The sequence below is a fragment of the Enterobacter sp. PL1 genome (genome assembly GCF_945957325.1).
In the GTDB taxonomy this organism is placed as follows: Bacteria; Pseudomonadota; Gammaproteobacteria; order Enterobacterales; family Enterobacteriaceae; genus Enterobacter; species Enterobacter roggenkampii.
The window spans coordinates 56,997-114,667 of record NZ_CAMFKT010000011.1 but is presented as its reverse complement, the minus strand read 5'-3'; the positions used below and the strand labels follow the sequence as shown (position 1 = coordinate 114,667).

At 56.0% G+C, this 57,671-nt stretch carries 52 protein-coding genes and 7 tRNA genes (2 of these 59 cut by a window edge); 44 read left to right on the top strand and 15 right to left on the bottom strand.

Annotation, left to right across the window (positions count from 1 at the left end):
- Positions 1-205 carry the end of a citrate synthase gene (locus N6P30_RS12295; RefSeq protein ID WP_008501086.1) on the top strand. 1,079 nt of this gene lie to the left of the window's left edge, so 205 of the gene's 1,284 nt are visible here — the last part of the coding sequence; the start codon falls outside the window, past its left edge; it ends in the stop codon at positions 203-205.
- 85 nt (positions 206-290) lie between these two features.
- On the opposite strand, the gene nei is transcribed toward N6P30_RS12295, so the two are convergent.
- From nei to N6P30_RS12260, 7 genes are all read right to left on the bottom strand, one after another.
- Complete coding sequence (gene nei, locus N6P30_RS12290) at positions 291-1,082, bottom strand: endonuclease VIII (protein WP_023293011.1); 792 nt, start codon at positions 1,080-1,082, stop codon at positions 291-293.
- Between the two features lie 18 nt (positions 1,083-1,100).
- Positions 1,101-1,841: a 5-oxoprolinase subunit PxpA gene (gene pxpA, locus N6P30_RS12285; RefSeq protein ID WP_023293012.1), complete on the bottom strand. Its 741-nt coding sequence runs from the start codon at positions 1,839-1,841 to the stop codon at positions 1,101-1,103.
- The gene (gene pxpC / locus N6P30_RS12280; protein ID WP_023293013.1) at positions 1,828-2,760 is read right to left on the bottom strand and encodes a 5-oxoprolinase subunit PxpC; all 933 of its coding nucleotides are present in this window, start codon (positions 2,758-2,760) and stop codon (positions 1,828-1,830) included. The genes pxpA and pxpC overlap by 14 nt, the downstream gene beginning before the upstream one ends.
- Positions 2,754-3,410: a 5-oxoprolinase subunit PxpB gene (gene pxpB, locus N6P30_RS12275; RefSeq protein ID WP_032663946.1), complete on the bottom strand. Its 657-nt coding sequence runs from the start codon at positions 3,408-3,410 to the stop codon at positions 2,754-2,756. Before pxpB ends, pxpC begins: the two co-directional genes overlap by 7 nt.
- Before the next feature lie 14 nt (positions 3,411-3,424).
- Positions 3,425-4,168, bottom strand: coding sequence for a type 2 GTP cyclohydrolase I (locus N6P30_RS12270; protein WP_021241021.1), 744 nt, complete (start codon positions 4,166-4,168; stop codon positions 3,425-3,427).
- Between the two features lie 10 nt (positions 4,169-4,178).
- Positions 4,179-5,591 (bottom strand): deoxyribodipyrimidine photo-lyase, encoded by a 1,413-nt coding sequence (gene phrB, locus N6P30_RS12265; RefSeq protein WP_023293015.1) that lies wholly within the window; start codon positions 5,589-5,591, stop codon positions 4,179-4,181.
- Positions 5,592-5,931: 340 nt separating this feature from the next.
- On the bottom strand, positions 5,932-6,138 hold the full coding sequence (locus N6P30_RS12260) for a YbfA family protein (RefSeq protein ID WP_008501079.1): 207 nt from the start codon (positions 6,136-6,138) through the stop codon (positions 5,932-5,934).
- 309 nt (positions 6,139-6,447) lie between these two features.
- On the opposite strand from N6P30_RS12260, the gene kdpF reads away from it, so the two are divergent.
- The 9 genes from kdpF (at position 6,448) to potE (ending at position 18,379) form a co-directional block, all read left to right on the top strand.
- Positions 6,448-6,537, top strand: coding sequence for a K(+)-transporting ATPase subunit F (gene kdpF / locus N6P30_RS12255; protein WP_014069365.1), 90 nt, complete (start codon positions 6,448-6,450; stop codon positions 6,535-6,537).
- Positions 6,537-8,216 carry a potassium-transporting ATPase subunit KdpA gene (gene kdpA / locus N6P30_RS12250; protein WP_023293016.1) on the top strand — a complete coding sequence of 560 codons (1,680 nt, stop codon included), beginning with the start codon at positions 6,537-6,539 and terminating at the stop codon, positions 8,214-8,216. Before kdpF ends, kdpA begins: the two co-directional genes overlap by 1 nt.
- Positions 8,217-8,234: 18 nt before the next feature.
- Positions 8,235-10,283 carry a potassium-transporting ATPase subunit KdpB gene (kdpB, locus tag N6P30_RS12245; protein WP_008501077.1) on the top strand — a complete coding sequence of 683 codons (2,049 nt, stop codon included), beginning with the start codon at positions 8,235-8,237 and terminating at the stop codon, positions 10,281-10,283.
- Positions 10,284-10,295: 12 nt separating this feature from the next.
- Complete coding sequence (gene kdpC, locus N6P30_RS12240) at positions 10,296-10,871, top strand: potassium-transporting ATPase subunit KdpC (RefSeq protein WP_023293017.1); 576 nt, start codon at positions 10,296-10,298, stop codon at positions 10,869-10,871.
- Complete coding sequence (gene kdpD, locus N6P30_RS12235; RefSeq protein ID WP_032663954.1) at positions 10,872-13,559, top strand: two-component system sensor histidine kinase KdpD; 2,688 nt, start codon at positions 10,872-10,874, stop codon at positions 13,557-13,559. It abuts the gene before it with no gap.
- Positions 13,556-14,233, top strand: a complete 678-nt coding sequence (kdpE, locus tag N6P30_RS12230) for a two-component system response regulator KdpE (RefSeq protein ID WP_008501074.1) — start codon at positions 13,556-13,558, stop codon at positions 14,231-14,233. Before kdpD ends, kdpE begins: the two co-directional genes overlap by 4 nt.
- A 278-nt stretch (positions 14,234-14,511) precedes the next feature.
- Positions 14,512-14,616 (top strand): leader peptide SpeFL, encoded by a 105-nt coding sequence (gene speFL / locus N6P30_RS12225; protein ID WP_003858645.1) that lies wholly within the window; start codon positions 14,512-14,514, stop codon positions 14,614-14,616.
- 254 nt (positions 14,617-14,870) lie between these two features.
- Positions 14,871-17,069, top strand: coding sequence for an ornithine decarboxylase SpeF (speF, locus tag N6P30_RS12220; protein ID WP_023293019.1), 2,199 nt, complete (start codon positions 14,871-14,873; stop codon positions 17,067-17,069).
- Positions 17,066-18,379 carry a putrescine-ornithine antiporter gene (gene potE, locus N6P30_RS12215; RefSeq protein WP_008501072.1) on the top strand — a complete coding sequence of 438 codons (1,314 nt, stop codon included), beginning with the start codon at positions 17,066-17,068 and terminating at the stop codon, positions 18,377-18,379. The genes speF and potE overlap by 4 nt, the downstream gene beginning before the upstream one ends.
- 90 nt (positions 18,380-18,469) lie before the next feature.
- On the opposite strand, the gene pgm is transcribed toward potE, so the two are convergent.
- Both pgm and seqA read right to left on the bottom strand, forming a co-directional pair.
- On the bottom strand, positions 18,470-20,110 hold the full coding sequence (gene pgm / locus N6P30_RS12210) for a phosphoglucomutase (alpha-D-glucose-1,6-bisphosphate-dependent) (RefSeq protein WP_023293020.1): 1,641 nt from the start codon (positions 20,108-20,110) through the stop codon (positions 18,470-18,472).
- A gap of 24 nt (positions 20,111-20,134) precedes the next feature.
- On the bottom strand, positions 20,135-20,683 hold the full coding sequence (gene seqA, locus N6P30_RS12205; protein ID WP_008501070.1) for a replication initiation negative regulator SeqA: 549 nt from the start codon (positions 20,681-20,683) through the stop codon (positions 20,135-20,137).
- Positions 20,684-20,866: 183 nt separating this feature from the next.
- Here seqA and ybfF point away from each other — a divergent pair, with 183 nt between their 5' ends.
- From ybfF to fur, 4 genes are all read left to right on the top strand, one after another.
- Positions 20,867-21,640, top strand: a complete 774-nt coding sequence (gene ybfF / locus N6P30_RS12200; protein ID WP_032663956.1) for an esterase — start codon at positions 20,867-20,869, stop codon at positions 21,638-21,640.
- A 128-nt stretch (positions 21,641-21,768) separates the two neighbouring features.
- Positions 21,769-22,056, top strand: coding sequence for a LexA regulated protein (gene ybfE, locus N6P30_RS12195; RefSeq protein ID WP_008501068.1), 288 nt, complete (start codon positions 21,769-21,771; stop codon positions 22,054-22,056).
- A gap of 155 nt (positions 22,057-22,211) precedes the next feature.
- On the top strand, positions 22,212-22,742 hold the full coding sequence (gene fldA / locus N6P30_RS12190; protein ID WP_008501067.1) for a flavodoxin FldA: 531 nt from the start codon (positions 22,212-22,214) through the stop codon (positions 22,740-22,742).
- A 291-nt stretch (positions 22,743-23,033) separates the two neighbouring features.
- A complete protein-coding gene (fur, locus tag N6P30_RS12185) occupies positions 23,034-23,480 on the top strand; it encodes a ferric iron uptake transcriptional regulator (RefSeq protein ID WP_008501066.1) in 447 nt (148 codons plus the stop codon).
- Between the two features lie 91 nt (positions 23,481-23,571).
- Here fur and chiQ read toward each other — a convergent pair whose 3' ends face one another.
- From chiQ to nagE, 4 genes are all read right to left on the bottom strand, one after another.
- Positions 23,572-23,898 carry a ChiQ/YbfN family lipoprotein gene (chiQ, locus tag N6P30_RS12180; protein WP_025912725.1) on the bottom strand — a complete coding sequence of 109 codons (327 nt, stop codon included), beginning with the start codon at positions 23,896-23,898 and terminating at the stop codon, positions 23,572-23,574.
- Positions 23,899-23,945: 47 nt separating this feature from the next.
- Positions 23,946-25,343, bottom strand: a complete 1,398-nt coding sequence (chiP, locus tag N6P30_RS12175; RefSeq protein ID WP_023293022.1) for a chitoporin ChiP — start codon at positions 25,341-25,343, stop codon at positions 23,946-23,948.
- A 446-nt stretch (positions 25,344-25,789) separates the two neighbouring features.
- Positions 25,790-27,457 carry a glutamine--tRNA ligase gene (gene glnS / locus N6P30_RS12170; protein ID WP_008501063.1) on the bottom strand — a complete coding sequence of 556 codons (1,668 nt, stop codon included), beginning with the start codon at positions 27,455-27,457 and terminating at the stop codon, positions 25,790-25,792.
- 179 nt (positions 27,458-27,636) lie between these two features.
- Positions 27,637-29,589 carry a PTS N-acetyl glucosamine transporter subunit IIABC gene (gene nagE, locus N6P30_RS12165; RefSeq protein ID WP_021242996.1) on the bottom strand — a complete coding sequence of 651 codons (1,953 nt, stop codon included), beginning with the start codon at positions 29,587-29,589 and terminating at the stop codon, positions 27,637-27,639.
- A gap of 326 nt (positions 29,590-29,915) precedes the next feature.
- Here nagE and nagB point away from each other — a divergent pair, with 326 nt between their 5' ends.
- The 12 genes from nagB (at position 29,916) to N6P30_RS12105 (ending at position 36,785) form a co-directional block, all read left to right on the top strand.
- Positions 29,916-30,716 carry a glucosamine-6-phosphate deaminase gene (nagB, locus tag N6P30_RS12160; RefSeq protein WP_008501061.1) on the top strand — a complete coding sequence of 267 codons (801 nt, stop codon included), beginning with the start codon at positions 29,916-29,918 and terminating at the stop codon, positions 30,714-30,716.
- Between the two features lie 55 nt (positions 30,717-30,771).
- The gene (nagA, locus tag N6P30_RS12155) at positions 30,772-31,920 is read left to right on the top strand and encodes an N-acetylglucosamine-6-phosphate deacetylase (RefSeq protein WP_008501059.1); all 1,149 of its coding nucleotides are present in this window, start codon (positions 30,772-30,774) and stop codon (positions 31,918-31,920) included.
- A gap of 8 nt (positions 31,921-31,928) precedes the next feature.
- Positions 31,929-33,149 (top strand): N-acetylglucosamine repressor, encoded by a 1,221-nt coding sequence (locus N6P30_RS12150; RefSeq protein ID WP_021242995.1) that lies wholly within the window; start codon positions 31,929-31,931, stop codon positions 33,147-33,149.
- A gap of 45 nt (positions 33,150-33,194) precedes the next feature.
- On the top strand, positions 33,195-33,947 hold the full coding sequence (gene nagD, locus N6P30_RS12145; RefSeq protein ID WP_008501057.1) for a ribonucleotide monophosphatase NagD: 753 nt from the start codon (positions 33,195-33,197) through the stop codon (positions 33,945-33,947).
- A 249-nt stretch (positions 33,948-34,196) separates the two neighbouring features.
- Entirely contained in the window at positions 34,197-35,861 is a 1,665-nt protein-coding gene (gene asnB / locus N6P30_RS12140) for an asparagine synthase B (RefSeq protein ID WP_021242994.1), read from the top strand.
- 226 nt (positions 35,862-36,087) lie between these two features.
- Positions 36,088-36,164, top strand: a tRNA-Met gene (locus tag N6P30_RS12135).
- A gap of 9 nt (positions 36,165-36,173) precedes the next feature.
- Positions 36,174-36,258: transfer RNA gene (locus tag N6P30_RS12130), tRNA-Leu, on the top strand.
- 23 nt (positions 36,259-36,281) lie between these two features.
- Positions 36,282-36,356 (top strand) — tRNA-Gln (locus N6P30_RS12125).
- 32 nt (positions 36,357-36,388) lie between these two features.
- Positions 36,389-36,463: transfer RNA gene (locus N6P30_RS12120), tRNA-Gln, on the top strand.
- Between the two features lie 17 nt (positions 36,464-36,480).
- Positions 36,481-36,557: transfer RNA gene (locus tag N6P30_RS12115), tRNA-Met, on the top strand.
- Between the two features lie 42 nt (positions 36,558-36,599).
- Positions 36,600-36,674: transfer RNA gene (locus N6P30_RS12110), tRNA-Gln, on the top strand.
- A 36-nt stretch (positions 36,675-36,710) separates the two neighbouring features.
- A tRNA-Gln gene (locus N6P30_RS12105) sits at positions 36,711-36,785 on the top strand.
- Between the two features lie 104 nt (positions 36,786-36,889).
- Here the strand turns inward: N6P30_RS12105 and ubiF are convergent.
- On the bottom strand, positions 36,890-38,065 hold the full coding sequence (gene ubiF, locus N6P30_RS12100; protein ID WP_023293024.1) for a 3-demethoxyubiquinol 3-hydroxylase: 1,176 nt from the start codon (positions 38,063-38,065) through the stop codon (positions 36,890-36,892).
- A gap of 135 nt (positions 38,066-38,200) precedes the next feature.
- On the opposite strand from ubiF, the gene miaB reads away from it, so the two are divergent.
- From miaB to rihA, 10 genes are all read left to right on the top strand, one after another.
- Positions 38,201-39,625 (top strand): tRNA (N6-isopentenyl adenosine(37)-C2)-methylthiotransferase MiaB, encoded by a 1,425-nt coding sequence (gene miaB, locus N6P30_RS12095; protein WP_023293025.1) that lies wholly within the window; start codon positions 38,201-38,203, stop codon positions 39,623-39,625.
- 163 nt (positions 39,626-39,788) lie between these two features.
- Positions 39,789-40,835 (top strand): PhoH family protein, encoded by a 1,047-nt coding sequence (locus tag N6P30_RS12090; RefSeq protein ID WP_023293026.1) that lies wholly within the window; start codon positions 39,789-39,791, stop codon positions 40,833-40,835.
- Positions 40,832-41,299 carry an rRNA maturation RNase YbeY gene (gene ybeY, locus N6P30_RS12085; RefSeq protein ID WP_023293027.1) on the top strand — a complete coding sequence of 156 codons (468 nt, stop codon included), beginning with the start codon at positions 40,832-40,834 and terminating at the stop codon, positions 41,297-41,299. Before N6P30_RS12090 ends, ybeY begins: the two co-directional genes overlap by 4 nt.
- A gap of 89 nt (positions 41,300-41,388) precedes the next feature.
- Positions 41,389-42,267, top strand: coding sequence for a CNNM family magnesium/cobalt transport protein CorC (gene corC / locus N6P30_RS12080; RefSeq protein ID WP_021242574.1), 879 nt, complete (start codon positions 41,389-41,391; stop codon positions 42,265-42,267).
- Positions 42,268-42,272: 5 nt separating this feature from the next.
- A complete protein-coding gene (gene lnt, locus N6P30_RS12075; protein WP_023293029.1) occupies positions 42,273-43,811 on the top strand; it encodes an apolipoprotein N-acyltransferase in 1,539 nt (512 codons plus the stop codon).
- A 400-nt stretch (positions 43,812-44,211) separates the two neighbouring features.
- Positions 44,212-45,117, top strand: coding sequence for an amino acid ABC transporter substrate-binding protein (locus N6P30_RS12070; protein WP_008501049.1), 906 nt, complete (start codon positions 44,212-44,214; stop codon positions 45,115-45,117).
- Between the two features lie 155 nt (positions 45,118-45,272).
- Positions 45,273-46,013 carry a glutamate/aspartate ABC transporter permease GltJ gene (gene gltJ / locus N6P30_RS12065; RefSeq protein ID WP_008501048.1) on the top strand — a complete coding sequence of 247 codons (741 nt, stop codon included), beginning with the start codon at positions 45,273-45,275 and terminating at the stop codon, positions 46,011-46,013.
- Positions 46,013-46,690: a glutamate/aspartate ABC transporter permease GltK gene (gene gltK, locus N6P30_RS12060; RefSeq protein WP_008501047.1), complete on the top strand. Its 678-nt coding sequence runs from the start codon at positions 46,013-46,015 to the stop codon at positions 46,688-46,690. The genes gltJ and gltK overlap by 1 nt, the downstream gene beginning before the upstream one ends.
- Positions 46,687-47,412: an amino acid ABC transporter ATP-binding protein gene (locus tag N6P30_RS12055; protein WP_014883001.1), complete on the top strand. Its 726-nt coding sequence runs from the start codon at positions 46,687-46,689 to the stop codon at positions 47,410-47,412. Before gltK ends, N6P30_RS12055 begins: the two co-directional genes overlap by 4 nt.
- 120 nt (positions 47,413-47,532) lie before the next feature.
- The gene (gene rihA, locus N6P30_RS12050) at positions 47,533-48,471 is read left to right on the top strand and encodes a pyrimidine-specific ribonucleoside hydrolase RihA (RefSeq protein ID WP_008501045.1); all 939 of its coding nucleotides are present in this window, start codon (positions 47,533-47,535) and stop codon (positions 48,469-48,471) included.
- Positions 48,472-48,535: 64 nt separating this feature from the next.
- On the opposite strand, the gene N6P30_RS12045 is transcribed toward rihA, so the two are convergent.
- Positions 48,536-49,018, bottom strand: a complete 483-nt coding sequence (locus N6P30_RS12045; protein ID WP_023617134.1) for a zinc ribbon-containing protein — start codon at positions 49,016-49,018, stop codon at positions 48,536-48,538.
- 214 nt (positions 49,019-49,232) lie between these two features.
- On the opposite strand from N6P30_RS12045, the gene leuS reads away from it, so the two are divergent.
- From leuS to mrdB, 8 genes are all read left to right on the top strand, one after another.
- A complete protein-coding gene (gene leuS / locus N6P30_RS12040; RefSeq protein WP_023293030.1) occupies positions 49,233-51,815 on the top strand; it encodes a leucine--tRNA ligase in 2,583 nt (860 codons plus the stop codon).
- Positions 51,816-51,829: 14 nt separating this feature from the next.
- Entirely contained in the window at positions 51,830-52,399 is a 570-nt protein-coding gene (gene lptE, locus N6P30_RS12035) for an LPS assembly lipoprotein LptE (protein WP_008501042.1), read from the top strand.
- Positions 52,399-53,430 carry a DNA polymerase III subunit delta gene (holA, locus tag N6P30_RS12030; protein WP_032676821.1) on the top strand — a complete coding sequence of 344 codons (1,032 nt, stop codon included), beginning with the start codon at positions 52,399-52,401 and terminating at the stop codon, positions 53,428-53,430. The genes lptE and holA overlap by 1 nt, the downstream gene beginning before the upstream one ends.
- On the top strand, positions 53,423-54,088 hold the full coding sequence (nadD, locus tag N6P30_RS12025; RefSeq protein ID WP_032637604.1) for a nicotinate-nucleotide adenylyltransferase: 666 nt from the start codon (positions 53,423-53,425) through the stop codon (positions 54,086-54,088). Before holA ends, nadD begins: the two co-directional genes overlap by 8 nt.
- Positions 54,089-54,357: 269 nt before the next feature.
- The gene (gene rsfS / locus N6P30_RS12020; RefSeq protein ID WP_032676822.1) at positions 54,358-54,675 is read left to right on the top strand and encodes a ribosome silencing factor; all 318 of its coding nucleotides are present in this window, start codon (positions 54,358-54,360) and stop codon (positions 54,673-54,675) included.
- 3 nt (positions 54,676-54,678) lie between these two features.
- Positions 54,679-55,146, top strand: a complete 468-nt coding sequence (gene rlmH, locus N6P30_RS12015; protein ID WP_003858701.1) for a 23S rRNA (pseudouridine(1915)-N(3))-methyltransferase RlmH — start codon at positions 54,679-54,681, stop codon at positions 55,144-55,146.
- Between the two features lie 28 nt (positions 55,147-55,174).
- Positions 55,175-57,076: a peptidoglycan DD-transpeptidase MrdA gene (gene mrdA / locus N6P30_RS12010; RefSeq protein ID WP_023293034.1), complete on the top strand. Its 1,902-nt coding sequence runs from the start codon at positions 55,175-55,177 to the stop codon at positions 57,074-57,076.
- Positions 57,077-57,078: 2 nt separating this feature from the next.
- On the top strand, positions 57,079-57,671 hold the 5' portion of the coding sequence (gene mrdB / locus N6P30_RS12005; RefSeq protein WP_008501037.1) for a peptidoglycan glycosyltransferase MrdB. 520 nt of this gene lie beyond the right edge of the window; 593 of the gene's 1,113 nt are visible here — the first part of the coding sequence; its start codon is at positions 57,079-57,081; its stop codon lies off the right edge, out of view.

Below are 57,671 nucleotides of genomic sequence, written 5' to 3'. Positions count from 1 at the left end.
GAACGTCGATTTCTACTCTGGCATTATTCTGAAAGCGATGGGCATTCCGTCTTCCATGTTCACCGTGATCTTCGCCATGGCGCGTACCGTAGGCTGGATTGCGCACTGGAACGAAATGCACAGCGAAGGCATGAAGATCGCCCGTCCTCGTCAGCTGTATACCGGCTACGAGCAGCGTGATTTTAAGTCTGACCTGAAGCGCTAAAAGTTAAGCCCGGTGGCGCTACCGCTTACCGGGCCTACAAATGCGAAACGTAGGCCGGGTAAGGCGTAGCCGCCACCCGGCTTTTTTATTTTTGACAATGTGGACACCAGTAAAAGGGTCTCGAAGAGAGCATAATCCTGTCGATAATCCCGCCGCACCGCTCGCACTTCTTCCCCGCCCGATGAAACACCTTGAACCGGAACAGCGCCCCGTGGTGCTTGTTTTCATCTACGATGCCACGCGTGTTGTACGACAGCCGCGGGATGTCCAGCAGCGCGTGGGACAGCGCCTCCAGCTGTTCATCGCTCAGCTGAGAAGCTTTGTGCTGCGGTGCCAGCCCGACTTCCCAGAGGATCTCCACCCGCAGGTAGTTGCCAAGCCCGGCGAGAAAGGCCTGGTCAAGGAACAGGCCGGAAAACTGCCGGTTGCGGAATGTGGGCGATAGCAGCCGGGCCTTCACATCGCTCGCCGTCAGGCGCATATCCAGCACGTCCGGCCCAACCCGCTGTAAGAACGGGTGCGTGAGCAACTGCTCAGGCGTTAACATTTCGATATCAGAAGCGCTATAGAGCAGGATCGCCTTATCCGCCGTTTGCAGCCTGACGCGCAGCACGCGGGTCGTTTGCGGCTCTTCACCCGCCTCCACCACGCGCCACACGCCGTAAAGCTGGTTATGGCTATATAACGTCAGGTTATGGGAAAAGTGCGTGAGCAGCGCTTTGCCGCGCGTTTCAATATGCGTTACCGACTGCCCTACCAGCTGTGATTCAAACGGTTTCAGTTGAGGAAAAGCAAACCAGACCTCCGTCAGCGGTTTGCCCTTTATCGCCGCCTCGAGGCTATCCGCCGCGCGGCGGATCTCCGGGCCTTCTGGCATTTTTCTGTCCTTTCATGATTAGTCTGCGCTGACAAGAATGCCCTCTTCAGCGAACGCGGCCCGCAAGCGGCGCGCGAACTGGAGCGCATGCTCGCCATCGCCGTGTAAACATACCGTATCAGCCTGAACGTGCGCCGTTGTGCCATCCACGGCGGTCACTCGCCCGTAGCGCACCATCTCCAGCGTCTGCGCCAGCGCTTTCGCTTCATCGGTAATCAGCGCACCGGCTTGCGTGCGCGGAACCAGACTGCCGTCCGGCATGTATCCCCGATCGGCAAACACCTCCTGCCGCGTGGTCAGCCCCAGCCGTTCTCCGGCACGAATAAGCTCACTGCCCGCCAGGCCGACCAGAATCAGCTGCGGATTACAGTCCCGCACCGCACGGGCAATCGCCGCCGCCAGCACCGGGTCTTTTGCCGCCTGGTTATAGAGCATACCGTGCGGCTTCACGTGACGCAGTACGCCCTTCCCGGCGCGAACCATCGCCTCCAGCGCGCCAATCTGGTAGAGCACCTGCGCGTAGACCGTCTCAGGCGGCAGGTCCATCGCGGTGCGACCAAAGTTCTCCCGGTCAGGGAAGCTCGGGTGAGCGCCAATCGCCACGCCATTTTTGATGGCATGACGCACGCTCTCCAGCATGGTTTGCGCATCGCCAGCGTGGAAGCCGCAGGCAATATTGACCGAAGAGACCAGCGTCATTAGCGCCGCGTCGGCGCTGCCGCCCTCGCCCAGATCGGCATTCAAATCAATCTTTACCATCGAGCCTCCACGCCAGCTGTTCGAGATAGCGCTGCTGATCCTGCCGCGCCTTTAGCGCTTCCTCCAGCGAACACTGCACGAAGTGAATCGGCTGTCCGAGGGGAATTTGCGCCAGATGGTAGCGATCGGCTTCAATAATGCAGGCAATTCGCGGATAGCCCCCCGTCGTCTGCGCGTCGTTCATTAAGACGATCGGTTGCCCGTTGCCTGGAACCTGAATCACGCCGGGCAACAAACCGTGGGAGAGCAGTTCCCGGTCGGTGGTCCGGATCAGCGACTGCCCCTGCAGACGATAGCCCATTCGGTTACTCTGCGGACTAAGCTTCCACGGCGCGCGCCAGAAAGACTCTTTTGAGGCCTCGTCGAACTCATGATATTCCGGCCCCGGTAAGGCGCGGATCTGGTTTCCCCAGAGAAGTTGTTTCACCCCCTGAGCCGTCGAGAAGTGACGCGAAGAGGGCTTAATCGCCAGTCGATCGCCATCGCGCAACAGACGTCCTTCGTGACCGCCTATCCCGGCTTTCTGATCGGTACTGGATGAGCCCAGCACCTCAGGCACATCAATGCCGCCAGCCACCGCGAGATAGCTACGCACGCCGTGCAGAGGACGCTTTAAGGTCAGGCGCTGCCCGGCTTTCGCCCGCAGACGCCAGCCGGTCCACACCGCTTTGCCGTCCAGCGTGGCATCACAGCCTGCGCCGGTGAGCGCGAACCAGGTCTCCTGACCAAACTCAATGACACACTGGCCGAGCGTAATTTCGAGCGCCGCCGTGCTGCCGGGGTTGCCCACCAGCACGTTAGCGATTTCCAGCGCAGGACGGTCCAGCGCGCCACAATAGCTCACGCCGGACTGGCGCATGCCAAAGCGCCCGGCATCCTGTACGGAGGTGTAAAGCCCGGCGCGAATAAGCGTTAACATACCCCCTCCTTCTGCGGGATAAAGCGAAGGGTGTCGCCCGGGCGCAGGAGTATTGGCGACGCCAGCGCGGGGTCAAATAACGGGGTGGCGGTATGCCCAATAAGCTGCCAACCACCGGGCGAAGCCAGCGGATATACGCCGGTCTGCTCGCCACCAATGGCGACCGTCCCCGCCGGTACGCTCAGGCGAGGTTCAGCGCGGCGCGGCGTATGCAGCCGGGGAGATAATCCCCCCAGATACGGGAATCCGGGCTGGAATCCCAGGAACCAGACGACGTAATCCACCGAACTGTGCAGCTCAACCACCTGCTTTTCGGTGAGCCCGCAATGGTCTGCGACCACACCAAGATCCGGTCCCCCCGTACCGCCATAAACAACCGGGATCTCAATGGCACGCGATTCCGGCTCCAGCGCCTCGCTCTCTTCCCACCAGCGCTGTAAACGCTCGATGGCATCCAGCGCCAGCGTATGCGGACTACGCAGCACCACCGTGATGTTATTCATCCCCGGAATGGCTTCAACCACGTCCGGCAGTTCGACCAGACGCTGGGTTAGCCGCCAGATACGCTTTTGCGTGGCAAGGGTCACCGGCGGCTCGAGCTCCAGAACCACTGCCGTTTCTCCCAGAAGATAACAACGCGCTCGCTGCACTCAGGCACCTCTCATCAGGCCGGGTTAGGGATATCAATAAAGGTTACATCCAGATCGGTATTTTCCGTCAGCCACTCGCTGAGGGCCCGAATGCCGCCGCGCTCGGTGGCATGATGGCCGGCCGCGTAGAAATGCAGCCCCTGTTCACGCGCCGAGTGAATGGTCTGCTCGGAAACCTCGCCGGTGATAAAGGCATCAACACCGAAGCGCGCGGCGCTGTCGATAAAGCCCTGCCCGCCCCCGGTGCACCAGGCAACGCGTTTTACCAGGTCCGCGCCCGTATCGCCGCACCACAGCGGGCGACGCCCCAGGCGCGCTTCAATCCACGAGGCCAGCTCCAGTCCGGGAACCGGCATCGCCAGCTCGCCCCACGGCACCAGCGGCTCGATTTCGCCCATTACGGTTATCCCCAACAGCTGCGCAAGCTGAACGTTGTTGCCCAGTTCCGGGTGTGCGTCCAGCGGCAGGTGGTAACCGTACAGGTTGATGTCATTTGCCAGCAACGTTTTCAGGCGGTTGCGCTTCATGCCGCGAATAATCGGTGATTCGTTTTTCCAGAAGTAGCCGTGATGGACAATCACCGCATCGGCTTCCTGACGGACAGCCTCGTCCAGCAGCGCCTGGCTTGCCGTGACGCCGGTGATAATTTTCTGCACCGTTTCGCGCCCTTCTACCTGCAGGCCATTTGGGCCGTAGTCGCTAAAGGAGGCGGTATTGAGTTTTTCGTTAATCAGGCGTTCCAGTTCACTGTTTTTCATCTTTATGCTCTCAAACTTTTCGGGCGGCTTCGTACGCCGCCAGTGTGGCGGTGCGCGCCTGTTTATGGTCAACAATCGGGCGGGGATAATCGAGCTTTACGCCCTGTTTATCCGCCCATGCCCACGGGTCGTGGATCGCTTTCGCAGGAACGTTCCTGAGCGCGGGCAACCAGCGGCGGATAAAGTCGCCGTTGGCATCAAATTTTTGCCCCTGAGTGGTCGGATTAAAAATCCTGAAATAGGGAGCCGCATCGGTGCCGGTAGAGGCCGCCCACTGCCAGCCGCCGTTATTCGCAGCGAGATCGCCGTCGATCAGCTGAGAGATAAAATAGCGCTCTCCGATACGCCAGTCGATAAGCAGATCCTTCACCAGAAAGCTGGCGGTAATCATTCGCAGGCGGTTGTGCATCCACCCGGTTTCATTCAGCTGGCGCATGGCGGCATCAACAATCGGATAGCCCGTTTCCCCTTTTTGCCAGGCCTGTAAACGTGCCGCATCGTGCTGCCATTTGACGTTGTCGGTCCAGGGGATGAACGGACGATGCTTACAAAGATCGGGATGATACGTCATCAGATGGCGATAGAATTCACGCCAGATGAGTTCGTTCAGCCACACCGAACCCGCCCCACCGTCCATCGCCTGCGGCTGCTCGGCCAGAAGACGATGTAAACACTGGCGAGGAGAGAGTACGCCCAGCGCCAGGCTTGCCGATAAGCGGCTTGTCCCTTCAATCGCCGGGAAATCCCTGCGCGCGTCGTACTCTCCCGCGCCCTGTTTGCAAAACTGGCGCAGCTTCGCCATTGCTGCCTTCTCGTTTGCGGGGAACAGAAGCGCATCAAATGCCTGTTGGGGATAGTTAAACGTTAATTCAGGCAGCGTGGTTATAGCTTCCCCTCTGGCTGCGGGTGCGGGTACGCACTCCGGCAGCGCCTCTTTCAGACGTTTAACAAAAGCATTTTTAAACGGCGTGAACACTTTATACATTTCATGGCCGCCGGTCATGACGCTGCCCGGTGCCAGCATTACGCTGTCATCAAATCCTTCACAAACCACCTCGCCCAGAATGTTCTCCAGTTGGCGATCCCGCAGCCGTTCGTTCAGCTCGTACTGGTAGTTATAAAAAAGATGCGTGACGCCGTTCTGCTGACATACCTCCCGCAACATCTTAAGCTGCGCGGCAAAGTCACTGACCTCTCTGTAGATCAGCGGGATACCTTTTTCAGCAAGTGAGTGTTGCAGATCGTTCAGATGCGATTTGAGGTAAGCCGCCTGCCGCGGGGCCATATCATGCTGCTGCCACTGTTCAGGCGTAGCGATAAACAGCGCCAGCACGCTGGCGTCATCGGAACGGCAGGCTGCCGCGAGTGCGAAGTTGTCATGTACGCGCAGGTCCGCGCGAAACCAAACCAGATGGGTGGGCATAAAACTCCAGGCAAATATCCATTATGTCCGTAAGGGCATGCCGTAAAAGGAAAAAGCATGCTTTGAACTACTTTGCCATGAAGTGTAGACGGGATGAAATAAAAAAGGCCGCCCAAGGCGGCCTTACAGACTGATGACAAGGTGCATGCTGTGCATTTCGCCCGGCGGCGCTACGCTTGCAAGGGCCTACAATGAAACATGCAATGCATTGATCTCTTTGCCCTGTGTAGGCCGGGTAAGCGCAGCGTCACCCGGCAAGAAAGACGGCTATTATGTGCCTGTAAACCCTGACGAGGGGCTATCGCTCCCCCGGCGTTTTTTTCTGGGTGTCGTCTTAGTATCAGTAAAAATCGCAGGTCGCTTTCTCGGCCTGATCCATCCACACCGGCTTCTCGCTGGTTTTCGCCCAGACGCGGTGCAGATAGCTATAAAAACGTGCACGATCTTTCCAGAACAGCATCACCGGCAGAGCCAGCACGCCAGCCACTACGGCGAAAGCGCGGCGCATGAACACGATATGAGCCGGAAACTCTTTATAAAGATCCATATTTTTCTCCCCTATAGTTGGCCGGAAACGTCATCCGGAAAATTCAAAATCTGTGACCTGGCTAAAATAATATCGCTTTGTTTGTAATTTTACTACTCATCCGACCACTTATTTTCGTCCGTTTAGCCAAAATTTACATTCACGCCGTAATTAAGTTACAAAAAAGTTAACGATTTACTTATCAATAGTTAAATTGTGGGCTTTGCCATTTTTATACTTTTTTTACACCCGCCCTTCTCATTTTTGCGAAATCTTTGCGCCATAAATCCTACCGTTAGCACAACAACAAAAGTCACCCGGAGGTGGATTGTGAGTGCAGGTCTTATTGCCGGCATCGTGCTGGTGTTCCTGTTATTGGGTTATCTGGTTTATGCCCTGATTAATGCGGAGGCATTCTGATGGCTGCTCAGGCGTTTTTGCTTATTGCCAGTTTCTTAGTGGTGTTGTTCGTCCTGGCAAGGCCACTGGGCTCGGGGCTGGCACGGCTCATCAATAACGTTCCCCTGCCCGGCACGGGAGGTGTTGAAAAAGGGATCTGGCGCGTACTGGGTGTGGACGATCGGGAGATGAACTGGCGTGACTATCTGATCGCCATTCTGCTGCTGAACATTGTCGGACTCATCGCGCTTTTTGCCATGCTGATGTTGCAGGGTGTCCTGCCTTTGAATCCGCAGCAGTTACCGGGCCTGTCCTGGCATCTGGCGCTAAACACGGCGGTCAGTTTTGTCACCAACACCAACTGGCAGTCCTATGCCGGTGAAACCACGCTCAGCTACTTCAGCCAGATGGTCGGGTTAACCGTGCAGAACTTCCTCTCTGCCGCCAGCGGTATTGCGGTGATCTTCGCGCTGACGCGTGCGTTTGCACGTCAGAAAGTGAGTACGTTAGGTAACGCATGGGTAGACCTGACGCGCATTACGCTGTGGATCCTGCTGCCGATTGCGCTGCTGATCGCGCTGTTCTTCATTCAGCAGGGCAGCCTGCAAAACCTGCTGCCTTACGCACCTTATACCTCGCTGGAAGGCGCAAAGCAGCTCCTGCCGATGGGGCCAGTGGCGTCGCAGGAAGCCATCAAAATGCTCGGGACGAACGGTGGCGGCTTCTTCAACGCCAACTCCTCGCATCCGTTTGAAAACCCGACCGCCCTGACCAATTTTGTGCAGATGCTGGCGATCTTCCTGATCCCCGCCGCGCTCTGCTTTGCCTTTGGCGACGTGGTCAACGATCGCCGTCAGGGGCGTACCCTGCTCTGGACCATGTCGCTTATTTTCGTGGTCTGTGTTGCGCTGGTGATGTGGGCCGAATGGCAGGGTAATCCGCACTTCCTCTCACTGGGTGCAGATAGCGCAATCAACATGGAAGGTAAAGAGAGCCGCTTTGGCATTCTCGCCAGTAGCCTGTATGCGGTGGTCACCACGGCAGCGTCGTGCGGGGCCGTCAATGCCATGCATGATTCCTTTACGGCGCTGGGCGGCATGATCCCAATGTGGCTGATGCAGATTGGTGAGGTGGTGTTTGGCGGCGTGGGCTCCGGTCTTTACGGCATGCTGCTGTTCGTGCTGCTGGCGGTGTTTATTGCCGGTCTGATGATTGGCCGCACCCCGGAGTATCTGGGTAAAAAGATCGACGTTCGCGAGATGAAGTTAACCGCGCTGGCAATTCTGGTCACCCCGGCCCTCGTGCTGCTCGGCACCGCGCTGGCGCTGATGACCGAGGCTGGACGCAGCGGCATCTTTAACCCTGGCATTCACGGTTTTAGCGAAGTGCTGTATGCCGTCTCCTCTGCCGCCAACAACAACGGCAGCGCCTTTGCAGGCCTAAGCGCCAACTCTCCATTCTGGAACTGTCTGCTGGCGTTCTGCATGTTCGTGGGCCGCTTCGGGATCATTGTGCCGGTTATGGCGATAGCCGGATCGCTGGTGAACAAAAAAATCCAACCGACCACTACCGGAACGTTACCGACCCACGGCGCGCTGTTTATCGGCCTGCTGACGGGCACCGTGTTGCTGGTCGGCGCCCTGACCTTTATCCCCGCCCTCGCGTTAGGCCCGGTCGCGGAATACCTCTCTTTACGCTGATTTTGCGGAGAAATTGTCATGAGTCGTAAACAACTGGCCCTGTTCGAACCGTCATTAGTTCGCCAGGCGCTCATGGATGCGGTGAAAAAGCTGAGCCCGCGCGTGCAGTGGCACAACCCGGTGATGTTTATCGTCTGGGCGGGAAGCGTCCTGACCACCGCCCTGGCGATTGCCATGGGAACGGGCCATATGCCGGGAAATGCGATGTTTACCGGCGCCATCAGCCTGTGGCTGTGGTTTACCGTGCTGTTCGCCAACTTTGCGGAAGCGCTGGCGGAAGGCCGGAGCAAAGCCCAGGCCAACAGCCTGAAAGGGGTGAAAAAGACCGCCTTCGCACGCAAGCTACGTGAGCCGAAGTACGGCGCGCAGATGGACCACGTTCCGGCAGATGAACTGCGTAAAGGCGATGTGGTGCTGGTGGAAGCCGGTGACATCATCCCTTGCGACGGCGAAGTTATTGAAGGGGGCGCATCGGTCGATGAGAGCGCTATTACCGGCGAATCCGCGCCGGTGATCCGTGAGTCCGGCGGCGATTTCGCCTCCGTGACGGGCGGGACGCGCATTCTCTCCGACTGGCTGGTGATCCAGTGCAGCGTTAACCCGGGTGAAACCTTCCTCGACCGGATGATCGCCATGGTGGAAGGCGCACAGCGCCGTAAAACGCCAAACGAGATTGCCCTGACCATCCTGCTGGTGGCCCTGACCATTGTCTTCCTGCTGGCAACCGCGACGCTCTGGCCGTTCTCTGCCTATGGCGGCACCGCGGTCACCGTCACGGTGCTGGTGGCGCTGCTGGTTTGTCTGATCCCCACCACCATCGGCGGCCTGCTGTCGGCCATCGGCGTGGCCGGCATGAGCCGTATGCTCGGTGCCAACGTCATCGCCACCAGCGGGCGTGCGGTAGAAGCCGCCGGTGACGTGGATGTGTTGCTGCTGGATAAAACCGGCACCATCACCCTCGGTAACCGCCAGGCGTCGGATTTCTTACCCGCCCCGGGCGTGGATGAAAAAACGCTGGCGGATGCCGCCCAGCTCTCATCCCTTGCCGATGAAACCCCGGAAGGCCGCAGTATTGTGATCCTCGCCAAGCAGCGCTTTAACCTGCGCCAGCGCGACGTTCAGAGCCTGCACGCCACGTTCGTGCCCTTCACGGCGCAAACCCGCATGAGCGGCATTAACATTCAGGATCGCATGATCCGTAAAGGCTCGGTTGACGCCATCCGCCGCCACATCGAGGCTAACAACGGTCACTTCCCGCCGGAAGTGGACAGCCTGGTCGAAAGCGTGGCCCGTCAGGGGGCGACGCCGCTGGTGGTGGCCGAAGGCGCGCGCGTGCTCGGGGTCATTGCCCTGAAGGACATCGTCAAAGGCGGCATCAAGGAGCGCTTTGCCCAGCTGCGTAAAATGGGGATCAAAACGGTGATGATCACCGGGGATAACCGTCTTACCGCCGCGGCGATTGCTGCCGAAGCGGGCGTGGATGATTTCCTTTCCGAAGCCACACCGGAAGCCAAGCTGGCACTGATTCGTCAGTATCAGGCGGAAGGCCGTCTGGTGGCGATGACCGGTGACGGGACCAACGATGCTCCTGCCCTCGCGCAGGCCGACGTGGCGGTGGCGATGAACTCCGGTACCCAGGCCGCAAAAGAGGCGGGCAACATGGTCGACCTCGACTCTAACCCGACCAAGCTGATTGAAGTGGTGCACATCGGCAAGCAGATGCTGATGACGCGCGGTTCGCTGACCACGTTCAGTATCGCCAACGACGTGGCGAAGTATTTCGCCATCATTCCGGCCGCGTTTGCTGCGACCTATCCGCAATTAAACGCCCTGAACGTGATGCACCTGCACTCTCCGGCCTCGGCCATTCTGAGCGCAGTGATTTTTAACGCCCTGATTATTGTCTTCCTGATCCCGCTGGCGCTGAAGGGCGTGAGCTATAAGCCGCTCACGGCGGCCGCCATGCTGCGCCGCAACCTGTGGATTTACGGCCTGGGCGGGCTGGTGGTGCCCTTCGTCGGTATCAAGGTTATCGACCTGCTGTTGACGCTGTTCGGCCTGGTTTAAAAGGTGAATCAAATGACCATGTTACGCCCCGCTATACTTCTGTTCATACTGCTGTCTCTCATTACCGGCGGGCTGTACCCGCTGGTGACCACCGCGCTGGGCCAATGGTGGTTTAAGGATCAGGCTAACGGCTCGCTGTTACTGCAAAACGGTGAAAACCGCGGCTCTCGCCTGATTGGTCAGAACTTTACGGATGCCCGCTACTTCCAGGGACGCCCTTCCGCCACTGCCGAAAGCCCGTATAATCCGATGGCATCCGGCGGCAGCAACCTGGCGGGCAGCAACCCGGAGCTGGACAAAGCCGTCGCTGAGCGCGTGGCAGCCCTGCGCGCCGCGAATCCGCAGGCCAGCCGCGAGGTGCCCGTAGAGCTGGTGACCGCCTCGGCCAGCGGGCTGGACTACAGCCTGACGCCGGCAGCGGTGGCCTGGCAGATCCCGCGCGTCGCCGCCGTCCGTCAGTTGACCGTGGAACAGGTGAGCAAGCTGGTGGCAGAGCACACGCAAAAGCCGCTGGTCAGCTTCATCGGCATGCCCGTGGTAAATATTGTTGAGCTGAATCTGGCGCTGGACGCGCTAAGGAAAAACTAAATGACCGACGAGCCCATGCGCCCGGATCCGGACAGGCTGCTCGAACAAACAGCTGAAGCCCATCGCGGCAAACTGAAAATTTTCTTTGGCGCCTGCGCGGGCGTCGGGAAAACCTTCGCCATGCTGACGGAAGCCCAGCGGCTTCGGGCGCAGGGGCTCGATATTCTGATCGGCGTGGTTGAAACCCACGGACGTAAAGAGACGGCATCACTGCTGAAGGGGCTGGCTACCCAGCCGCCCCGCCGCATCAGCCACCGCGGTCGGTTAGTCACCGAATTCGATCTCGATGCCGCCCTCGCCCGCCGCCCCGCGCTAATCCTGATGGACGAGCTGGCGCACAGCAATGCGCCAGGCTCGCGCCACCCCAAACGCTGGCAGGACGTTGAAGAATTACTTGAAGCCGGTATCGATGTGTTCACCACGGTTAACGTTCAGCATCTCGAAAGCCTGAACGACGTGGTCAGCGGCGTGACCGGCATTCAGGTACGCGAGACGGTGCCCGATCCCTTCTTCGATTCCGCGGATGAAGTGGTGCTGGTCGACCTGCCGCCCGATGATTTGCGCCAGCGCCTGCACGAAGGCAAAGTCTATATCGCCGGCCAGGCCGAGCGCGCCATCGAACATTTCTTCCGTAAAGGCAACCTGATTGCCCTGCGCGAGCTGGCCCTGCGCCGAACCGCCGACCGGGTGGACGATCAGATGCGCGCCTGGCGCGACCTGCAGGGCCAGGAACGCGTCTGGCACACGCGGGATGCCATCCTGCTGTGCGTGGGCCACGGCAGCGGCAATGAAAAGCTTGTCCGCACCGCCGCGCGCCTGGCGGCCAAATTTGGCAGCGTCTGGCATGCGGTGTATGTTGAAACGCCGCAGCTGCACGCGCTGCCCGAAAACCAGCGTCGTGCGATCCTGAGTTCGCTGCGCCTGGCGCAGGAGCTGGGCGCGGAAACCGCCACCCTTTCCGATCCGCAGGAAGATAAAGCGATTCTGCGCTACGCGCGCGAGCATAACCTGGGGAAAATCGTCATCGGCCGTCGCCAGCATCGCCGCTGGTTTAGCCGCGAATCCTTTGCCGACAAGCTGGCCCGTCGCGCGCCGGATCTGGATCTGGTGATCGTGGCGCTGGATGACAAACCTACTCCCTTACCCAATCGCGCGCCGGACAGCCGTACCTTCAGCGATAAATGGCGCATTCAGCTTCGCGGCTGTCTCGTCGCCGTCGTGCTCTGCGCCCTGATTACCGTGATTGCCAGCCAGTGGCTGATTGCGTTTGATGCCGCCAACCTGGTGATGATCTACCTTTTGGGCGTGGTGGTGGTGGCGCTCTTCTACGGGCGCTGGCCGTCGGTCCTGGCGACGGTGATCAACGTCATCAGCTTCGATCTGTTCTTTATTGCCCCCCGCGGTACGCTGGCCGTCTCGGACGTGCAGTACATCCTCACCTTTGCCGTCATGCTCACCGTCGGGCTGGTGATCGGCAATCTGACGGCGGGCGTGCGCTATCAGGCGCGCATCGCCCGCTATCGCGAACAGCGCACGCGCCATCTCTATGAGATGTCGAAATCGCTGGCGGTGGGCCGCACGCCGCTGGATATCGTGCAGACCAGCGAGCAGTTTATCCGCTCGACGTTTCATGCCAGCAACCTGATTTTACTCCCGGACGAACACGGCAAGCTGCGCCCGCTGACCTCCGCCACAGGCATGACGCCCTGGGACGAAGCCATCGCGCGCTGGAGCTTTGACAAAGGCTTACCGGCGGGCGCAGGGACCGACACCCTCCCCGGCGTGCCCTACCAAATTCTGCCTCTGCGCAGCGCCGATAAAAATCAGGGGCTGGTCATCGTGGAGCCTTCCAACCTGCGCCAGCTGATGATCCCCGAACAGCAGCGTTTACTGGAGACGTTTACGCTGCTGGTTGCCAGCGCGCTGGAACGACTGGCCCTCACCGCCAGCGAGGAACAGGCCCGGCTGGCAAGCGAGCGTGAAAGCATTCGTAACTCGCTGCTGGCGGCGCTGTCTCACGATCTGCGTACCCCGCTCACCGTCCTGTTTGGTCAGTCAGAAATTCTGACGCTGGACCTGGCGGCGGAAGGCTCGAAGCATGCCCTTCAGGCCAGCGAGATCCGCCAGCACGTGCTGAATACCACGCGCCTGGTGAATAACCTGCTCGACATGGCGCGTATCCAGTCGGGCGGATTTAACCTCAAAAAAGAGTGGCTCACGCTGGAAGAGGTGGTGGGCAGCGCGCTGAAAATGCTCGAGCCCGGCCTGGGCGGGCGACATATTGCGCTGAACATGCCCGAGCCCCTGACCTTAATTCATGTTGATGGTCCGCTGTTTGAACGGGTGCTGATCAACCTGTTGGAAAATGCCGCCAAATATGCGGGCGCCAGCGCGCAGATTGGGGTGGATGCGACGGTGGACGACGGCGCGCTTCGCCTTAACGTCTGGGATACCGGCCCGGGCATTCCTGCCGGGCAGGAGTTGGCTATTTTCGAGAAATTCGCGCGCGGCAATAAGGAGTCGGCCATTCCGGGCGTGGGGCTGGGGCTGGCCATTTGCCAGGCGATCATTGACGTGCATGGCGGCTCCATTTCCGCGGAGAATCGTGCGGAAGGTGGTGCGCGTTTTTGTGTTACACTTCCTCTGGAAACCCCGCCAGAACTTAATGAATTACCAGAGGATTTGTGATCAACGTTCTGATTGTTGAAGATGAGATCGCTATTAGCCGTTTTCTGCGCGCTGCGCTGGAAGGAGACGGTCTGCGCGTCCATGATGCAGGTACGCTTCAGCGGGGGTTAATTGAAGCCGCCACCCGCAAGCCGGACCTGGTGATCCTCGATCTGGGTCTCCCGGACGGTGACGGCATCGATTTTATTCGTGAAGTCCGTCAGTGGAGCCAGATGCCGATTCTGGTGCTCTCCGCCCGTACTGAAGAGACGGATAAAATCGCCGCGCTGGATGCCGGGGCGGATGACTACCTGATTAAACCGTTTGGCATCGGCGAGCTACAGGCTCGCCTGCGCGTGGCGCTGCGTCGCCACAGCGCCACCACGCCTGCCGATCCAACCTACACGTTTGGGGATATCCGGGTTGACCTGGCCGCGCGGCGCATTGTGCGCGGCGAAGAGGAAATTCACCTCACGCCCATCGAATTTCGCCTGCTCGCCGTGCTGCTCAACAATCACGGCAAGGTTCTCACCCAGCGCCAGCTGTTAAGTCAGGTGTGGGGACCCAACGCCGTGGAACATAGTCACTATTTACGCATATATATGGGGCACCTTCGTCAGAAACTCGAAGTCGACCCCGCTCGCCCTCGCCATTTATTAACTGAAACCGGTATCGGTTATCGGTTTATGCTCTGAATAACTATTCATTTTATTTTTAAATAAAATCAAAACCTCTCAGAAAATATTTCATAAATAATCCAATCGATATTTTTTGGGTTATTTATGTCCATTTAAAACATTTGCAATACATCCTGTTAACCCGATATCAACAAATCAGAATTTTGATCTGCGATATTCATCAAAAACGACTATTTATTTCTAAAATGATCGGTTAACGGTGATCTCCTTCACAGTTAATCGCGTTTTCCTGGATAAAATGACCGTGCTTTCAATTACTGAAAGGAAAATAAATCATGGAAAACAACAATCGTTTAATGCCCCATATAAGGCGGACAACACATATCATGATGTTTGCCCACCGAAACTGCTTTGACTTTCATCTCTTTAATGCCCGGTAGTCCTTCGACTTCTGGCGCATTCGCTTACAGGTTACCCTGAAACCTCTTATTTTACAGGCCATTGCCTGTGAACGCGTGCGCTCATTCATTTTGATTCAGACCCTTCCGCACCGGGCGGACTGAATTTCAATCATCAAAAAAGCAATGTACTGATTTTAATCAGCAGCCACCCTTTGCTTTTTTTCCGGAAAATTATCGATTTCTTTTTTACAAGAAATCGAGGGACGCTTATTACCTAAAATAAAGAGAGAAAGATGAAAAGTTTAAAAATCGCAGCCAGCCGCGCATGTCCGGATTGCTTTACCACCCAGCGTGAACTGGTGGATGTCCGGGCCTCGGATTATATCGACGTTGCCGCTATTGTGCTGGCGGTCAGTGATATTACCGATGGCATACTGGAAGAAATAGAAGCCACCGGATTTGACATTCCTGTTTTTGTCGCGACGCATAAAGAAGAATTCATTCCGGCAGATTATTTATCGCGCATTCATGGCGTATTTGAGTATTCAGACACCAGTAACGACTTTTATGGACGACAGCTGGAGGCGGCTGCCCTGAAGTATGAAACCCAGCTGCGCCCGCCGTTTTTCCGCGCTCTGGTCGACTATGTAAAACAGGGCAACAGCGCGTTTGACTGTCCGGGGCATCAGGGCGGCCAGTTCTTCCGCCGCCATCCTGCCGGCAATCAGTTCGTTGATTTCTTTGGCGAGACGCTTTTCCGCGCCGATCTGTGCAACGCCGACGTGGCAATGGGCGATCTGCTGATCCACGAAGGCGCGCCGTGCATCGCACAGCAGCATGCGGCGAAGGTCTTTAATGCCGATAAGACCTATTTCGTGCTCAACGGCACCTCGTCATCCAACAAAGTGGTGCTGAACGCCCTGCTCACCCCGGGCGACCTGGTGCTGTTCGACCGTAATAACCACAAATCCAACCATCACGGTGCCCTCCTTCAGGCAGGCGCAACGCCGGTCTATCTGGAAACCGCGCGCAACCCGTACGGCTTTATCGGCGGCATTGACGCCCACTGTTTTGAAGAAAGCTATCTTCGCGAGCTGGTGGCAGAAGTCGCACCCGGTCGTGCACGCGATGCGCGTCCGTTCCGTCTGGCGGTGATCCAGCTGGGCACCTACGATGGAACCATCTACAACGCCCGCCAGGTGGTGGATAAGATTGGGCACCTGTGTGATTACATCCTGTTTGACTCGGCCTGGGTGGGTTACGAGCAGTTTATTCCAATGATGGCCGACTGCTCGCCGCTGCTGCTGGAGCTGAACGAAAACGACCCGGGGATTTTGGTTACCCAGTCGGTGCATAAACAGCAGGCCGGCTTCTCCCAGACCTCGCAAATTCACAAGAAAGACAGCCACATCAAAGGCCAGCAGCGCTATGTCCCGCATAAGCGGCTGAATAATGCCTTTATGATGCACGCCTCCACCAGCCCGTTCTATCCGCTGTTTGCCGCGCTGGACATCAACGCCCGTATGCATGAAGGCCAGAGCGGCCGCAACATGTGGATGGACTGCGTGGTGAACGGGATTGAGGCGCGAAAACTAATCCTGGAGAACTGCCAGTATCTGCGCCCCTTCGTGCCGGAGACAGTGGATAGCCGTCCGTGGGAAAGCTGGGACACGGCGGAGATTGCGACCGATCTGCGCTTCTTCCACTTCGTACCGGGTGAAAACTGGCACGCTTTTGAAGGCTACGCCGAGCATCAGTATTTTATCGACCCGTGCAAGCTCCTGCTGACCACGCCGGGCATTAACGCCCGCACCGGGGAGTATGACGGCTTCGGCGTGCCTGCCACCATCCTCGCCAACTTCCTGCGTGAAAACGGCATCGTGCCGGAGAAATGCGATCTCAACTCGATCCTGTTCCTGCTCACGCCTGCGGAAGATATGGGCAAGCTGCAGCAGCTGGTGGCGCAGCTGGTGCGTTTCGAAAAACTGCTCGAGAGCGATGCTCCATTAAAAGAGGTGCTGCCTTCCATCTGCAGACAACATCCGGAACGTTACGCGGATTACACCCTGCGCCAGATCTGCCAGGAGATGCATGACCTGTACGCCCGTCACAATGTCAAACAGCTGCAGAAAGAGATGTTCCGCAAGTCTCACTTCCCGCGCGTGATGATGAACCCGCAGGACGCGAACTACGCCTATCTGCGCGGAGAAGTGGAACTGGTCTCCCTGCGCGACGCGGAAGGCCGCATCGCCGCGGAAGGCGCCCTCCCTTATCCACCGGGGGTATTGTGCGTGGTTCCAGGGGAGGTCTGGGGCGGCTCCGTGCTGCGCTACTTCGCCGCGCTGGAAGAAGGCATCAACCTGCTGCCGGGCTTCGCGCCGGAGCTGCAGGGTGTGTACGTCGAAGAGTGCGAGGGCCGCAAACAGGTTCGCTGTAACGTCATCAAACAACCCGCCGCTCAGCCCGCGCTGCTGAAAGGAGAGAAATTATGAGTAAGTCCAATAAGATGGGCGTGGTGCAGCTGACCATCCTCACCATGGTGAACATGATGGGTTCAGGGATCATTATGCTGCCCACCAAGCTTGCCGAAGTAGGAACCATTTCAATTATCTCCTGGCTGGTGACCGCCGTCGGCTCGATGGCGCTGGCGTGGGCGTTTGCCAAGTGCGGGATGTTCAGCCGCAAGTCAGGCGGCATGGGGGGCTACGCCGAGTATGCCTTTGGCAAGTCGGGCAACTTTATGGCCAACTATACCTACGGGGTGTCACTGCTGATCGCCAACGTGGCGATTGCCATCTCCGCCGTGGGCTACGGTACGGAGCTGTTTGGCGCGACGCTTAGCCCGGTACAGATTGGCCTGGCCACCATCGGCGTGCTGTGGATCTGCACCGTGGCTAACTTTGGCGGGGCGCGTATCACCGGACAGCTCTCCAGCATCACCGTCTGGGGCGTGATTATTCCAGTCGTCGGCTTGTGCATCATCGGCTGGTTCTGGTTCAGCCCGACCCTGTACGCCAACTCCTGGAACCCGCACCATGTGCCGTTCTTCAGCGCAGTCGGCTCTTCTATCGCCATGACGCTCTGGGCCTTCCTGGGCCTGGAATCCGCCTGCGCGAACGCAGAAGTGGTTGATAACCCTGAAAAGAACGTGCCGATTGCGGTCCTCGGCGGTACGCTGGGCGCGGCGGTGATCTATATCGTCTCGACGAACGTCATTGCGGGCATCGTTCCGAACATGGATCTGGCCAACTCCACGGCGCCGTTCGGACTGGCCTTCGCGCAGATGTTCACGCCGGAAGTCGGGAAAGTGATTATGGGTCTGATGGTCATGTCATGCTGCGGTTCACTGCTTGGCTGGCAGTTCACCATCGCACAGGTATTTAAATCTTCGGCTGATGAAGGTTACTTCCCAAAAATCTTCTCCCGCGTCACCAAAGCCGATGCACCGGTGCAGGGCATGCTGGCGATTGTTATCTTCCAGAGCGGATTGTCGCTGATGACCATTAGCCCGTCGCTGAACAGTCAGTTCAACGTGCTGGTCAACCTGGCGGTGGTGACGAACATCATTCCGTATATTCTGTCGATGGCGGCGCTGGTGATTATTCAGAAGGTTGCGAAGGTGGATCCGCGCAAGGCGCGTGCGGCCAATATCGTGGCGCTGATTGGCGCAATCTACAGCTTCTATGCGCTCTATTCCTCCGGCCAGGAAGCGATGCTGTATGGTGCGATGGTGACCTTTATGGGCTGGACGCTGTACGGTCTGGTGTCACCACGGTTTGAATTGAAGAATAAGCACAGTTGAAAAAAAGCCCGGTGGCGCTAGCGCTTACCGGGCCTACGATCGTTGTTGTAGGCCGGGCAAACGCAGTGCCGCCCGGCACACAAACCGCACTTACGCGTTTTTCAGCACTTCGCTGACAATCTCTACCGCTTCTTTCTCAATCTGCTGACGATGCTCAGCGCCGAGGAAACTTTCGCAATAGATTTTATAGGCATCTTCCGTGCCGGATGGACGCGCAGCGAACCAGCCGTTTTCGGTCATCACTTTCAGCCCACCAATGGAGGCGCCGTTACCCGGTGCCGCCGTCAGACGCGCGGTGATCGGATCGCCCGCCAGGGTGCTTGCACTGACCATCTCCGGAGAGAGTTTGGACAGGGCCGCTTTCTGGGCAGACGTTGCGCTGGCCTGAATACGGTTATAGCTTGGCGCACCAAAGCGTGCTGCCAGGTCGTTGTAATGTTCCTGCGGGTTTTTACCGGTGACCGCGGTGATTTCCGCCGCCAGCAGGCACATGATGATGCCGTCTTTATCGGTTGACCACGGCGTGCCGTCGAAGCGCAGGAAAGAGGCCCCCGCGCTCTCTTCACCACCGAAGCCAAAGCTGCCGTCGTGCAGACCGCCAACAAACCATTTGAAGCCCACAGGTACTTCCACCAGCTTGCGGCCCAGCGCCTCGACCACGCGGTCGATCATCGCGGAGGACACCAGCGTTTTACCGACAGCCACCTCTTTGCCCCACTGCGGACGGTGCTGGAACAGGTAGTTGATCGCAACGGCCAGATAGTGGTTCGGGTTCATCAGCCCGGCAGGAGTGACGATACCGTGACGGTCGTAATCCGGGTCGTTCGCAAACGCCAGATCGAATTTATCACGCAGCGCCAGCAGGCCCGCCATCGCGCACTCGGAGGAGCAGTCCATGCGGATCGCGCCGTCTTTGTCCAGGTGCATAAAGCGGAAGGTCTGATCGACGTGATCGTTTACGATGGTCAGATCCAGCTTGTAGTACTCGGCGATACGTTTCCAGTATTCAATACCGGAGCCGCCCAGCGGATCCACGCCCAGCTTCAGGCCGGCTTTCTGGATAGCCGCCATATCGACGATCTCCGCCAGCCCTTCCACGAACGGCTGAACCAGATCCTGCTCCGTCACGTGGCCGGACGCCATGGCCGCATCCAGAGAGATGCGCTTCACGCCTTTCAGACCGTCAGCCAGCAGGGCGTTCGCACGATCTTCCACCACTTTGGTGACGTTGGTGTCTGCCGGGCCACCGTTAGGCGGGTTGTATTTGATGCCGCCGTCTTCCGGCGGGTTGTGGGATGGCGTGATCACGATACCGTCAGCCAGCGCGCCACCTTTTTTGTTGTGCACCAGGATGGCGTTAGAGACCGCAGGCGTTGGGGTGAAGCCGTTGTTCTCCTGAACAATCACATCGACGCCGTTCGCAGTCAGAACTTCCAGCACGGAGATAAAGGCCGGTTCAGACAGCGCATGGGTATCTTTCCCCACGTAGCAAGGACCGGTAACGCCATTTTTAGCGCGCTCTTCCGCAATGGCCTGAGCAATGGCCAGAATGTGCGGTTCGTTAAAGCTGTGGCGAGCCGCGCTGCCGCGGTGACCAGATGTACCAAACTTCACTGCGTGTTCTGCGTTGCCCACGACCGGCTTCAGCACGTAATACTGCGCGGTCAGCTGAGCGACGTTAATCAAATCGCTTTGTTGTGCAGGTTGGCCTGCACGGCTGTGATTTGCCATTACCGGGTCCTTCTGATGCAAGGGTTAAATTGTACCGCAAACCTTCTCAATCAATTCCGCCGGGAACTGCATGGACTGCATGATGTGTTCAATCATGCTGCACTTGCGGCCCGTATTGGTATTGGTGATCACCCAGTACGGGGTGCCAGGAACATGTTTGGGTTTGGTTTGATTGCCATTTTGCAGCAGCGTCTGCTCGTCGCCCGCGAAGTAGACGCGAGTACGACCGTGCAGCGACTCGGTCGCTTCAGCAAACGCTTTGTTATCCAGTGAATAAAGTGTAGACAGCACCAGCATAAAGCGGTTAACCGCCTTTTTTTGCTCCGCATATTCATCGGAAAGCAGCAGCTCGCGCATCGCGCGCACTTTATCTTTTGCCGGTGTCACGGCAGGTTTTGCTTGTGCAACAACGCTTGGCTGAGACACGACATCTTTGGTGACTGGGGTAGCAGGCTGTGAAGCGGCGGAAATTTTAAGCATGCGCCGTAAAATGTCGGACGCGCTCTCCCCGATATGCCGCGTCTGGCTGGCAATATACTGATAGAGTTCGTCATCAACTTCGATTGTTTTCATCTTAATCCAGTGCGATATCTTATCTGAATACAAGTCATTGGGATTATAAGGTCAAATCCCAACAGCGGATAGCGTCAAACCAGGTTGGCGGCAAAAGTCAGATTAAACTGGAACCTTGCAGCCGGGCGGCAGAATGGTCAACATGATACCCTAACCTGACATACGTAAAAAAAGAACTTTGCCATGAAATTGAATACCCGAGCGCAAACTGCACAATCGCCGAACAATAATTCTCCCATCGTGCTGGTTCACGGGCTTTTTGGCAGCCTGGATAACCTGGGCGTGCTGGCGCGCGATCTGGTTACCGACCACGATATTCTTCAGGTTGATATGCGCAATCACGGTCTTTCCGGCCGTTCCGACGAGATGACCTACGCGGCGATGGCGCAGGATCTGCTGGATACACTGGACGCACATAGCCTTCAGAAGGTAACGCTGATCGGGCATTCAATGGGCGGTAAAGCGGTGATGGCCCTGACGGCGCTGGCCCCGGAGCGTATTAACGGCCTGGTGGTGATTGATGTTGCGCCCGTGGATTACGACGTCCGCCGTCACGACGAAATTTTTGCCGCCATCAATGCGGTCACCGAAGCGGGTGTCGCGACGCGTCAGCAGGCAGCTGCCGTCATGCGTGAGCATCTTGATGAAGAAGGCGTCGTCCAGTTCCTGCTGAAGTCGTTTGTTGACGGGCAATGGCGTTTTAACGTGCCGGTGCTCTGGAACCAGTACAACAATATTGTGGGCTGGCAAACCGTACCCGCCTGGCCACACCCTACCCTCTTTATTCGCGGTGGCAATTCCCCTTACGTTACCGACGCGTACCGCGACGCCATACTGGCGCAATTCCCGCAGGCTCGCGCCCACGTCATTGCCGGAGCCGGACACTGGGTGCATGCGGAAAAACCTGACGCCGTGCAGCGCGCCATTCGCCGCTATCTTGCTGATACTGCAAATTGATTAAAAAGAGAGCGACTGGAAGGCTGCGGGCTTCCAGTCGTTGGCGCGCCGTTTTTGGTGATGTATGATGGCGCGCTTATCGCCCGGGCATTAGCAGGGCGGCGTGTTTCCCCCGAAGTCTCAGAATCATGGCCAAAGAACAAACGGACCGTACGACACTAGATCTGTTCGCGAATGAGCGTCGCCCGGGACGACCGAAGACGAATCCGCTTTCGCGCGATGAACAGCTGCGTATCAATAAACGCAATCAGCTTAAACGCGATAAAAATCGTGGGCTTAAGCGTGTCGAACTTAAGCTCAACGCCGACGCTGTCGATGCGCTTAACGAGCTGGCCGACGCGCGAAATATTAGCCGCAGCGAGCTCATTGAAGAGATGTTGATCGCCCAGCTTGAGATGCTGCGCAGCCAGGCATAAGTCTGAAAATTCCCTTAATTACCCTTTTCATGTAGCACAGAGTGCAGTCCTGCGCGATAGCTGTTTCCGCAGGGTTGCCAGTTCTGCTATTATTGCCCTTATCCGTGGCCGAATTGCGCCACCATACTATTAAGTTTCAAGAGGTTATTTTACTCATGGCAATCATCGGCATTTTCTTTGGCAGTGATACCGGCAATACCGAAAATATCGCGAAAAACATTCAAAAACAGCTCGGTAAAGACGTTGCTGATGTGCATGACATCGCCAAGAGCAGCAAAGAAGATCTCGAAGGCTATGACATTCTGCTGCTGGGTATTCCGACCTGGTACTACGGCGAAGCCCAGTGCGACTGGGATGATTTCTTCCCGACGCTGGAAGAAGTGGACTTCAACGGTAAGCTGGTTGCCCTGTTTGGCTGTGGCGACCAGGAAGACTACGCCGAGTACTTCTGTGACGCGCTGGGTACCATCCGCGACATCATTGAGCCGAATGGCGCTGTGATCGTCGGCCATTGGCCAACCGCCGGTTACCACTTCGAAGCGTCCAAAGGCCTGGCCGATGACGATCATTTCGTGGGTCTGGCCATCGACGAAGACCGTCAGCCAGAACTGACTGCAGAGCGCGTCGAGAAATGGGTTAAGCAGATCCGTGAAGAACTGCACCTGGACGATATTCTCAACGCCTGATTTTTATCGCGGCGCAACGGCGGTTGCGCCCGCGCACCAGGTCAAACCGATTAAATTAATTGCTACAATCTTTTAACTTTTTCGCCCAGACCTGTACAATGTCTCCCTGATAAAATGTGGTTTTCCACCGAGCAAGTTTGTTGGTGATACCCCATTTTTATAAGCATATTTTGCCTGAGACTTGCAGTTTTCATTTAGCCATGGCAGTTCTATAATGAGACGCATTATCCCGGGTGCATTTTCTGTCACTTCCTACAGAAGTGAATCGTTTAGCAACAGGACAGATTCCGCATGACTGACAACAATACCGCATTAAAGAAGGCTGGCCTGAAAGTTACGCTTCCTCGGTTAAAAATCCTCGAAGTGCTTCAGGGTCCAGACAATCACCATGTCAGTGCGGAAGACCTTTATAAACGTCTTATCGACATGGGTGAAGAGATTGGGCTGGCTACCGTCTATCGCGTGCTGAACCAGTTTGATGACGCGGGCATTGTCACCCGTCATAATTTCGAAGGTGGTAAATCTGTCTTCGAACTGACCCAGCAGCAGCACCACGATCACCTGATCTGCCTCGACTGTGGCAAGGTCATTGAATTTAGCGATGACTCTATCGAAGCGCGCCAGCGTGAAATCGCCGCGCGTCACGGCATCCGTCTGACCAACCACAGCCTGTACCTTTATGGTCACTGCGCTGAAGGCGATTGCCGCGAAAATGAACATGCGCATGACGCAAAATAAGTGAGTGTTCATACTCTGAGCCAGCCGTAAGGTTGGCTTTTTTTTGCCAGAAAAAAGCCCGGTGGCACTGTGCCACCGGGCGTAAAGCAACTTATTTATTGTTATTGCGTATCTCGTTCCAGATCTTATCGCAACGCTTCGCCACTTCCTGATCGTTACCGGTTTTACGTGCCTGGATACAGGCCTGGTAATCCATCACGCGGACATTCTCCTGCGTCGCGAACTGCTCGTGCGCTTTCTCTTTCTTCAGCACGTTCAGCACGCTCTGGCAGGCTTCAATTTTCTCCGGCGAACCTTCCGCTGTATTAATACAGGCGCTGTAGGCCTCCTTGAGGCGGGAGTCCTCTTTCGGTGCCTGAGTCTGGGCACACGCCACCAGCCCCGATGCCAACAGCGCGACGATTACGATTTTTTTCATCATTTGCAGTCTCCGGTCCGGCGGGATCTAACCCGCCGGACGATTCATCAGAAGATGGTGAACGGTGCGATAACCATGAATTTCACGTCACGTTCATCCTGGAAGATGTTGCCGTAACCGCCCGCGTAGCTCGGGATATCGGAGTGGTTGTCGTACTGGGTGAAGTGCAGTTTGAACATCGTGCCTTTCGCGCGGCCATCCTGCAGGGTATAGATAGCATCCAGGCTGTAGGAAGACTCTTTCAGGCGATAGTTTGGATCGTAGTAAGCATCCGGTGTTGCCATGTCGGCTGGTTTTGCATCCCAGGCGTAAGCGTAAGAAGCGCCCACCGCCCAGCCCGGCAGGTTCCAGTTTTTCAGGTCATACATCGCGCCGAAGAAGACTGCTTTCTCACCGTCGGCGTTGAAGTCGGAGCGGTTATCCCACCAGATATCAAGACGACCGTTGGAGGAAGCATAGGTCGGGGTCATACGCTGCAGGAAGTAGCCCTGCTGCCCTTCCGCTTTCACCCATGTGCCTTCCAGACGCAAATCAACCTGACCGACCTTGTAGCCGAAGGTTAACGCCTGCAGCCACGCGGTGCCGTCGTAGATATCATTGACGCCACCGTTACTGACTTTGTCGCGCGTACCGTAGAACTGGTAGCTGGTACTCAGCGGGCTACCCGCAATATCAAACTTATAGCTGGCCTTGGCAAAGTATTGATCGATATAGCCTTGCGCCTGGCCGAATGCCGCTTCGAGAACCAGATCGTTTTTGAAGTCGTATTTCGCACCCAGCGAGTGGAGGTAATCGACTTTGGTTTTCTTATCGTTCTGGTAGAACTTGTCCATTTCAATGTGCCACGGTGCTTTGTACTCGTTGGTCCACATATAGGAGAAGCTCAGCGCACCTGCGTCACCGTAGTCAAAGTTAGCCCCGGCTTCTGCACCCTGATAGGTACCCGGCATAAAGCTCCAGTGTGGGGCTAACAGCGTCTGGCCGGTTGGCTGAATATAGCCCCCACGCGCCCAGACCGGGCCGTATTTAAATTTCGCTGCGGCTTTGTAGAGGCTGATACCGCTCTTATCCCCGGACCAGTCTTCATCATAGGCTTTGTTGCTGGAGGAGAAGGCGATTTCGTTCGGGTGGCCGCTGTCGCCGTTTTCCGCCATTTCGATCGCGGTGAACGCGGCGATATCCAGACCGAACATATCCGCGGCGTAGCCTGACTGGAAGTCCAGGTTGGCGTTCCAGGTGGAGTGCGAGAGGTTGGTTTTGTATTTATCTTCAGTGACGTCTTTACGGTCACGCTCACGCTGCCAGTAATAAATACCGCCCGTGAGGGTGGAATCTTCGATGAAACCCGCTGCTTTTGCCTCTGGCGCAATCACCAGGCCCGACATTGCTGTCACACCGGCAATAGCCAGCGCCAGCGCACTACGTTTGCCACTGAACGTACGCATAGATTATTCCTCTTTGACGAATTAAAACGCCTGAAACGGCGTAAATAAAAAAGACCAAATGGTCAGGGGTAGTGTTAAATACCCTCGAATTAACTACCGTCTTTAGGTTATTTTTCGCGACGCGAATTATCAATGCTTTTCAGCGGGCAAAAGTCAGGATTATGACGAAGTGCACATAATTGGTAGTGCTTTGTAACATTTACAGGAAGGCGAGGAATGACGGGAAATTCTCAGCTATTTCAGTGTCCAGGCGTGGGATCGGTTTCCTTTTTTATAACCCTTTTGAATTTCGTAATGGCACAAACTTTTTTTTAAAAAATAAGTAGCACCTCATTGACCTGTTATTTTCATGACACCCCTTTAACCCCTGGCTTAATACTCTGATCGTTAAATAAAAAAACGCCGCATAATGCGGCGTTTGTTTCTCATTGACCAGAGCAGCAATATTATTCGCCGATCTTCGTCCAGGTATCACGCAGGCCCACGGTACGGTTAAATACCGGTTTTTCCGCCGTGCTGTGACGGCTGTCCAGGCAGAAGTAACCTTCACGTTCGAACTGGAACGCTTTGCCTGCTTCAGCCGCTTTCAGAGAAGGCTCCGCATAACCCTGCTTGATCACCAAAGATTCCGGGTTAATGGTCGCCAGGAAGTCTTCCGCCGCACCTGGGTTAGGCACGCTGAACAGGCGATCGTACAGACGAATCTCTACCGGCAGCGCGTGGGATGCGCTCACCCAGTGGATAACGCCTTTCACCTTGCGGCCATCCGCCGGATCTTTACTCAGCGTCTCAGCGTCATAAGTACAGAAGATGGTGGTGATATTTCCTTCCGCATCTTTTTCTACGCGCTCGGCTTTGATGACGTAAGCATTACGCAGACGCACTTCTTTACCCAGCACCAGACGCTTGTACTGCTTGTTAGCTTCTTCGCGGAAGTCAGCGCGGTCAATCCAGATCTCGCCGCTGAACGGCACGTCGCGGCTTCCCATTTCCGGTTTGTTCGGATGGTTAGGCATGGAGACCAGCTCGCTCTCGCCCTGCGGATAGTTTTCGATAACCAGCTTCACCGGGTCGATAACGGCCATCGCGCGCGGGGCATTTTCATTGAGGTCTTCACGAATGCAGGATTCCAGAGACGCCATCTCAATGGTGTTGTCCTGCTTGGTCACGCCGATACGCTTGCAGAACTCACGGATTGACGCAGCGGTGTAGCCACGGCGGCGCAGACCCGAGATGGTTGGCATACGCGGGTCGTCCCAGCCCTCAACGTGCTTGTCGGTGACCAGCAGGTTCAGCTTACGCTTGGACATCACGGTGTATTCCAGATTCAGACGAGAGAACTCGTACTGACGCGGATGCACAGGAATGGTGATGTTATCCAGCACCCAGTCGTACAGACGACGGTTGTCCTGGAACTCCAGCGTACACAGCGAGTGGGTGATGCCTTCCAGCGCATCGCTGATGCAGTGGGTGAAGTCGTACATCGGATAGATGCACCACTTGTTGCCGGTCTGGTGGTGTTCTGCGAACTTGATGCGGTACAGCACCGGATCGCGCATCACGATGAACGGAGACGCCATATCGATTTTGGCACGCAGGCACGCTTTGCCCTCTTCGAAGCCGCCGGCACGCATTTTTTCAAACAGCGCCAGGTTCTCTTCCACGCTGCGATCGCGGAACGGGCTGTTTTTACCCGGTGCGGTCAGCGTACCGCGGTATTCACGGATCTCATCTGCAGACAGTTCGTCTACATACGCCAGACCTTTGTTGATGAGCTCTACCGCGTAGGCATACAGCTGATCAAAATAGTCAGAGGAATAGCAGATATCGCCAGACCAGTTGAAGCCCAGCCATTGCACGTCATTTTTGATGGACTCAACGTATTCGATGTCTTCTTTTACTGGGTTGGTGTCATCGAAACGCAGGTTGCACTGTCCCTGGTAGTCTTGCGCAATGCCAAAGTTCAGGCAGATGGACTTCGCATGCCCGATATGCAGGTAGCCATTCGGCTCCGGCGGGAAACGGGTATGAATTGTGGTGTGCTTACCACTGGCCAGATCTTCATCGATGATCTGACGAATAAAGTTACTCGGGCGGGCTTCTGCCTCACTCATCGTGGATTCCTCAAAGCGTAAACAACGTATAACGGCATATGATCTTATAAGCCGGACGTAGTGACAACCCTTAGTTACGGAAAATACGTATCTGATGAAAATAATGGGGGCATTTGCTGCAAAAAAAAGCGGCGGAGGATATCCCCCGCCGCTTAAGGCATGACTCTACTCAGGATCGATTACTTGCCTTTAATCTCATACAGCGGGGTTTGACCCGCAACAACCTGACCTTTCGCCTGGATGACCAGACCGCTGAAGTCGTCAATGTTGCTGCAAACCACCGGGCTAATCATGGAACGCGCGTTGGCATTCAGGAAGTCCAGATCCATTTCCAGAATCGGCTGCCCGGCCACCACTTCAGCGCCCTCTTCCACCAGGCGAGTAAAGCCCTGACCATTCAGCGCAACGGTATCGATACCCATGTGGACAACGATCTCCGCGCCCTTTTCGGTTTCGAGGCAGAACGCGTGATTGGTGTTGAAGATTTTCACGATGGTACCGGCAGCAGGAGACACCACGGTTTTATCCGTTGGTTTCACCGCCACACCGTCACCGACCGCTTTGCTGGCGAACGCTTCATCAGGTACCTGCTCAAGGTCAACGACATCACCCGTTACCGGAGAGACCAGCGCGGCCACCGTCACGGCGTTAGGCACGGCCTGCGGCTTCGCTACCGGGGCAGCCGTCGACGCAGGTGCGCTGTCGGCTGATGCTGCCGCAACCGGACCGCGGGCAACCACTTTCTTCATTTCGTCACCGATGGATTCCGCTTTGGCACCCACGATAACCTGGATAGTTTGTTTGTTCAGTTTAACCACGCCCGATGCACCAAGGCGTTTACACATTGCGTCGCTGACGCGCGCAGAGTCACCTACCGTCAGACGCAGACGAGTGATACAGGCATCAATGGCTTTCAGGTTGTCAGTCCCCCCGACGGCAGCGATATAGCTGGTCGCCAGCTGGGTCAGACCCTCTTCGGTGTTGCTGTTGGCTTCGCTGGTGACCACTTCGTCTTTGGTGTCTTCGCGGCCCGGCGTTTTGAGGTTAAACATACGAATAACCGCAGTGAACAGCACGAAGTAGATGACGAAGAAGACCAGACCCATTACCACCAGCATCCAGACGTTCTTGCTTGCCGCCGGCAGGTTGTACATCAACACGTAGTCGATCGCGCCTGCAGAGAAGGAGAAGCCAGCATGGATACCCAGCAGGGTCGCCACAAACAGGCTGATACCGGTCAGGACCGCATGCATGAGGTACAGCACCGGCGCCAGGAACATGAACAGGAATTCCAGCGGCTCGGTTACACCGGTCAGGAACGCGGTAATCGCAACGGACAGCAGCATGCCGCCAACCATTGGGCGACGCGCTTTTGGCGCAGCCAGGTACATTGCCAGCGCAGCGCCCGGCAGACCAAACATCATGATTGGGAAGAAGCCAGACATGAACATGCCTGCGGTGCCGTCACCCGCGTAGAAGCGGTTGATGTCGCCGTGGAATACGGTGCCCGCAGCATTGGTGAACTCACCAATCTGGAACCATGCGATAGTGTTCAGCACCTGATGCAGACCGGTTGGGATCAGCAGACGGTTGATAAAACCAAAGATACCTGAGCCAAGTGCACCCGCTGAAACAATCCACTCACCACCCGCATGGATCGCATGCTGTACCGGTGGCCAGACGTAGCCAAAGATAGCGGCCAGAACCAGACAGAAGAAACCTGTCGCGATCGGCACGAAACGTTTGCCGCCAAAGAAACTCAGGAAGTCTGGCAGCTTAATGTTTGCCCAGCGGTTGTACACAGCACCACCGACCAGACCGGTAATGATACCTGCCAGCACGCCCATGTTGATTTCTGGGTTAATGGTTACCATCGCTTTCGTCAGGATGAAATAACCGACTGCCCCTGCCAGCGCTGCGGCACCCGCGCTGTCTTTTGACCAGCTAGAGGCAACACCGATGGCGAAAATCAGCGCCAGGTTGTCAAAAATGGCACCGCCAGCCTGAGCAATAAACGGTACGTTGAGAAGATCGGGTTGCCCGAATCGCAGCAGCAGCGCTGCAACCGGTAGCACGGCGATAGGGAGCTGCAAAGCCCTACCGAGGCGCTGGAAAAAACCTAAAATATTCATCCTATTCCCCCTACGAGACCCTTTTTCAGGCTCGCGCATAAACTATGTTTTTATTGTGTCACGAACGATAGATACCGTTGATAATTCACTGGCAGTCTGAGTGTGTGAAAAATTAATTCGTATCGCAAATTAAACACCTATTTTTTGTGATTTTTGTCACCAAATATCGTATTCAGCCCTCCCTTACACTGGCTAACAGTGAAAACTTATTTTATCATTCAAAAAATCAAGACGGATTGATCCGGCCTGAAAGTTTCCAGGTTACGCTTTAGTATCAGGTTCCGAAGCCATCCGCCCACTCTTCTACTTAAACTTTGAGGTGAACAATGAGACTGATTCCCCTGGCAACTGCAGAACAAGTTGGTAAATGGGCCGCTCGCCATATCGTAAACCGCATTAACGCGTTCAAACCGACCGCCGATCGTCCTTTCGTTCTGGGCCTTCCGACCGGCGGCACACCGCTGACCGCTTACAAGGCGCTGGTTGAGATGCATAAAGCAGGCCAGGTTAGCTTCAAACATGTTGTGACCTTCAATATGGATGAATACGTTGGCTTACCGAAAGACCACCCGGAAAGCTACCATAGCTTTATGCACCGCAATTTCTTTGATCACGTTGATATCCCAGCTGAAAATATTAACCTGCTGAATGGAAACGCGCCGGATATTGACGCAGAATGCCGTCAGTATGAAGAAAAAATCCGTTCCTACGGTAAAATCCACCTGTTCATGGGTGGTGTAGGTAATGATGGTCATATCGCGTTTAACGAACCGGCGTCCTCTCTGGCTTCCCGTACCCGTATTAAAACGCTGACCCATGACACGCGCGTGGCAAACTCCCGCTTCTTTGACGGTGACGTGAACCAGGTTCCAAAATACGCCCTGACCGTAGGCGTAGGCACCCTGCTGGATGCTGAAGAAGTGATGATTCTGGTGCTGGGCGGCGTGAAAGCGCAGGCGCTCCAGGCTGCTGTTGAAGGCAACGTTAACCATATGTGGACCATCAGCTGTCTGCAGCTGCATCCTAAATCAGTCATCGTCTGCGACGAACCGTCCACGATGGAGCTGAAGGTTAAAACGCTGAAATACTTCAACGAGTTAGAAGCCGAGAACATCAAAGGTCTGTAATTGAATAACCGCCTCTTTATCAAGAGGCGGCCGCTTTTTTTAACCGGGGGTCGTTATGTACGCTTTAACCCACGGTCGGATTTATACCGGCCATGAAATTCTGGATGACCACGCGATTGTTATCGCGAATGGCCTGATTGAACGTGTTTGCCCGCTGGCAGAACTGCCGCCGGAGATTGAACAGCGCTCACTCAATGGAGCAGTAATCTCCCCCGGTTTCATCGACGTACAGCTCAACGGCTGCGGCGGTGTCCAATTCAATGATACCGCCGATGCGGTAACGGTCGAAACGCTGGAGATCATGCAGAAAGCCAACGAGAAATCGGGCTGCACCAGCTATCTGCCAACGCTCATCACCAGCAGTGATGACCTGATGAAGCAGGGTATCCGCGTGATGCGCGAATACCTGGCCAAACATCCGAATCAGGCGCTCGGTCTGCACCTGGAAGGGCCATGGCTGAACATGGTCAAGAAAGGAACGCATAACCCGGACTACGTGCGTAAACCTGATGCGGAGCTGGTTGACTACATGTGTGCCAACGCCGATGTGATCACCAAGGTGACGCTGGCACCGGAAATGACCGGCACGGACGTCATCAGCAAGCTGGCCGCCGCCGGAATTGTGGTTTCAGCGGGCCACTCAAATGCCACGCTGAAAGAAGCGAAAGCCGGTTTCCGCGCGGGCATTACCTTTGCGACGCACCTGTATAACGCCATGCCATACATCACGGGTCGTGAACCGGGTCTGGTCGGCGCGATTCTGGATGAGCCAGACGTTTACTGCGGCATTATCGCGGACGGCTTACACGTTGATTACACCAACATTCGCAACGCCAAGCGGCTGAAAGGTGACAAGCTCTGCCTGGTAACGGACGCTACCGCACCGGCAGGTGCAAATATTGAGCAGTTCATTTTTGCCGGTAAAACAATATACTACCGCAATGGACTGTGTGTGGATGAAAACGGTACGCTGAGCGGTTCCTCTTTGACCATGATTGAAGGGGTGCGTAACCTGGTTGAGCATTGCGGAATTGCGCTTGATGAAGTCCTGCGCATGGCCACCCTTTATCCTGCGCGCGCTATCGGCGTGGATAAACAGCTTGGCGGAATTGCACCAGGTATGGTTGCAAACCTGACGGCATTCACACACGATTATAAAATTATTAAGACCATCGTTAATGGTAACGAGGTCGTCACTGAGTAAGTAAAAGTATGACACCTGGCGGACAAGCTCAAATCGGTAATGTCGATCTCGTTAAACAGCTTAACAGCGCGGCGGTATATCGCCTGATTGACCAACACGGGCCAATCTCACGTATTCAGATAGCCGAACAAAGCCAGCTTGCTCCCGCCAGCGTGACAAAAATTACCCGCCAGCTCATTGAGCGCGGTTTGATCAAAGAAGTCGATCAGCAGGCCTCCACCGGGGGCCGCCGCGCTATCTCCATTATTACCGAAACCCGCAATTTTCAGGCAATTGGCGTCCGTCTGGGCCGTCATGACACCACGCTCACGCTGTACGATCTGAGCAGTAAAGCCATTGCGGAAGAGCACTATCCCCTTCCTGAACGCACCCAGGAGACGCTGGAGCATGCGCTGCTGAATACCATCGCGCAGTTTATTGAAAGCTGTCAGCGCAAGATCCGCGAACTCATCGCCATCTCGGTGATTCTGCCCGGTCTGGTCGACCCGGAAAGCGGCGTGATCCGCTATATGCCGCACATTCAGGTTGAAAACTGGGGGCTGGTCGACGCGCTGGAAAAGCGCTTTAAAGTGACCTGCTTTGTGGGCCATGACATTCGCTCTCTGGCGCTGGCAGAGCACTACTTTGGTGCGAGCCAGGACTGTGAAGACTCTATTCTGGTGCGCGTTCACCGCGGTACGGGCGCAGGCATTATCTCTAACGGCCGAATTTTTATTGGTCGCAACGGTAACGTCGGTGAGATCGGCCACATTCAGGTTGAACCGCTCGGGGAGCGCTGCCACTGCGGCAACTTTGGCTGCCTTGAAACCATTGCCGCCAACACCGCCATCGAGCAGCGCGTTCGCCATCTGCTTGAACAGGGGTACCAAAGCCGCGTCACGCTGGACGACTGCAAGATAGGCACCATCTGCAAAGCCGCCAATAAAGGCGACGCGCTGGCCTGTGAAGTGATCGAGCAGGTGGGACGCCATCTGGGGAAAACCATCGCCATCGCCATTAACCTGTTTAACCCACAAAAAGTGGTGATCGCCGGTGAAATTGTGGAGGCGGAAAAGGTGCTGCTCCCCGCGATTGAAGGCTGTATTAACACCCAGGCGCTGAAAGCATTCCGCCAGAATCTTCCGGTGGTTCGTTCAAAGCTTGACCATCGTTCGGCGATTGGCGCGTTCGCGCTGGTCAAACGCGCCATGCTCAACGGAATTCTGCTGCAGCATTTGCTGGAAAGTTGATCGGACCTTATAGTAACGCCTTCTTTTTTTGATGTCGGACTGTCCATGACCATTAAGAATGTAATTTGTGATATCGACGGCGTGCTGATGCACGACAACGTTGCCGTGCCGGGTGCTGCGGAGTTTCTTCACCGCATCATCGACAAAGGAATGCCTCTGGTTCTTCTCACGAACTACCCTTCTCAGACCGGTCAGGATCTGGCAAACCGCTTTGCCACGGCGGGTGTCGACGTCCCGGACAGCGTGTTTTATACCTCGGCGATGGCCACGGCAGATTTTCTGAAGCGTCAGGAAGGAAAAAAAGCCTATGTGGTCGGTGAAGGCGCGCTGATCCATGAGCTGTATAAAGCGGGCTTTACCATCACCGACGTCAACCCGGACTTTGTGATTGTGGGTGAAACGCGTTCCTACAACTGGGAGATGATGCATAAGGCATCCTTCTTTGTGGCTAACGGCGCGCGCTTTATTGCGACCAACCCGGATACCCACGGTCGCGGTTTTTATCCGGCCTGCGGCGCGCTGTGTGCCGGTATCGAGAAGATCTCCGGGCGCAAGCCGTTCTATGTCGGCAAGCCCAGCCCGTGGATCATCCGTGCCGCACTCAACAAGATGCAGGCCCACTCAGAAGAGACCGTGATTGTCGGCGACAACCTGCGCACCGATATTCTGGCCGGTTTCCAGGCAGGCCTGGAGACGATTCTGGTCCTGTCAGGCGTCTCTCAGCTTGATGACATTGACTCAATGCCGTTCCGCCCAAGCTGGATTTATCCCTCCGTCGATGAAATTGACATCATCTGATACCGAACCACGCCTCAGGGCGTGGTTTTTTATTTTCTCGCCTGCAAAACACGACCACATCTAACGAAAAAGCACTTTTATTGCATAATCTTCAACAAAATCGCTCATGGCATACGCGTTTTTCACCGATCCGCAACCACCATTGCACTATTTCCGTTTTCACCCGTAAAACGCTTGCGCGCCCTGCCCCTTTGCGGCATTTTCATAAGCAAGCAACATTACAAAGCAACAGGGTTAACGGAGAAGGTTATGTGTTCAATTTTTGGCGTACTGGATATTAAAACTGACGCGGGCGAACTGCGTAAAAAGGCACTCGAACTGTCTCGCCTGATGCGCCATCGCGGCCCGGACTGGTCAGGCGTTTACGCCAGTGACAAAGCAATTCTGGCTCACGAACGTCTGTCTATTGTTGACGTCAACGCCGGTGCACAGCCGCTGTATAACGAGAAAAAAACGCACGCGCTGGCTGTCAACGGTGAGATCTATAACCACCAGGCGCTGCGCGCCGAGTACGGCGACCGCTACGCGTTCCAGACCGGGTCCGACTGTGAAGTGATCCTGGCGCTGTATCAGGAGAAAGGTCCCGAGTTTCTGGACGACCTGCAGGGTATGTTTGCCTTCGCCCTGTACGACAGCGAAAAAGACGCCTACCTGATTGGCCGCGACCACATCGGTATTATCCCGCTGTACATGGGCCACGATGAACACGGCAACTTCTACGTTGCGTCTGAAATGAAAGCCCTGGTGCCGGTCTGCCGTACCATCAAAGAGTTCCCGGCAGGCAGTTACCTGTGGAGTAAAGACGGCGAGATCCGTCCGTACTACCAGCGCGACTGGTTCGACTACGACGCGGTAAAAGACAACGTGACGGACAAAGCCGAGCTGCGTCAGGCGCTGGAAGATTCCGTGAAAAGCCACCTGATGTCAGACGTACCTTACGGCGTGCTGCTCTCCGGCGGTCTGGACTCCTCCGTGATCTCCGCGATCACCAAGAAATTTGCGGCTCGTCGCGTGGAAGATCAGGAGCGCTCAGAAGCCTGGTGGCCACAGCTGCACTCCTTTGCCGTGGGCCTGGAAGGCGCGCCGGATCTGAAAGCCGCGCAGGAAGTGGCAAACCACCTCGGCACCGTGCACCATGAAATTCACTTCACCGTGCAGGAAGGCCTGGATGCGATCCGCGATGTGATCTATCACATTGAAACCTATGACGTAACGACAATTCGCGCCTCCACGCCGATGTACCTGATGTCGCGTAAGATCAAGGCGATGGGCATCAAAATGGTGCTCTCCGGTGAAGGTTCTGACGAAGTGTTTGGCGGCTACCTGTACTTCCACAAAGCGCCAAATGCCAAAGAGCTACACGAAGAGACCGTGCGTAAACTCCAGGCGCTGCATATGTTTGACTGCGCGCGTGCCAACAAAGCGATGTCGGCATGGGGTGTCGAAGCGCGTGTACCGTTCCTGGATAAGAAATTCCTCGACGTGGCGATGCGCATCAACCCGCAGGATAAAATGTGCGGCAACGGTAAAATGGAAAAACATATCCTGCGTGAGTGTTTTGAATCCTACCTGCCGGCGAGCGTGGCATGGCGTCAGAAAGAGCAGTTCTCCGATGGCGTAGGCTACAGCTGGATCGACACCCTGAAAGAGGTGGCGGCGAAACAGGTTTCTGACCAACAGCTGGAAACCGCAAGCTTCCGCTTCCCGTACAACACGCCGGGCTCGAAAGAAGCGTACCTCTACCGTGAAATTTTTGAAGAACTGTTCCCGGTACCGAGCGCTGCAGAGTGTGTGCCGGGTGGTCCATCCGTCGCCTGCTCGTCTGCCAAAGCGATTGAATGGGATGAATCGTTCAAATCCATGAACGATCCGTCAGGACGTGCGGTAGGCGTTCACCAGTCAGCCTACAAATAATCACGCATTTCATCTCAGGCCCTGCGGGGCCTGATTTTTTTTGCCCCGCTTTTGCACAGCTAAAACCGATTAATAACCAATAATTGCCGAATATTCGGTCACGCTGTTCGCAACCTAACCAAACAGTCACATTCCGGCTATTTTCGTTGAAAAAGGTGTTGACGCTGCAAGGGTCTATACGCATAATGCGCCCCGCAACGCCGATAAGGTAACGCGAAAAAAAGATGGCTACGTAGCTCAGTTGGTTAGAGCACATCACTCATAATGATGGGGTCACAGGTTCGAATCCCGTCGTAGCCACCATCTTTTTTTGCGGGAGTGGCGAAATTGGTAGACGCACCAGATTTAGGTTCTGGCGCCGCAAGGTGTGCGAGTTCAAGTCTCGCCTCCCGCACCATTCCCGGGTAAGCGTTGCACGGATGGGGTATCGCCAAGCGGTAAGGCACCGGTTTTTGATACCGGCATTCCCTGGTTCGAATCCAGGTACCCCAGCCATATTTCTTCGATTTTGCGGTTCTCCGCGGTATTGGGGTATCGCCAAGCGGTAAGGCACCGGTTTTTGATACCGGCATTCCCTGGTTCGAATCCAGGTACCCCAGCCATCGAAGATTGCAGTACTGGCTACGTAGCTCAGTTGGTTAGAGCACATCACTCATAATGATGGGGTCACAGGTTCGAATCCCGTCGTAGCCACCAAATTGAGATTATCGATCGATTTCGGTAATGAGAAAAAATTGTTGGGGTATCGCCAAGCGGTAAGGCACCGGATTCTGATTCCGGCATTCCGAGGTTCGAATCCTCGTACCCCAGCCAATTTACAAAGTCGTTAAGCAGCTTGTTTAACGCAATTGGGGTGTCGCCAAGCGGTAAGGCTCTGGTTTCTGATACCAGCATTCCGGGGTTCGAATCCCTGCACCCCAGCCACTTAAAACAAAAAAGCCCGCTCTGCGGGCTTTTTTGTTTTTGTACAGAATAGTGCGGCCTGATGCCCTCACCCTGGCCCTCTCCCACGGGGAGAGGGAAAAAGTTTAGAGGCCGAGAGCGTACTTCAGGGCCTGACGCTTCAGGCCACCGGCGCGTTCCGCTGCCATCAGACCTATGTTACGCAGAATACGTACTGGCGCTACGTCATTGCTGAACCCCGCATAGAACAGATCCATTCCCGACTGCATGAGGAAGTTATCCGCCATACGCCGCGTCTGATAACGCTTCAGCACCTGATGGCTGGCCCAGTTTTCCGCGTGTCCGCGGGCGCTGCCCAGCACATCCAGTAAGGCATCGACATCGCGATACCCCAGGTTCACGCCCTGCCCGGCCAGCGGATGAATGGTGTGTGCCGCATCCCCCACCAGCGCTAAGCCTTCGCGGGCATACTGCAACGCATGACGACGCGTGAGTGGGAACGCCCCGGCGGCGACCGGCGTGACGTGCCCCAGACGGCTCGGGAAGTGCAGCAGGATCTCGCGCTGCAGCTGTTCCATGTTCATCCCCTGCAGCTGACGAATGCGCGCCGGTTTGTCGTACCACACCAGCGACGCCCAGTTATCAAACAGCGGTAAAAAGGCATGCGGGCCGTTCGGCGTAAAGTGCTGCCAGGTGCTTTCACCCGGCGCATTCTCGCACTCGGCGGTAATCAGCATACAGGACTGTTCATACTGCCAGGCATGAACCCCGATCCCCGCCATCTGTCTGACCTGCGAGTTAGCGCCGTCCGCCCCGATGACCAGCTTCACGGCCAGCTCATCGCCATTGTCGAGCGTCAGTAGATAGCCACGCTCGTGAGGATGCAGCGCCTTAAGCGACGCAGGCACGCGCAGCGTCACCTTCGGATGCGCCTCCAGCGCCTGCCAGAGCGCCCGCTGGAGCACGTTGTTTTCCACCATATACCCCAGGCGCGGCAGCTTCAGCTCTGCGGCATCAAACGCGACGTGGGCATTTTCCCACTCCCAGGTTTCGAGGCGGCTGTAAGGGTGCGCGCGCATCGCCTGCACTGCCTCCCAGACGCCCAGCCCGCGCAGCAGATCGACGGATGCCGCGCTGATCGCAGAAATGCGCACGTCCGGTTTACTGGCGGGATCGTAGGCTGGCGGAGCCGCCTGTTCGATTACCGTTACCTCAAATCCCTGCTGTGCCAGCCCCAGCGCCAGCGCGCCGCCGACCATACCGCCGCCGACAACGGCAACTTCGGTGTGTTGGAGTGTCATGGTCAATTTTCCTTATTGGAGAATCCCTTAAGTTTACCGGATTTTTGCGGTCCTGAGACACATAACCTTCATACTGGTCACAACCCCACCAAAGCATTACAATACGCGGCTTGCAATCCTGAGCTGAGCAAGTCGATGACTAAAAAACTCTATATAAAAACCTGGGGCTGTCAGATGAACGAATACGATTCATCCAAGATGGCCGATCTGCTGGATACCACCCACGGATACCAGCTGACTGAAAATGCGAAAGAAGCCGATGTGCTGCTGCTGAACACCTGTTCAATTCGTGAAAAAGCGCAGGAAAAAGTTTTTCACGTGTTAGGTCGCTGGAAACTTCTCAAACGAAAAAATCCGGACCTGATCATCGGCGTGGGCGGCTGCGTCGCGTCGCAGGAAGGCAAGCTGATCCGCCAGAGAGCCCCGTATGTGGACATTGTCTTTGGCCCTCAGACCCTGCACCGTCTGCCTGAGATGATCAATCAGGTTCGCGGTAACCGTAGCCCGGTCGTTGACGTCAGCTTCCCGGAAATCGAAAAATTTGACCGTCTGCCTGAGCCACGTGCCGATGGCCCGACCGCCTTCGTCTCCATCATGGAAGGCTGCAACAAATACTGCACGTACTGCGTGGTGCCGTACACCCGTGGTGAAGAGGTCAGCCGCCCGGCAGATGACATTCTGTTTGAAATCGCGCAGCTTGCCGCGCAGGGTGTGCGCGAAGTGAACCTGCTGGGCCAGAACGTTAACGCCTGGCGCGGTGAGAACTACGACGGCACGACCGGCAGCTTTGCCGAGCTGCTGCGTCTGGTGGCCGCGATTGACGGCATCGACCGCATTCGCTTTACCACCAGCCATCCGATGGAATTTACCGACGACATTATTGACGTCTATCGCGATACGCCAGAGCTGGTGAGCTTCCTGCACCTGCCGATCCAGTGCGGCTCGGACCGCGTGCTGAACCTGATGGGCCGCCCGCATACGGTGCTGGAGTATAAATCCACCATCCGCAAGCTGCGTGAAGCACGTCCGGATATCCAGATTAGCTCCGACTTTATCGTCGGCTTCCCTGGCGAAACCGCAGAAGACTTCGAGCGCACCATGAAGCTCATCGGCGAAGTGAACTTTGACGTCAGCTACAGCTTCATCTTCTCTGCGCGTCCAGGAACACCGGCGGCCGATATGGTTGACGATGTACCGGAAGAAGAGAAAAAGCAGCGTCTGTATATTCTTCAGGAGCGCATCAACCAGCAGGCTAACGCCTGGAGCCGCCGCATGCTCGGTACCGTACAGCGCATTCTGGTGGAAGGCACTTCCCGCAAGAGCATTATGGAACTCTCTGGTCGTACGGAAAATAACCGCGTGGTGAACTTTGAAGGCACCCCGGATATGATCGGTAAGTTTGTGGACGTCGAGATTGTCGAAGTGCTGACCAACTCGCTGCGCGCGAAAGTGGTCCGCACCGAAGACGAAATGGGCCTGCGTATTGCAGAGTCACCGGAATCCGTGATCTCGCGTACCCGCAAAGAAAACGATTCTGGCGTTGGGATTTACCAGCCATAATCCTTCAGGCCTGCCGCTTTGGCAGGCCTTGTATTTCCTCTCATCGCCCCCAATATCTTCCGCAACGCTTGCGCCTTTATTCTGTGGCGTGAATAATTTCGGTAATGACCGTTTTATTGCGCCGTGTGGCAGCGGGTCAGTTAATCAATCAAAGAGGAACAGTTTGAACATAGATACGCGTGAAATTAGCCTTGAGCCAGCAGACAACGCTCGCCTGCTGAGCCTGTGCGGGCCGTTTGATGACAACATCAAACAACTGGAGCGACGTCTGGGTATCGAAATCAATCGTCGCGATAATCATTTCAAACTCACCGGACGCCCTATCTGCATCAACGCCGCTGCGGACATTCTGCGTAGCCTGTATGTCGACACCTCCCCCATACGCGGCGAAATTCAGGATATCGAACCGGAGCAGATTCACCTCGCCATTAAAGAGGCGCGCGTGCTTGAGCAGAGCGCGGAGAGCGTGCCGGACTATGGCAAGGCAATCAACATTAAGACCAAGCGTGGCGTCATTAAGCCGCGTACGCCAAACCAGGCGCAGTATATCGCCAATATTCTCGACCACGACATCACCTTCGGCGTGGGGCCGGCGGGTACGGGTAAAACCTATCTGGCCGTTGCCGCGGCGGTCGATGCGCTGGAGCGTCAGGAAATCCGGCGTATCCTGCTGACCCGCCCTGCCGTTGAAGCCGGTGAAAAACTGGGCTTCCTGCCTGGCGATCTGAGCCAGAAGGTCGACCCGTATCTCCGTCCTTTATACGATGCGCTGTTCGAAATGCTGGGCTTTGAGAAGGTCGAGAAGCTCATTGAGCGTAACGTGATCGAAGTGGCCCCGCTCGCCTACATGCGCGGCCGTACGCTGAACGATGCGTTCATCATTCTCGATGAGAGCCAGAACACCACCATCGAACAGATGAAAATGTTCCTGACGCGTATTGGCTTTAACTCGAAAGCGGTGATTACCGGCGACGTCACGCAGATCGATCTGCCGCGCAGCACCAAATCGGGCCTGCGCCACGCCATCGAAGTGCTGGCCGAGGTTGATGAAATCAGCTTTAACTTCTTCCACAGTGAAGACGTGGTACGCCACCCGGTGGTCGCGCGTATCGTTAACGCTTATGAAGCCTGGGAAGAGGCAGATCAGAAGCGTAAGGCCGAACTGGCCGCAGAACGTAAGCGCGAAGCGCAGGAGCAAGAACAGAAATGAGTCAGGTGATCCTCGATTTACAGATGGCCTGTGAAGACAATTCCGGCATGCCAGATGAGGCACAGTTTCAGAAATGGCTGGATGCCGTTATCCCGCAGTTTCAGGAAGAATCAGAAGTCACGATTCGCCTGGTGGATGAAGCAGAAAGCCATGAGCTTAACCTGACCTATCGCGGGAAAGATAAGCCGACCAACGTGCTCTCTTTCCCGTTCGAAGCCCCGCCGGGCATCGAGATGCCGCTGTTGGGCGATCTGATCATCTGCCGCCAGGTGGTTGAACAGGAAGCCAAAGAGCAGCAGAAACCCCTTGAAGCCCACTGGGCGCACATGGTGGTACACGGCAGCCTGCATCTGCTCGGCTACGATCATATTGAAGACGACGAAGCGGAAGAGATGGAATCCCTCGAGACAGAGATAATGCTTGCTCTGGGCTATGAGGATCCGTACATTGCCGAGAAAGAATAGTCAGTCACCGGACTGACTCCCCTGCCGCCACGAAAGGACATCGCGTGGAGGTAAACATTGAACTAACAAGAGAACCCTTAACAAACGCCATGAGCGACGACAATTCACACAGTAGCGACACGACAACCAGTAAAAAGGGATTTTTCTCCCTCATTCTGAACCAGCTTTTCCACGGCGAACCGAAAAACCGTGATGAACTGCTGGAGCTGATTCGTGATTCCGGGCAGAACGACCTTATCGACGAAGATACGCGCGAAATGCTCGAAGGGGTTATGGACATCGCCGACCAGCGCGTTCGCGATATCATGATCCCCCGCTCGCAGATGATCACCCTGAAACGTAACCAGACCCTGGACGAGTGTCTCGATGTCATCATCGAATCCGCCCACTCGCGTTTCCCGGTCATCAGCGAAGACAAAGATCACATCGAAGGGATTTTGATGGCGAAAGATCTGCTGCCGTTTATGCGCAGCGATGCCGAAGCCTTCAGCATGGAAAAAGTGTTACGCCAGGCCGTGGTTGTGCCGGAAAGTAAACGTGTGGATCGGATGCTGAAAGAGTTTCGCTCTCAGCGTTACCACATGGCGATTGTTATTGATGAATTTGGTGGCGTCTCCGGTCTGGTCACGATCGAGGATATCCTTGAGCTGATCGTGGGCGAAATCGAAGATGAGTATGACGAAGAAGAGGATATCGACTTCCGTCAGCTCAGCCGCCACACCTGGACCGTGCGGGCGCTGGCCTCTATTGAGGACTTCAACGACGCCTTCGGGACCCACTTCAGCGATGAAGAGGTCGATACCATTGGCGGGCTGGTGATGCAGGCCTTTGGCCACCTCCCGGCGCGCGGAGAGACCGTTGACATCGACGGTTACCAGTTCAAAGTAGCCATGGCCGACAGCCGACGTATTATACAGGTTCACGTCAGAACGCCGGACGACTCACCGGTGCCAAAACTGGAAGATTAATGTAAATGGCATTTGCCCCATTGCTTGAACGCCAGCGCGTCCGTTTGCTGCTGGCGCTGTTACTCGGAGCCAGCGGTACGCTGGCTTTTTCTCCTTACGATATCTGGCCTGCGGCCATTCTCTCCCTGATGGGGCTTCAGGGGTTGACCCTGAACCGTCGTCCGGTGCAGGCTGCCGCTATTGGCTACTTCTGGGGACTGGGGCTGTTTGGCTCAGGTATTAACTGGGTCTACGTCAGCATCGCGCAGTTTGGCGGTATGCCGGGCCCGGTAAACGTCTTCCTGGTGGTACTGCTCGCCGCGTATCTCTCGCTCTATACCGGTCTGTTCGCCGGCATCCTTTCTCGCCTGTGGCCCAAAACCACCTGGCTGCGCGTTGCCATTGCCGCGCCGGTGGTCTGGCAGATCACCGAATTCCTGCGCGGCTGGGTGCTGACCGGCTTCCCGTGGCTGCAGTTCGGCTACAGTCAGATTGACGGCCCGCTGAAAGGCCTTGCGCCGGTCATGGGTGTTGAGGCCATTAACTTCCTGCTGATGGTCGTTAGCGGCCTGCTGGTATTAGCGCTGGTTTCACGATGCTGGAAACCGCTGGCTGTGGCGCTGGTGCTGTTCGCCCTGCCCTTCCCGCTGCGCTATATCCAGTGGTTCACGCCGGAGCCCGCGCGCGCCATGCAGGTCTCCATGGTGCAGGGCAATATCCCGCAGTCGATGAAGTGGGACGAGAAAGAGCTGCTGAATACGCTGAAGATCTACGCCAACGCCACCGAAGAGGTGATGGGTAAATCGCAGCTGATTATCTGGCCGGAGTCTGCTATTCCCGATCTGGAGATCAACCAGCAGCCGTTCCTCAACATGATGAACGACCTGCTGCTCTCGCGTGGCAGTACGCTGATCACCGGGATTGTCGATGCGCGTCTGAATCAGCAGAACCGCTACGACACCTACAACACCATCATTACGCTCGGCAAAGACAGCGAATACAGCTACCACTCCACCGATCGGTACAACAAGAACCACCTGGTGCCGTTTGGTGAATTTGTGCCGCTGGAGTCAATTCTTCGCCCGCTGGCCCCGTTCTTCGATCTGCCGATGTCCTCCTTCAGCCGCGGACCGTACGTTCAGCCTCAGCTGCACGCGCACGGCGCAGCCCTGACGGCGGCCATCTGCTACGAAATTATCTTAGGCGAGCAGGTGCGCGATAACTTCCGCCCGGATACGGACTATTTGCTGACCATCTCTAACGATGCCTGGTTTGGTAAATCAATCGGCCCGTGGCAGCACTTCCAGATGGCACGCATGCGCTCCCTGGAGCTGGCACGTCCCCTGCTGCGCAGCACCAACAACGGCATCACCGCCGTGATTGGTCCGCAGGGTGAAATCCAGGCCATGATCCCGCAGTTCACCCGAGAAGTGCTGACCACCAGCGTCACGCCTACCACCGGGCTGACGCCGTACGCCCGCACCGGCAACTGGCCGCTGTGGATCCTGACCGCGCTGTTCGGCTTTGGCGCGGTGCTGATGAGCCTGCGCCAGAGTCGTCGATAATCCCTCCTCTTCCTGCCGGGTGGCGCTGACGCTTACCCGGCCTACTGTTTCGCTTTTGTAGGTCGGGTAAGCGTCAGCGCCACCCGACAATTCCCTCCGGACTTCAATTCTGGCACGCCTATTGCTTTGTTTATTCAGGTAAACGCAGTTTGGCTTACTGTGCAACTTTGTCGCACCAGCGTAGATCATCGGTAGCACCGAAACGGTGCAACGGGAGATATTTGCCTCTGAATGGTGCGGCGTGCTTCGCAAAAATAAACAATAACGCAGCAAAATCTTTACATTAAGCCAGACTAAATGTTAACAAGCTTGCATAACACTGCACTCGCATTGCGCGAGATATAACAACATCACAATGGGTATCAATGCGTCGCTGGCGCTGATAAAAAAGGAGTTGGGTATGCAATTACGTAAACTGGCCACAGCAATGCTGGTTATGGGGATGTCCGCAGGCGTGGTTCACGCTGAAGACGCTCCGGCAGCAGGCAGCACTCTCGACAAGATTGCCAAAAACGGCGTTATCGTGGTCGGCCACCGTGAATCTTCTGTCCCGTTCTCTTACTACGACAACACGCAAAAAGTCGTGGGCTATTCACAGGATTACTCCAACGCCATCGTTGAAGCTGTGAAGAAAAAGCTGAACAAACCTGACCTGCAGGTGAAGCTGATCCCCATCACTTCACAGAACCGTATTCCGCTGCTGCAAAACGGCACCTTTGACTTCGAGTGTGGCTCCACCACCAACAACCTCGAGCGTCAGAAGCAGGCTGCCTTCTCCGACACCATCTTTGTTGTGGGCACCCGCCTGCTGACGAAGAAAGGCGGTGAGATCAAAGACTTCGCTGACCTGAAAGGGAAAGCGGTCGTTGTCACCTCCGGGACCACGTCTGAAGTGCTGCTGCACAAGCTGAACGACGAGAAGAAAATGGATATGCGCATCATCAGCGCGAAAGACCATGGCGACTCCTTCCGTACCCTGGAAAGCGGTCGTGCCGTCGCGTTTATGATGGACGACGCCCTGCTGGCAGGCGAGCGTGCGAAAGCGAAGAAACCAGACAACTGGGATATCGTCGGTACCGCGCAGTCGAAAGAAGCCTACGGCTGTATGCTGCGTAAAGACGATCCGCAGTTCAAAAAGCTGATCGATGACACCATCGCCCAGGTGCAGACCTCAGGCGAAGCGGAAAAATGGTTCGACAAATGGTTCAAGAACCCGATTCCACCAAAAAACCTGAACATGAATTTTGAACTGTCTGACGACATGAAAGCGCTGTTCAAATCTCCAAATGACAAGGCTCTTAACTAATTAGAACAACAGGGGCGGGATCTCCTGCCCTCTCGATTGTCGGGAAGCATGGACAGACTATACGTTGAGTGGTCGTTCCCCACTCAGCGCGAAAAATGAGCTTCTCACCAATCTTCGAGGGTAGCGCTGCTACCCTTTTTTTTCTGGAGTTTATTATGTCAATCGACTGGAACTGGGGCATATTCCTGCAACAAGCCCCGTTCGGCAACACCACCTATCTTGGCTGGCTGTGGAGCGGCTTTCAGGTCACCGTGGCATTATCGATAACGGCGTGGATCATCGCGTTTCTTGTCGGTTCTCTGTTCGGCATTCTGCGCACCGTCCCTAACCGTTTTCTTTCAACACTCGGCACCCTGTACGTGGAACTGTTCCGTAACGTTCCGCTGATCGTGCAATTCTTTACCTGGTATCTGGTTATCCCGGAACTGCTGCCGGAAAATATTGGCATGTGGTTCAAGTCGGAACTGGATCCGAATGTGCAGTTCTTTGTCTCCTCCATGATGTGTCTGGGGCTGTTTACCGCTGCGCGCGTTTGCGAGCAGGTGCGTGCCGCCATTCAGTCATTACCCCGCGGACAAAAAAATGCGGGTCTGGCGATGGGGTTAACCCTGCCACAGACCTACCGCTACGTGCTGCTGCCTAACGCCTACCGCGTCATCGTTCCGCCGATGACCTCCGAGATGATGAACCTGGTGAAAAACTCGGCCATCGCCTCGACCATCGGCCTGGTCGATATGGCCGCGCAGGCGGGCAAGCTGCTGGATTACTCCGCTCACGCGTGGGAATCCTTCACCGCGATCACGCTCGCCTACGTTCTGATTAACGCTTTCATCATGCTGGTGATGAACCTGGTTGAACGCAAAATTCGCCTGCCGGGCAACATGGGGGGCAAATAATGTACGAATTTGACTGGAGTTCTATCGTTCCATCTATGCCTTACCTGCTTGATGGACTGATGATTACCTTAAAAATCACCGTCATTGCCATTATCGTCGGTATCGTCTGGGGCACCCTGCTGGCCGTTATGCGCCTGTCGAGCTTTAAGCCGCTCGCCTGGTTTGCTACCGCCTACGTTAACGTGTTCCGCTCCATCCCGCTGGTAATGGTGCTGCTGTGGTTTTACCTGATCGTGCCCGGCTTCCTGCAAAACGTGCTGGGGCTGTCGCCGAAAACCGACATCCGTCTGATCTCGGCGATGGTGGCGTTCTCAATGTTTGAGGCCGCTTACTACTCTGAGATTATCCGTGCAGGCATTCAGAGTATCTCCCGCGGGCAATCCAGCGCCGCGCTGGCGCTGGGGATGACGCACTGGCAGTCCATGCAACTCATTATTCTGCCGCAGGCGTTTCGCGCCATGGTTCCGCTCCTGCTGACCCAGGGAATTGTGCTGTTCCAGGATACGTCCCTGGTCTACGTGCTGAGCCTGGCAGACTTCTTCCGTACCGCGTCCACCATCGGTGAGCGTGATGGTACGCAGGTTGAGATGGTGCTCTTTGCGGGAGCGGTCTATTTTGTGATTAGTTTAAGCGCGTCGCTGTTGGTCAGCTGGCTGAAGAAAAGGACGGTACAATGATTTCCCTGAAAAATGTTTCTAAATGGTATGGGCACTTTCAGGTGCTGACCGACTGCTCCACCGAAGTGAAAAAAGGCGACGTGGTAGTGGTGTGCGGGCCGTCCGGTTCCGGTAAATCGACGCTGATCAAAACCGTTAACGGACTGGAGCCGGTCCAGCAGGGTGAGATCGTCGTCAACGGCACCAAAGTCAACGACAAGAAAACCAATCTTGCCCAGCTTCGCTCTCACGTTGGCATGGTGTTCCAGCATTTTGAGCTGTTCCCTCACCTCTCCATTATTGAGAACCTGACCCTGGCCCAGGTGAAAGTGCTCAAGCGTGATAAAAAAGCGTCGCGCGAGAAAGGCCTGAAGCTCCTGGAACGCGTTGGCCTCTCTGCGCATGCCGATAAGTTCCCGGCGCAGCTTTCCGGCGGCCAACAGCAGCGTGTGGCGATCGCCCGTGCGCTGTGCATGGATCCCGTGGCGATGCTGTTTGACGAGCCCACGTCGGCGCTCGATCCGGAGATGATCAACGAAGTGCTGGACGTGATGGTCGAGCTGGCGCACGAAGGGATGACCATGATGGTGGTGACCCATGAAATGGGCTTCGCCCGCAAGGTGGCCAACCGCGTGATCTTCATGGACGAAGGGAAAATTGTCGAAGATTCCCCGAAAGAGGAGTTCTTCGCCAACCCGAAATCGGAACGTGCGAAAGATTTCCTCGCCAAAATCCTGCACTAATCTTCTCAGTGCGCAATCTGCGGATTGCGCACTGCCTCACGCTTTCGCTCACTTCTTCTCGTCGGTGCCCCATTGCAGCGTTAACCTTGTCACAAAATAACGCTATGAATGGAGAACGCTATGGCACAACCTATAATTTTCGATTGCGACCCGGGTCATGATGACGCGATCGCGCTCGTCCTTGCACTTGCCTCCCCCGAGCTCGACGTCAAAGCCGTCACCTCTTCTGCCGGAAACCAGACGCCGGATAAAACCCTGCGTAACGTTTTGCGCATGCTGACGCTGCTCAAGCGCACGGATATTCCTGTCGCCGGCGGCGCCCTCAAGCCCCTGATGCGTGAATTAATTATTGCGGATAACGTGCATGGCGAAAGCGGGCTGGACGGTCCGGCGCTGCCGGAACCTGGCTTCACGCCGCAAAGCTGCACCGCCGTGGAGCTGATGGCAAAGGTGCTGCGCGAGAGCGCGGAACCCGTCACCCTGGTGGCAACGGGACCGCAAACCAACGTCGCGCTGCTGCTGAACAGCCATCCTGAACTGCACAGCAAAATCGCTCGTATCGTCATCATGGGCGGGGCTATGGGCCTGGGAAACTGGACGCCTTCCGCAGAGTTCAACATTTTTGTCGATCCGGAAGCAGCGGAAATCGTCTTCCAGTCGGGCCTGCCAGTTGTGATGGCAGGGCTGGATGTGACGCATCGCGCGCAGATTATGGCAGACGACATTGAGCGCTTCCGCTCCGTTGGCAATCCGGTCGCGACAACCGTGGCTGAGCTGCTCGACTTCTTTATGGAGTATCACAAAGCCGAGAAATGGGGATTCCACGGCGCGCCGCTGCACGATCCGTGCACCATTGCCTGGCTGTTAAAGCCGGAGATGTTTACCACAGTCCACAGGTGGGTTGGCGTCGAAACGCAGGGGAAATACACCCAGGGGATGACGGTGGTGGACTACTACTCGCTGACGGGGAATAAACCGAATACCACGGTGATGGTGGATATTGACCGTGAGGCGTTTGTGGATTTGCTGGCGGAGAGACTGGCTTACTATAGTGCGTAGTGCGGCCTGATGCCCTCACCCCGGCCCTCTCCCACGGGGAGAGGGCGCAAACCTGCGCTTTTACCTAGGGCTCAAACGGCCGACGCTGGAACTGATCGTGGCCGCATTTCGGACACAGCGACAGGACCTCCGGCGTATACACTGCAATATGATGGTGGCAATTCTCGCACACCAGATTTCCCAGCCCGACCACTTCACCGCTGTGGTACACACCGTGGTGGTTTAAATCCTGAAAGACTTCACGCCACTCCAGCTGCGTTTTATCCGTGATATCGGCCAGCTCCTGCCACAGGCTCTCTTTGATCACCCGCATGAAAACGCTGTCCGTGACCTCCTCCTGGCTTTCCTGGTAGCTGCGCGCGAACTCTTCCAGATCGCGACGCACGGCGCGGGTCACCTCTTCCACTTCGGTTCGCGTTAACTCACCCGTTTGCGACACGCGGGCACGCGCCTGCTCCACCAGCGCGTCGATATCACGCTCGCCGTTACGCAGCCGTTCCGTCAGTGTCGCCACCAGTTCGCGGTAAAATTGAGCAACCTTGTTCATCATTTTGCCTCCCGGGTAAGTAACTATTTCTAATAATAGACCTTATTTCAGCGCCGCTTTGTCAGGTGAAGCACAGACCCGGTAAATTCCTGCAAAGCGCATTTGTGCGAAAGGCTGTTTTGACGCGGGCGTTTGGGCTATGCTATGCGGATCTGAATTACCACATCCATTGGCTACATTTGTAGCTGTATTGAACACAGGACCACTGGCTGCCATGCAAGAGCAATACCGCCCGGAAGAGATAGAATCAAAAGTCCAGCAACACTGGGACGAGAAGCGCACCTTTGAAGTAACCGAAGACGAGAGCAAAGAGAAGTATTACTGCCTGTCGATGCTTCCCTATCCTTCTGGTCGACTACACATGGGCCACGTGCGTAACTACACCATCGGTGATGTGATTGCGCGCTACCAGCGCATGCTGGGCAAAAACGTTCTGCAACCCATCGGTTGGGATGCGTTCGGTCTGCCTGCGGAAGGCGCGGCGGTCAAAAACAATACGGCGCCGGCACCGTGGACGTACGACAACATCGCGTACATGAAAAACCAGCTCAAAATGCTGGGCTTTGGCTATGACTGGAGCCGCGAGCTGGCAACCTGTACCCCGGAATACTACCGCTGGGAACAGAAATTCTTCACTGAGCTGTACAAAAAAGGCCTGGTGTACAAGAAGACCTCTGCCGTTAACTGGTGCCCGAATGACCAGACCGTTCTCGCGAACGAACAGGTTATCGATGGCTGCTGCTGGCGCTGTGATACCAAAGTGGAGCGTAAAGAGATCCCGCAGTGGTTTATTAAAATCACCGCTTACGCTGATGAGCTGCTGAACGATCTGGATAATCTGGACCACTGGCCAGATACCGTTAAGACCATGCAGCGCAACTGGATTGGCCGTTCTGAAGGCGTGGAAATTACCTTCAACGTTGAGAACTACGACCAGACCCTGACCGTCTACACCACCCGTCCGGACACCTTCATGGGCGCGACCTACCTGGCCGTGGCCGCAGGTCACCCGCTGGCGCAGAAAGCGGCAGAAAACAATCCGGAACTGGCTACCTTCATCGACGAGTGCCGCAACACGAAAGTGGCCGAAGCCGATATGGCAACGATGGAGAAAAAAGGGGTTGATACCGGCTTTAAGGCCATTCACCCGCTGACGGGCGAAGCGATCCCTGTCTGGGCCGCCAACTTCGTACTGATGGAGTACGGCACAGGCGCCGTGATGGCTGTTCCGGGTCACGACCAGCGCGACTATGAATTTGCCACTAAATATGGCCTGACCATCAAGCCTGTTATTCTGACGGCGGACGGTTCTGAACCAGACCTGTCCGAACAAGCGCTGACCGAAAAAGGGACCTTGTTCAACTCCGGCGAGTTCAACGGTCTGAGCTTCGAAGAGGGCTTCAACGCTATCGCCGACAAGCTGGCCTCCCTTGGCGTGGGCGAGCGTAAAGTTAACTTCCGTTTGCGCGACTGGGGCGTTTCCCGTCAGCGTTACTGGGGTGCGCCAATTCCAATGGTGACGCTGGAAGATGGCACCGTGATGCCAACGCCGGAAGATCAGCTGCCGGTGATCCTGCCGGAAGACGTGGTCATGGACGGTATCACCAGCCCGATCAAAGCCGATCCTGAGTGGGCAAAAACCACCGTCAACGGTCAGCCCGCGCTGCGCGAAACCGACACCTTTGACACCTTTATGGAGTCATCCTGGTACTATGCTCGCTACACCTGTCCTCAGTATCAGGACGGCATGCTGGATTCCAACGCGGCGAACTACTGGCTGCCGGTAGATATCTACATCGGTGGTATCGAACACGCCATCATGCACCTGCTCTACTTCCGCTTCTTCCACAAGCTGATGCGCGATGCGGGCATGGTGAACTCTGACGAACCTGCAAAACAGCTGCTGTGCCAGGGCATGGTGCTGGCGGATGCCTTCTATTACGTCGGGGCGAACGGCGAGCGTAACTGGGTATCTCCGGTTGACGCGATCGTTGAGCGCGACGAGAAGGGCCGTATCGTGAAGGCGAAAGACGCTGAAGGTCACGAGCTGGTCTACACCGGCATGAGCAAAATGTCCAAGTCGAAAAACAACGGTATCGACCCGCAGGTGATGGTTGAGCGTTATGGTGCGGATACCGTGCGTCTGTTCATGATGTTTGCCTCTCCGGCAGACATGACGCTGGAGTGGCAGGAGTCTGGCGTGGAAGGCGCAAACCGCTTCCTGAAACGCGTCTGGAAGCTGGTTTACGAGCACACCTCATTGGGCGATGCCCCGGCGCTGAACGCTGCTGCCCTGACTGAAGATCAGCAGGCGCTGCGTCGTGATGTTCATAAAACCATTGCGAAAGTGACCGATGATATTGGTCGTCGTCAGACCTTCAATACCGCAATTGCGGCTATTATGGAACTGATGAACAAGCTGGCGAAAGCCCCGCAGGACGGCGAGCAGGATCGTGCCTTAATGCGTGAAGCGCTGCTGGCCGTCGTTCGCATGCTGAACCCGTTCACGCCGCACGTTAGCTTTACCCTGTGGCAGGAGCTGAAAGGCGAAGGCGATATCGACAACGCGCCGTGGCCGCAGGCTGACGAAGCCGCGATGGTGGAAAACACCACGCTGGTCGTGGTCCAGGTGAACGGTAAAGTCCGCGGTAAAATTACCGTGGCGGTCGATGCAACCGAAGAACAGGTTCGCGAGCGCGCGGGCCAGGAACCACTGGTCGCTAAATATCTTGAGGGCGTTACCGTACGTAAAGTGATCTACGTACCTGGTAAACTGCTGAATCTGGTCGTTGGCTAAGCGCGGGAGGAAACGTGCGACAACTGGCAACAATACTCTTATCTCTGGCGGTGCTTGTCACCGCTGGCTGCGGCTGGCACCTGCGCAATACCACGGCGGTGCCTGCTCAGATGAAAACCATGATCTTTGATTCCGGAGATCCGAACGGTCCACTCAGCCGGGCAATTCGCAATCAGCTGCGTCTGAACGGCGTTGAGCTTGTTGAGAAACAGACGCTGCGTCAGGATGTACCGTCTCTGCGTGTGACAGGAAGTGGTCTGTCGAGAGACACTGCGTCTATCTTCCAGGATGGCCGTACCGCAGAGTATCAAATGGTGTTGACGGTCAACGCGGCAGTTCTGATCCCGGGTAAAGACATCTATCCGATCAGCACGAAAGTGTACCGTTCGTTCTTCGATAACCCGCAGACGGCGCTGGCAAAAGATGCCGAACAGCAGATTATCATCAACGAAATGTACGACAAGGCGGCGGAACAGCTGATCCGTAAACTGCCAAGTATTGCAGCGTCAACCAAACAAGGATCTGACATTGTTGATAAACCGGTTGATGGCACGCTTCCTGCTGCTAACTCTCTGGGTAAATGATGATCAGGCTGTATCCTGAACAACTCCGCGCGCAGCTCAATGAAGGGCTGCGCGCGGCGTATCTGCTTCTTGGAAACGATCCGTTATTACTTCAGGAAAGCCTGGATGCCGTGCGGCATGTCGCCGCCGCGCAGGGCTTTGATGAACACCACACCGTCCAGCTGGATAACAATACCGACTGGAACGCCCTCTTCTCGCTCTGTCAGGCGATGAGCCTGTTCGCATCGCGCCAGACGATTCAGATCCTGCTGCCGGAAAACGGGCCTAACGCGGCGATGAACGAGCAGCTCGCTACGCTGGTCAGCCTCTTACACAGCGATCTGATCCTGATTGTGCGTGGCAACAAGCTGACCAAAGCGCAGGAAAACGCGGCATGGTTTACCCAACTCGCGCCCCACGCGGTGTTGGTCACCTGTCAGACGCCTGAGCAGGCACATCTGCCTAAATGGGTCGCCGCGAGAGCGAAACAGCACAACCTTCAGCTGGATGACGCGGCGAACCAGCTGCTCTGCTACTGCTATGAAGGTAACCTGCTGGCCCTGGCGCAGGCGCTGGACAGACTCTCCCTGCTCTGGCCGGACGGCAAGCTGACCTTGCCGCGCGTCGAGCAGGCCGTTAACGACGCGGCGCACTTCACGCCGTTCCACTGGGTGGACGCGCTGCTGTCGGCAAAAAGTAAACGCGCCCTGCATATTCTGCAGCAGCTGCGCCTCGAAGGGAGCGAACCGGTCATTCTGCTGCGTACGCTGCAGCGCGAACTGCTGCTGCTGATTACGCTCAAGCGTCAGTCTGCCCATACGCCTTTGCGTTCGCTGTTTGATAAACACCGGGTGTGGCAAAATCGCCGGGCTTTGACTTCCGAGGCCATCAACCGTCTGAGTCATGAACAGCTTCGCCAGGCGGTACAGCTTCTGATACGCGCCGAACTCACGTTAAAACAAGATTACGGCCAGTCGGTCTGGGCAGAGCTGGAAAGCCTTTCCCTGCTGCTCTGCCACAAGGCGCTGGCAGACGTTTTTATTGATGGATAGTATGCACTCTTTACAGGCCCTGTATGGCGGCACCTTCGACCCGGTACACTACGGGCATCTGAAGCCGGTTGAAATTCTGGCGAATCTGATCGGCCTTCAGCGCGTTACCATCATGCCGAATAATGTCCCGCCCCACCGTCCACAGCCCGAGGCGACCAGCGAGCAGCGAAAAGAGATGCTTGCCCTGGCCATCGCAGATAAGCCGCTCTTCCGGCTTGACGAGCGTGAGCTGCGTCGCGATACGCCCTCCTGGACCTCGCAGACGCTTCAGGAATGGCGCGCAGAACAAGGTCCAGACCAGCCGCTGGCTTTTATCATCGGACAGGACTCCCTGCTGAACTTCCCCACATGGCATAAATATGAAACCATCCTGGAGAACAGCCACCTGCTCGTCTGCCGCCGTCCTGGCTATCCGCTGACCATGCGCGAAGCGCAGTACCAGCAGTGGCTGGAAGATCATCTCACCGCCAATGTTGAAGATCTTCACACTCAGCCTGCCGGGAAGATTTATCTGGCCGAAACGCCGTGGTTCGATATCTCTGCAACCCTCATTCGCGAGCGCTTACAGCAGGGTTTAGCGTGTGACGATCTGCTCCCCGCACCGGTGCTGGCCTATATCCATACGCATGGTTTGTATCAGAAAAGCGCAGATGAATAGCCGGAGGGCATAAAAAGCGGCTTATTGTTTATCCTGCCTTGACAGGGTAAGCCATACTGTTATTCTCCGCTGCCAGACTTTCCCGCCGATGATTGCTTTACAGAAATTGTTTTACAAAAATGGCGATGCAATCTCAGGCAGAGGGTGGGATGATACCCGCCTTCAAAAGCCCGGCCGGAGACTTTTGTCCCGACACAGGCATGAGTTCAGGTATACTGTCTGGCTACGAATTCAACGTTTTACAATCTCATTCACCCCAGGGGGAAAACTTGCAGGGTAAAGCACTCCAGGATTTTGTTATTGACAAAATTGAAGACCTGAAAGGTCAGGACATCATCGCTATCGACGTTAAGGGTAAATCCAGTATTACCGACTGCATGATCATCTGCACCGGTACGTCCACACGTCATGTTGTTTCAATTGCCGATCACGTGGTACAGGAATCACGTGCTGCAGGGCTGTTGCCGCTCGGCGTTGAAGGTGAAGCGACGGCTGACTGGGTGGTTGTCGATCTCGGCGATGTGATTGTCCACGTCATGCAGGAAGAGAGCCGTCGCCTGTATGAGCTGGAAAAACTCTGGGGTTAATGCGTGAAGTTGCAGCTGGTCGCCGTCGGTACCAAAATGCCGGACTGGGTACAAACCGGTTTTACTGAATATCTGCGTCGTTTTCCAAAAGACATGCCGTTCGAACTGGTGGAAATCCCCGCCGGTAAGCGCGGCAAGAACGCCGATATCAAACGTATTCTCGATAAAGAGGGCGAACTGATGCTGGCTGCCGCTGGCAAAAACCGCATCGTCACCCTCGATATTCCAGGAAAACCCTGGGATACGCCGCAGCTGGCGCACGAACTGGAGCGCTGGAAGCAGGATGGCCGTGACGTCAGTCTGTTGATTGGCGGACCCGAAGGGTTATCCCCTGCCTGCAAAGCGGCAGCAGAACAAAGTTGGTCCCTCTCCGCGCTGACGCTTCCCCACCCGCTCGTTCGGGTACTGGTGGCAGAAAGCCTGTATCGCGCGTGGAGCATTACTACCAACCACCCCTATCACCGCGAGTAATGACTGACCAGGGTAGATTAAGCAGCGGATGAAACTACAGAATTCTTTTCGCGACTATACGGCTGAGTCCGCGCTGTTTGTGCGCCGGGCGCTGGTCGCCTTCACCGGGATTTTGCTGCTTACCGGCGTGCTGATCGCCAACCTTTATAATCTGCAAATTGTCCGTTTTACCGACTACCAGACGCGTTCCAACGAAAACCGTATCAAGCTGGTGCCTATCGCACCCAGCCGCGGCATTATTTACGATCGCAACGGCACCCCGCTGGCGTTAAACCGCACCATCTATCAAATCGAGATGATGCCGGAAAAAGTCGATAACGTTCAGGATACGCTGGAAGCGCTGAAAAGCGTTGTTGACCTTAACGACGACGATATCGCCGCCTTCAAAAAAGAGCGCGCCCGCTCTCACCGTTTCACCTCCATACCGGTTAAAACCAACCTGACGGAAGTCCAGGTGGCCCGCTTTGCGGTAAACCAGTACCGTTTCCCCGGCGTGGAAGTAAAGGGCTACAAGCGTCGCTACTACCCCTACGGCTCCGCGCTGACGCATGTGATTGGCTACGTCTCCAAGATTAACGACAAAGACGTCGACCGCCTCGATAAAGACGGCAAGCTGGCGAACTACGCCGCAACGCACGACATCGGTAAGCTCGGTATTGAACGCTACTACGAAGATGTCCTGCACGGGCAAACCGGCTATGAAGAGGTTGAGGTTAACAACCGTGGCCGCGTGATTCGCCAGCTTAAAGAAGTGCCGCCTCAGGCGGGGCATGACGTCTATCTGACCCTCGACCTTAAGCTACAGCAGTATATTGAAACCCTGCTGGCAGGCAGCCGCGCAGCCGTTGTGGTCACCGATCCCCGCACCGGCGGCATCCTGGCGATGGTGTCTATGCCAAGTTATGACCCGAACCTGTTTGTTGACGGCATTTCCAGTAAAGACTACTCCGGTCTGCTGAATGACCCCAACACGCCGCTGGTGAACCGCGCGACGCAAGGGGTTTACCCGCCGGCATCCACGGTTAAACCGTACGTGGCGGTCTCTGCACTGAGTGCTGGCGTCATCAACCGCAATACCAGCCTGTTTGACCCGGGCTGGTGGCAGCTGCCCGGTTCAGAAAAGCGCTATCGCGACTGGAAAAAATGGGGCCACGGTCATCTGAACGTCACCAAATCGCTGGAGGAGTCTGCGGATACCTTCTTCTATCAGGTGGCGTATGACATGGGGATCGACCGCCTGTCAGAATGGATGAGCAAATTCGGCTACGGACACTACACCGGCGTTGACCTGGCGGAAGAACGCTCCGGCAACATGCCGACGCGCGAATGGAAGCTGAAGCGCTTTAAAAAACCGTGGTATCAGGGCGACACCATTCCGGTGGGTATCGGTCAGGGTTACTGGACGGCAACGCCGCTTCAGATGAACAAAGCCATGATGATCCTCATCAATGACGGCGTGGTGAAAGTGCCTCACCTGCTGCAGAGTACGGTTGAAGACGGCAAAAAAGTGCCGTGGAACCAGCCACACGAAGCGCCGGTGGGTGACATTCATTCCGGCTTCTGGGAGATCGCGAAAGACGGTATGTACGGCGTGGCAAACCGCCCCAACGGTACCGCCCACAAGTATTTCGCCGGTACGCCGTACAAAGTGGCGGCGAAGTCCGGTACTGCGCAGGTCTTTGGTCTGAAAGCCAACGAAACCTATAACGCGCACCGCATTGCCGAACGTCTGCGTGACCACAAGCTGATGACGGCGTTTGCCCCTTATGACAACCCGCAGGTCGCGGTGGCGATGATTCTGGAGAACGGCGGTGCCGGGCCTGCAGTAGGGACCATCATGCGCCAGATCCTTGACCACATTATGCTGGGTGATAACAACACCGAACTGCCGGCTGAAAACCCGGCCGCCGCTGCGGCGGAGGACCAATAATCATGACGGATAATCCAAATAAAAAATCGCTGTGGGACAAAATCCACATCGACCCAGCCATGCTGCTGATCCTGCTGGCCCTGCTGGTTTACAGTGCGCTGGTTATCTGGAGCGCCAGCGGCCAGGACATCGGGATGATGGAGCGCAAAATCGGCCAGATCGCCATGGGCCTGATCATTATGGTGGTGATGGCGCAGATCCCGCCGCGCGTCTACGAAGGCTGGGCGCCCTACCTCTACATCTTCTGTATTATTTTGCTGGTTGCGGTAGATGCCTTTGGGGCCATTTCAAAAGGGGCGCAACGTTGGCTGGATTTGGGCATTGTCCGCTTTCAGCCTTCGGAAATTGCCAAAATCGCCGTGCCCTTAATGGTGGCACGCTTTATCAACCGCGACGTCTGTCCGCCGTCGCTGAAGAATACCGCCATCGCGCTGGTGCTGATTTTCCTGCCAACGCTGCTGGTTGCGGCACAGCCTGACCTGGGTACCTCTATCCTCATCGCCCTCTCTGGCCTGTTTGTCCTGTTCCTGTCGGGCCTGAGCTGGCGCCTGATTGGTATCGCGGTAGTGCTGATTGCGGCGTTCATCCCTATTCT

What these genes read in the sequence shown, in the direction of transcription:
- nei (WP_023293011.1), bottom strand. Translation starts at nt 1,082, where the DNA reads ATGCCAGAAGGCCCGGAGATCCGCCGCGCGGCGGATAGCCTCGAGGCG.
- pxpA (WP_023293012.1), bottom strand. Translation starts at nt 1,841, where the DNA reads ATGGTAAAGATTGATTTGAATGCCGATCTGGGCGAGGGCGGCAGCGCC.
- pxpC (WP_023293013.1), bottom strand. Translation starts at nt 2,760, where the DNA reads ATGTTAACGCTTATTCGCGCCGGGCTTTACACCTCCGTACAGGATGCC.
- N6P30_RS12270 (WP_021241021.1), bottom strand. Translation starts at nt 4,168, where the DNA reads ATGAAAAACAGTGAACTGGAACGCCTGATTAACGAAAAACTCAATACC.
- phrB (WP_023293015.1), bottom strand. Translation starts at nt 5,591, where the DNA reads ATGCCCACCCATCTGGTTTGGTTTCGCGCGGACCTGCGCGTACATGAC.
- N6P30_RS12260 (WP_008501079.1), bottom strand. Translation starts at nt 6,138, where the DNA reads ATGGATCTTTATAAAGAGTTTCCGGCTCATATCGTGTTCATGCGCCGC.
- kdpA (WP_023293016.1), top strand. Translation starts at nt 6,537, where the DNA reads ATGGCTGCTCAGGCGTTTTTGCTTATTGCCAGTTTCTTAGTGGTGTTG.
- kdpB (WP_008501077.1), top strand. Translation starts at nt 8,235, where the DNA reads ATGAGTCGTAAACAACTGGCCCTGTTCGAACCGTCATTAGTTCGCCAG.
- kdpC (WP_023293017.1), top strand. Translation starts at nt 10,296, where the DNA reads ATGACCATGTTACGCCCCGCTATACTTCTGTTCATACTGCTGTCTCTC.
- kdpD (WP_032663954.1), top strand. Translation starts at nt 10,872, where the DNA reads ATGACCGACGAGCCCATGCGCCCGGATCCGGACAGGCTGCTCGAACAA.
- speFL (WP_003858645.1), top strand. Translation starts at nt 14,512, where the DNA reads ATGGAAAACAACAATCGTTTAATGCCCCATATAAGGCGGACAACACAT.
- speF (WP_023293019.1), top strand. Translation starts at nt 14,871, where the DNA reads ATGAAAAGTTTAAAAATCGCAGCCAGCCGCGCATGTCCGGATTGCTTT.
- potE (WP_008501072.1), top strand. Translation starts at nt 17,066, where the DNA reads ATGAGTAAGTCCAATAAGATGGGCGTGGTGCAGCTGACCATCCTCACC.
- pgm (WP_023293020.1), bottom strand. Translation starts at nt 20,110, where the DNA reads ATGGCAAATCACAGCCGTGCAGGCCAACCTGCACAACAAAGCGATTTG.
- seqA (WP_008501070.1), bottom strand. Translation starts at nt 20,683, where the DNA reads ATGAAAACAATCGAAGTTGATGACGAACTCTATCAGTATATTGCCAGC.
- ybfF (WP_032663956.1), top strand. Translation starts at nt 20,867, where the DNA reads ATGAAATTGAATACCCGAGCGCAAACTGCACAATCGCCGAACAATAAT.
- ybfE (WP_008501068.1), top strand. Translation starts at nt 21,769, where the DNA reads ATGGCCAAAGAACAAACGGACCGTACGACACTAGATCTGTTCGCGAAT.
- fldA (WP_008501067.1), top strand. Translation starts at nt 22,212, where the DNA reads ATGGCAATCATCGGCATTTTCTTTGGCAGTGATACCGGCAATACCGAA.
- fur (WP_008501066.1), top strand. Translation starts at nt 23,034, where the DNA reads ATGACTGACAACAATACCGCATTAAAGAAGGCTGGCCTGAAAGTTACG.
- chiQ (WP_025912725.1), bottom strand. Translation starts at nt 23,898, where the DNA reads ATGAAAAAAATCGTAATCGTCGCGCTGTTGGCATCGGGGCTGGTGGCG.
- chiP (WP_023293022.1), bottom strand. Translation starts at nt 25,343, where the DNA reads ATGCGTACGTTCAGTGGCAAACGTAGTGCGCTGGCGCTGGCTATTGCC.
- glnS (WP_008501063.1), bottom strand. Translation starts at nt 27,457, where the DNA reads ATGAGTGAGGCAGAAGCCCGCCCGAGTAACTTTATTCGTCAGATCATC.
- nagE (WP_021242996.1), bottom strand. Translation starts at nt 29,589, where the DNA reads ATGAATATTTTAGGTTTTTTCCAGCGCCTCGGTAGGGCTTTGCAGCTC.
- nagB (WP_008501061.1), top strand. Translation starts at nt 29,916, where the DNA reads ATGAGACTGATTCCCCTGGCAACTGCAGAACAAGTTGGTAAATGGGCC.
- nagA (WP_008501059.1), top strand. Translation starts at nt 30,772, where the DNA reads ATGTACGCTTTAACCCACGGTCGGATTTATACCGGCCATGAAATTCTG.
- N6P30_RS12150 (WP_021242995.1), top strand. Translation starts at nt 31,929, where the DNA reads ATGACACCTGGCGGACAAGCTCAAATCGGTAATGTCGATCTCGTTAAA.
- nagD (WP_008501057.1), top strand. Translation starts at nt 33,195, where the DNA reads ATGACCATTAAGAATGTAATTTGTGATATCGACGGCGTGCTGATGCAC.
- asnB (WP_021242994.1), top strand. Translation starts at nt 34,197, where the DNA reads ATGTGTTCAATTTTTGGCGTACTGGATATTAAAACTGACGCGGGCGAA.
- ubiF (WP_023293024.1), bottom strand. Translation starts at nt 38,065, where the DNA reads ATGACACTCCAACACACCGAAGTTGCCGTTGTCGGCGGCGGTATGGTC.
- miaB (WP_023293025.1), top strand. Translation starts at nt 38,201, where the DNA reads ATGACTAAAAAACTCTATATAAAAACCTGGGGCTGTCAGATGAACGAA.
- ybeY (WP_023293027.1), top strand. Translation starts at nt 40,832, where the DNA reads ATGAGTCAGGTGATCCTCGATTTACAGATGGCCTGTGAAGACAATTCC.
- corC (WP_021242574.1), top strand. Translation starts at nt 41,389, where the DNA reads ATGAGCGACGACAATTCACACAGTAGCGACACGACAACCAGTAAAAAG.
- lnt (WP_023293029.1), top strand. Translation starts at nt 42,273, where the DNA reads ATGGCATTTGCCCCATTGCTTGAACGCCAGCGCGTCCGTTTGCTGCTG.
- N6P30_RS12070 (WP_008501049.1), top strand. Translation starts at nt 44,212, where the DNA reads ATGCAATTACGTAAACTGGCCACAGCAATGCTGGTTATGGGGATGTCC.
- gltJ (WP_008501048.1), top strand. Translation starts at nt 45,273, where the DNA reads ATGTCAATCGACTGGAACTGGGGCATATTCCTGCAACAAGCCCCGTTC.
- gltK (WP_008501047.1), top strand. Translation starts at nt 46,013, where the DNA reads ATGTACGAATTTGACTGGAGTTCTATCGTTCCATCTATGCCTTACCTG.
- N6P30_RS12055 (WP_014883001.1), top strand. Translation starts at nt 46,687, where the DNA reads ATGATTTCCCTGAAAAATGTTTCTAAATGGTATGGGCACTTTCAGGTG.
- rihA (WP_008501045.1), top strand. Translation starts at nt 47,533, where the DNA reads ATGGCACAACCTATAATTTTCGATTGCGACCCGGGTCATGATGACGCG.
- N6P30_RS12045 (WP_023617134.1), bottom strand. Translation starts at nt 49,018, where the DNA reads ATGAACAAGGTTGCTCAATTTTACCGCGAACTGGTGGCGACACTGACG.
- leuS (WP_023293030.1), top strand. Translation starts at nt 49,233, where the DNA reads ATGCAAGAGCAATACCGCCCGGAAGAGATAGAATCAAAAGTCCAGCAA.
- holA (WP_032676821.1), top strand. Translation starts at nt 52,399, where the DNA reads ATGATCAGGCTGTATCCTGAACAACTCCGCGCGCAGCTCAATGAAGGG.
- nadD (WP_032637604.1), top strand. Translation starts at nt 53,423, where the DNA reads ATGGATAGTATGCACTCTTTACAGGCCCTGTATGGCGGCACCTTCGAC.
- mrdA (WP_023293034.1), top strand. Translation starts at nt 55,175, where the DNA reads ATGAAACTACAGAATTCTTTTCGCGACTATACGGCTGAGTCCGCGCTG.